Genomic DNA, 55,221 nt, shown 5'->3' on the forward strand with positions numbered 1-55,221 from the left:
CATTAACTCTTTAAGCAGCAGCCTTAATACTGCTAACAGCAGTATTAGTAGCTTAAATAATAATGTTTCTAATTTGCAGAAAGACGCCCTGCAATGGAATGGCACCGCTTACGATGCCAGCCACGGCACTGCCAATGCGCAGAAAATTACCAATGTGGCCGCTGGTAATGTCACCGCAAACTCTACCGATGCTGTTAATGGCGGACAATTATATTCTCTGTCCAGCTCTACCGTGACCGGTTTAGATAATCTGTCTACTGCTTTCAGTGGCAACCTCTCTACTGGTCTGAGCACTGCCAATTCGCGTATCGATACTGTGTCCCAGTCTACTACCACTCTGGCTGGTAATCTTGCTACTGCGATTAGCAGCATCAGCACTCTGCAGAAAGACGCCCTGCAGTGGAATGGCACTGCTTATGATGCCAGCCACGGCACTGCCAATGCGCAGAAAATTGTTAAAGTGGCCGCTGGTGATGTCAGCGAGAACTCCACCGATGCGGTTAATGCCGGACAGCTTTTCAGTCTTTCCAGCTCTACTTCAACCAGTTTGGATTCGCTGTCTACTACTTTACACAATGCCGGTGACCTGAGTAATGTTAATAACAGCATCAGCTCCTTGAATAACACTGTTTCCAACTTGCAGAAAGACGCCCTGCAATGGAATGGCACCGCTTACGATGCCAGCCACGGCACTGCCAATGCGCAGAAAATTACCAATGTGGCCGCTGGTAATGTCACCGCAAACTCTACCGATGCTGTTAATGGCGGACAATTATATTCTCTGTCAAGCTCTACCGTGACCGGTTTAGATAATCTGTCTACTGCTTTCAGTGGCAACCTCTCTACTGGTCTGAGCACTGCCAATTCGCGTATCGATACTGTGTCCCAGTCTACTACCACTCTGGCTGGTAATCTTGCTACTGCGATTAGCAGCATCAGCACTCTGCAGAAAGACGCCCTGCAGTGGAATGGCACTGCTTATGATGCCAGCCATGGTACTGCCAATGCGCAGAGAATCATTAATGTTGCTAACGGTAATATCGGGGAAAATTCAACTGATGCCATTAATGGCGGACAGCTATACAGCATTTCATCTTCAATCTTCAGCTCAGTATCCAGTAGTGTTGAAAATGTAGTTAATGAAAACAAGATTAATATGGAAGCTGTAAACCGAGATCTCAGAACTGCACAAACAGCCCTTCAGACTGCACAGAATGATATCCAAACGGCTCAGACTGATATCCAGACCTCGAAAAAACTGATTGAGGAACTGCAGAAAAATGCTGTGCATTTCGACGATGATGATGCAGGTTCATCCAGCTTCTTCGGGCTAACCCGTGATACCAGCAATGAAAGAACGATTAGTAATATTGCAAACGGTCGTGTTGATGCCACCTCTAATCAGGCAGTGAATGGTCGTCAGCTCTATGCGCTGTCTACTTCTACTTCGACCAGTCTGTCCAGCTTACAGGATCAGCTGAATCTAGCTTCTGGCAATATACCAGCAGGGTTATCAACCTCTCTGAGCACATTACTGACAGACGCCCTGCAATGGAATGGCAATGCTTATGATGCCAGCCATCATTCTGGTAGCCCGCAGAAAATTACTAATCTTGCTATTGGTGATATTGGTGAACATTCAACAGATGCGGTTAATGGCAGCCAGTTGTGGCAAATGAAAAATGATTTCAAACAGGATTTGCAAAGCCTGTCTACCTCTACAGCAAACGCACTGTCCAAAGTGGCAGAAAGTCTGGGCGGTAATGCCAGCTATGATGATCCAGTTACTCGCGCCGGTACAGGTGGTAACTTTACGCCACCAAATTACATCAGCTCTACTGCTGACGGCACTGAAGTTATTGTCCATAACGTCGGTAATGCGTTAAGCAATCTGTACAACGGTGGCAGCAAATATGCCAAAGTCAACTCTACCCTGAGTGCCGCTTCGGCAAGTGGCAATAATGCCATTGCTATAGGCGGAGCTGCTGCAGCCAGCGGCAATGCGGCTGTGGCCATCGGCGCAGAAGCCAAAGCCAGTGTCGCAGATGGGGTTGCTATTGGTAATCATGCCAGCGTTACCCAGAGTGGTGGTATTGCACTGGGTGCCAACTCTGTAGCCAATACAGCAGGTGGTATCATGGGCTATATTCCGGTAGGTGCCACAGCGCAGCAGGCTCGCGCCATTCAGGCGACCACCAGTACCGAAGCAGCAGTTTCCGTAGGTGATGCTTCCAAAGGTATTTATCGCCAGATTACCGGTGTAGCCGCTGGTACAGAAGATACCGATGCCGTGAACGTGGCACAGCTCAAAGGCGTTAATGCCCGTATAGAAAACATCAACCGTTACGTCAACAACGTTAACGACCGTATACAGCACGTAGAACGCCGTGCCTATTCCGGTACGGCACTGGCCATGGCGCTGTCAGGTGCCTATCTGCCACAGCTGAATGCCGGTGAGCAGACTGTCGGCGTGGGTATGGGCTCCTACCATGGTTATACCGCCGTTGGTATTAACTACAAAGCCACAAACAACAGCGGTAAATTCTCATGGGGTGCAGGTGTCTCTACCACTGGTCATGAAACTGGCTTTAATGCAGGTATTGGCTATAAATGGTAATAGCTGAATAAATTGTTTAAGCATCGGGCATACAATCGTATGCCCGATTTTTTAATGGAAAAAACTAATCGTAAAATATTTTGGTAATTAACTGATATCAATCCCGATTATAATTATTTGGAATTAAAAATTTATTGCATTAAAACCAGAAATATTATGTAACCAGGAGATAACAAATTTTCAGGCTGATTTGTAAATATTTTTGCTCAGCACTCTTTAATGTTATCGCTATTGCTGATTCTGAGATGAAAAATTGAAAATCTAGTTTTTTAAATATTTTCAACTGACTAATCATTTACACATAATCTACTAATATTGGAATAATCAGTAACATAGGAAATAAAGTATAGATTAAAAAAATCATTAGTATATTTAAATATCATTGTTTTTTTGTACGCTAATAGCAAAAGCAACTGCCACCAGCAAGTGCAGCCTGATGTGGATGTATATTTGAAGCAGCCACAGGAAGAATCGGCTTCTGGTTAGCAGTACCAGCCACAGGCTGAAGAACCATGTTAACTCCATGCCACATAGCCAGCCAGAATTACTGATTCCTGATTTTATGCAGATATTCGTGAAATGAGTCAATAGTCAGTGACATGCAAACTAGCACGACAGCAGATACTCCACCTTATGATTAACTGTTTTGCCATTTATAGCCAATAAAACAACACCATAAATGTAAAATAGCGTATCATTAGCCACAAAATTATGCAAAATAATTAAAAAGTACTTATTTCTGACTAAATCAAACATACAGCGCAGCAACTATCCAGCGTGTAGTGTGCCGGGCAATATCATCATCAATAGCCAGCCAAATTTATATAGCGAAATCTACCGATATTTTGCAGCACACATTGTCATCAGTACAAAATCACATGGCCGGAAACTGGCCGTTTCCCGTTACAACCTGTCACCAGAGCGGCAACAAACCCATTATGCTATATAAATAAAAATTTATCCAAAATTAATTTTTCTGATATAAAACAAGCACAACAAAATCAGCAGACAGATAGCTTTTACCTAGAATGAAAATATACAGCAAACAACCGAAACATAAGGTGTAAGGCAATAATTGACAGTATCAAGCTTTAACGGCAAGATAAAGACGTTGTGTTCAATAGCGCAGCCAGCTTTGACAGGCTGATTAAAGAGGCAGACATCCTGCTACTCACTAATGGAGTAGCTTTTTTGTCTGTGAATGTTCATTGCCTCACCTGACTCATGGTGGACAGTGGCAGGGAGGCTTCGCGCCTGCCGGTTCTCTTTGTCGGTCTGTCAACCCTGCCATTTGTCTGCCGCCATCTGTGTTTGACAGCACAATTGCGGCTTCATGACCAAAAGAGAAAGGCAATAACATGGATATCTACAAAGCGAACCTCCCCCATCACCAACTGCAATCTAGCCTGTTTGCGAAACAAGTGTTCACAATCAGGTGCCATCAGTACACACAGATACATTACATGACAAATACAAATAATGTATTTAGCATGAATTGTACACAGGGGGACAGACAATGAAACTTCTTGCACCTGACAAGAATGCACTGTCCAGCGCACTGTACGACAACTTACAGTTACAGCAACCCTTTGCACTTTATTATCTACAACAAACTACCCCCATCGGCAGCTCTTGGCCAAACGATCCAGAGGAAACTACCGAATATACTGCCTATATCCTGTCACCTTATATCATTAGAGTTGACTCAGACTGGCAGGACAGCGGATTACTGGTTTTCAAACCCTGCAACAACATTATCAGAGCCGAAACCTTGGTGTTTTCATTTTGCAAAAAGCGCAACTGGCAACCCCTACTGTGGCACGGCATAGAACCCTTAGCGCAACAAATATGGCAGGCAATACATAATCCCTAGTTACATTCTGCCTATGGTGATATCACCATAGGCAGCAACCTTATTGCCGCCATCAAACCAGCCTGAACAATTTTCTGCGCCAAACACACCCAGATACAGGTAATATGCTTAGTCTGTTCCGGCCTGCAACACCCTTAACCAGTATTAATTGCAACCGCAACCATAATTTAACATTACTTAACTTATATATCAATAGCTTGACTTAACCAGTGTAGCAATAATTTGAATATTTTTCAGTCAGTACCCCAGTTTAGAACGATTATTGTGCTATCAGCCATGGCTGAAACCATTGTCTGCCGTGACTTTTAGCTTCATCAATCCGGTTATCAATTAATATTAAATAAATTTATTTATCAGTTACTATTTTGCTTAAAATCAAGTCATCCAAACAGCCTGAAAAAACAAACAAACTTTTCTACATAGCAATAAATAACATTAAGTACGCATAAAAAACATAATTTAATGGTTTTCTAACATTTACAAAAAGGGTATATTGATAATCCTTATCAATTGTTAGCCCGTCATAACCTGATCCATATTGATTTACATGACTAAAATAGGAAAATCAAGAATGCTGTTACAAAAAATTGCCATCGCCAGTGCTGCCCTTGTATCTATGACAGCCTTTGCTCAGGAATACCCTATGGGTAAACCCATCATTAAAAACGGAATGGAAATTTCTGGCGTATATCTGCCACCCATCACCATGGATACCGATGGTATGGATCACAGCAACATGCATCTGCCAGCCAGCAAATCTGACGTACACATGGAAGCCGATATCCATGCTACAGAAGGTAATCCAAACGGTTTTGCCGAAGGTGACTGGATTCCCAATCTGAATATCGAATACTCCATCACCAAACTGACCAAAGACAAATTCGAACACTCAGGTAAATTCATGTCCATGGTTGCCAGTGACGGCCCTCACTATGGCGACAACGTCAAACTGAATGGTCTGGGCAAATACCGGGTGACCTACCGTATTTCCCCGCCAACCGCCAATCAAATGGCGCGTCATATTGACAAGGAAACTGGTGTGGCTCCGTGGTTTAAACCGTTTGAAGTGAGCTGGGACTTTGATTACACCGGTGTAGGCCGTAAAGGCAGCTACTAACAACAGCGTGCAGAGGGATTATTCTGGCTTGAACCGGCCGAATAATCCCTTGATACATTGTTACTGCCACAATACCTTTTTCTGTAAGCCTAACCATCATGAAAAAATTTTTTCTTATTGTCTTGATTTTATGCAACTTCATACTTTCATATTCCGCGATTGCTGATGACAAAGTCACTCTGGAGCTGAAAATGAAAGATGGTGACATGATACCGTTAACCCTCAACGCACCGGCCAACAAAATCATTCGCATCAAAGTCACCAATATTGGCAAGGGGCCCGTTGAATTTGAAAGTACCCAACTGGTAAAAGAAAAAGTACTGGCACCAGGAGCCTCATCAGTGGTGGTGATTGCCCCGAAAAAACCCGGCACCTATATCTTTTTTGATGATTTCCATCTGGATAAGCCCAAAGGGCAGTTAATCGTAAAATAAGAACGGGATAACCAATGGGACAAGTCATCTTTGTTGTCTGGCGCGAATGCTTCGAAGCACTGCTCGTTGTTGGCATTATTTATTCATGGATTAAACGCAACCCCGACAGCAGTAACAGTATGCGTTACCTGTTTGGCGGTATAGGACTCGGTGTACTGATATCAGTCATACTGGCTCTCATTATCAATGGCATATTTAAAGAACTTACCGATGACCATCAAACAATATTTATGATGGGTATGTCTGCAATGGCCTGTGTACTGATTGTGCAGATGGTGTACTGGATGAACAAACACGCCCGCAGCATGAAATCCTCACTAGAACAGGAAATAGCGCAGCAGGTAGCCCACAACTCATGGTGGGGAGCACTATTCATTATTGCGATTGCCATTGCCCGCGAAGGCAGTGAAATCGTCGTATTTCTGTCCGGGCAAATCATGCAGCTCAACAGCCATAATTACTTCAACTTCTGCATTGCCGTACTTATCGGTATCGCCGTATCAGCCCTGACCTTTTATGCCTTTATTCAGACCAGCCGATTCATTCAGTGGAAGAAATTTTTTACCATAACCGGCATCATACTATTATTTCTGGCCATTTCATTACTCATGAAAGCAATTGAAGATGGCACCAATATGCTACTCGAACATGACATATCCATCCCCGATTTCCTGATTAATCCAGCATGGGATATCTCACCATTTATTGACGATAGCGGTTTAATTGGCAGCTTCGCTTCTTCACTGCTTGCCTACCGTTCCCAGCCAATGTGGATTAGCGTCATTACCTTTGGCGTATTCTGGCTGTTAATGGCCATACTGTTTTTAAGAAAGAAATCCACATGACGCTGCACAGGTTCCACACCCTATTCCTGTGCTCGTTGCTGCTGCCGGCACTATCAATAGCGCATGGTTTACGAGCACCAATCATCAATGACTCCAATGCAATAACAGCCAAAGGCGATATTCCCACCCCGGAAAAATACCATTCCGCCATTCGGGCTTATCAGCAACAGGTTGTCCAGCAACTGAAAACCACCCAGCAATATCTTGATGCCATTATCAACGCCGGCCGGAACGGGCAATTATTACCGGCACAGCAGAACTATATCCGCGCGCATCAAAGCTACGAACAGGTACGGATTATTGTCAAACTGTTCGGCAATGCTGACCAGAATATCAACTCACGTGCTGATTACTATCTGCAAGGCATTAATGACCCTGGTTTCAGCGGTTTTCACCGGCTGGAATATGAGCTGTTCGTACGCAAAGACTTGCAACAGGCACAGGCAGAAGCCAGTAATCTGCAACATGGAATCATTGATTTACAAAAGCGGGTGGTCGCTGACGAACTGGACATAGCCAAAGTCGTCCAAGCCGCATCCGATTTTCTGGAAATGATTCTGCAAACCAAGCTTGCTGGCAAGGAAAATCAGTATAGCCATAGCGATTTAGCCGATATCCACGCTAATGTCACCGGTTCAGCCCAAACTGTGCAGCAGCTTACTGACTTTATTCCAGCCGAGCAACGTGTAGCACTCGATAGCGGCTATCAGCAGATTTTTGCCGTTCTCCGGCGCTATCAGTTACCGCAGAACCAGTTTCAGAATTTCAACCAACTCAGCCAGACTGACCATGACCAACTGTATGCCCTGCTAAGCATTCAGACCAATCGTCTGGCGCAACTGCGGGCACAACTGGGCATTCGCGTTTATTACAAGTACCCTCATTAAGGTTCTAGTTATGCAAAAAAACACCTTCAGACACCAGCCAGACTCAGCGGCCACGCCTGAAGACAATCCTGCCAGCCCCGGCCGCCGCCACAGCATGAAAATGCTGCTGGCCGGAGGACTGGGTATAGCCAGTATCGGCGCCAGCAAACCGGCGAGTGCGACCAGCAACTGTACTCACGATTACAATCAGGCAGTCGATTACTGGGGCAGTCATCAGGCAGGTGTGATCACACCTGATACCAAAGAAGCCATTTTTGTTGCCTTTAACGTGACCACACGTGATAAAGCCCAACTACAACGGCTATTACAGCTTATTTCCCAACGCATCGCCTACCTCACCCGACCACAGACACTGGCAGCAGGAAAAAATGACCAGTTGCCGCCAGTGGAATCCGGGCTACTCGGTCACAACCTGTCACCTGACTCGCTTACCATTACCGTAGCCGTGGGCGCCAGCCTGTTTGACCAGCGCTTTGGTCTGGCCAAACACAAACCCAAAAAACTGATACCCATGCCGCGCTTTCCCAACGACCGGCTGGAAAAAGACTGGTGTGGCGGAGATTTATCTATTCAGTTTTGTGCCAACAGCCGTGAAAGCGTGATTTATGCCCTGCGCGACCTGATTAGCCACTGCAACCAGTTCATGGTACCCGTTTGGAAAATGGACGGATTCCTGCCGGCACGCGATATCGACCATCACAGCACCGCCATCAACCTGTTTGGCTTTAAAGATGGTACCGGCAACGCCCCCATTAGCGATAGCAAACTGATGGACGAACTGGTATGGGTAACTGCCGATAACCATGAACCTGCATGGTGTCTGGGTGGCAGCTATCAGGCCATCCGCCTGATTCGCTTTAATCTAGAATTCTGGGACAGAACGCCACTGGAAGATCAGGAAAACGATTTTGGCCGTTACAAAACCAGCGGCGCACCCATCGGCATGCAGCACGAAATGGATGACCCGCAGATGAATCGCGACCCGCATGGCGACCGCATCCTGTTTGATTCCCACATGCGCCGTGCCGAGCCACGTATTCCGGAACGGCATGTAGCCAAACTGCGCCGGCGCAGCTTCAGTTACTCACTAGGTATATTACCCAGCGGCCAGCTTGATATGGGGCTGATTTTCGTTGCCTACCAAAATGACCTCAAAAAAGGCTTTATCGACACCCAGAACCGCCTCAACGGCGAGCCACTGGAACGCTATATCAAACCATTTGGTGGTGGCTTCTTCTTTGTTTTGCCGGGAATGGCCAAAGAAAACGATTATCTGGGCAAGCAGCTACTTGAAGAATAAACAGCAAGCAATAAAAACAGACCGCATTCCGACCTAAGCCTGAATAGCCCAAAGCATATCCATATCAAAAGAGCACGCCAGCATAAACTGTAGTGCTCTGATTTATTTTATTCCAGCCAGCACTCACCAGCCATCATCTCAATCGCGCAAAATCTTGTCCACAATCTCACGGCTGTCTTTAGATAAACCTTCATGCTGCTGAATCCGCTGCAACTGTTCAGCCATCAACGCCTTGCGTTGCGGTTCCAGCCGGCCATACAGATTAAATGCCTGTACCAGACGCGATGCCACCTGCGGATTAAATCCATCAATACGCAATATATGCTCAGCAATAAAGCGATAGCCACTACCATCGGCAGCATGAAAATGCTCAATATTACGGCTAAAGCTACCCAGTAACGAACGCACCTTGTTCGGATTTTCCAGACTGAAAGCCGGGTGCTGCAAGGCTGCCTGTACCTGTTGCAAGGTATCTGCACGCTGGCTGCTGCCAATCAGAATAAAATACTTGTCCATCACCAGATCATCGTGCGTATAACGCAGGGCAAACCGGTTTAATAACTCATTGCGTTTGTCATCGGACAGATGATTAATGGCCGACAGCATCCCAAATTCATGAGTCATATTAGTGGCACGCTGCGTATATTCACTTGCAATAGTTTGCAGTAATTGCGCTCTGGCCTGTACACCCCATTGCAATAAAATATTGCGCAAGCTGCGCACGCCGGCCAGATCAGGGTGATATTCCTGTGGAGCCGCATGCTTACTGTTTTGCTCCTGTGCATCAGCCCATGTACGCCAGTGCGTCAGCGTGTCTTCCATGCTGGCAGCCAAATCCTGCAACAGTGCCTGCCGTGCACGTACATACAGCTCAGGATTAATGCTTTGCGCATCCTCCCACAATTCCGCTTCAGTTGGCACCTGTAATAATACTGCTTTATAAGCCGGGTCAATATCGGCATTCAACGCCGCAGTAATTGCCGCAGCCAGCTCAGCATGATGGGGAACCGGCTGATTTGCAGCCAGCGCCGCCACATTAGCCGCAACAGCGCGCCGGTACAGAGTTTGTGCAGCTTCCCAGCGGGCAAAGGAATCAGTGTCATGTGCCAGCAGCAACATCAAATCAGCATCACCATACGGATAATCCAGTCTTACCGGCGCACTGAAACCGCGCAACAATGATGGCACCACCTCCTGTGCAACATCATAAAACACAAATGTCTGTTGTGCCTGATTGAATACCAGTACTGTTTCATCTACCAACACATCCGTATCGGCCAGTCTGAATGCCACAAGTGTGCCATCGCGGCCAAGCAGCCCAACTTTAACCGGAATCACCATCGGTTGCTTATCCGCCATATCAGGCGTGGGTGGAGTGTACTGCTGTAGATGCAGACTAAACGTATGATTGCCTGCATCATATTCACCATGCGCTTTAATCTGCGGTGTACCAGCCTGACTGTACCATAAAGCAAACTGCTCCAGATTAACACCATTGGCATCAGCCATAGCCGCGCGGAAATCATCACACGTCACTGCCTGACCATCATGGCGCTGGAAGTAAAGCTGCATACCTTTCTGAAAACCGGCTTCGCCCAGAAGTGTATGGTACATGCGTACCACCTCAGCACCTTTCTCATACACAGTCAACGTATAGAAATTATTCATTTCCTCATATGAAGCAGGCCGTACCGGATGTGCCATCGGGCCAGCATCCTCGGCAAACTGCATACTGCGCAATACCCTGACATTATGAATACGGCGTACTGCCCTGCTGGCACGATCGGCTGAAAATTCCTGATCACGGAATACCGTCAGACCTTCTTTCAGTGACAACTGAAACCAGTCACGACAGGTTACCCGGTTACCCGTCCAGTTATGGAAATACTCATGACCAATCACACCCTCAATTGCTTCAAAATCCGCATCAGTAGCCGTATCACTGCTGGCAAGTACATATTTAGTATTGAAAATATTCAGACCTTTATTTTCCATGGCACCCATATTGAAATCGCTCACGGCCACGACCATAAAAATATTCAAATCGTATTCCAGATTAAAACGCTCTTCATCCCACTGCATCGCATGCTTCAGTGATTCCAGCGCAAAACCTGCCTTGGCACGGTCTTCCGGACGAGTATAAAACTTCAGCGCCACCTCCTTACCGCTGCGGGTTATAAAACTGCCCTCCAGCACCGCCAACTGCCCCGCCACCAGTGCAAACAGATAGCTTGGTTTGGCAAACGGGTCACGCCAGCATACCCAGTGGCGACCATTGTCCAGCTCACCACTGTCAATCAGATTACCATTAGACAACATAACCGGATAACGCCGCTTATCACCAATAATAGTGGTGGTAAACTGACTCATCACATCCGGCCGGTCAAAATAATAGGTAATCTTGCGAAAGCCTTCAGGTTCATTCTGGGTATACAGATTATCACCAGACTCATACAGCCCCATCAGCGTTTTATTTTGCGCCGGATACAATCTGGTGGTGATTTCCAGCACAAACTCACTGTCTGGCACCGCATGAATAATCAGCTTTTCATCTGCAACTGCATATTCATGCGGACACAAAGACTTACCATTTAAAACAATCTGCAACAACTCCGCGCTGCCATCCAGTACACAAGGTTTGCCTGCCTGCCGTGGCACCACAGTCATGCGATTGAGGACAGTGGTATAAGCATCCTCCAGAGAAAAAGTCAGATTAATATCAGCTACCGCAAAATCCGGTGCCTGATAATCTTTTAAGTAATGAACGACTTTATTTTCACTCATATTTAACACTCTTAATATCCAAATCTGTGCTGTCTATTGTACGGCTACCATGCACACAATCAACCCCATCACCGCCGTACACAGTAGCAACAACATTCCCGCCTTAAAATGTAACCATTATTACCCAGACTCAATCTCCGGCATACATAAACTGCACCACTTGCATCAATCCGGTATTACTCATATTTAATCTGCTTTCAGTCCGGCGCATGGATACATTCTCCCTTCTATAATTATTATTCCTTAGCCAGCCCGCCCAACCTCGCCTAGAGGTTAACCGAAAAAATCACCACCTTAATACACAGCAACCATTCACAACATCTGCATTCAGATATTGCCAGCAACAGTAAAAAACTGTGATACAGTATTATGACTTTAAGCTGGCTATGCAGCTAATAACATGCACTATATTAAATACATGAATATAGTTCTGCCAGCACCAGAAAGCCATTTAGCATAAACAACCTTATACCCACGTATAATCTCCAAAAAACAAAACCATGTTTTCGATTCCTGTTTTCCAGTCTCTAAAGGATATACCATGAGCCGGCCACCCGAGTTAAAACGTACATTAAAAAACCGACATTTACAGCTAATTGCTATCGGCGGTGCAATCGGTACCGGCCTTTTTATGGGTTCAGGCCGCACCATCAGCCTAGCAGGGCCATCCGTACTGTTTACCTATATCATCATCGGCGCATTCCTGTTTTTTGTTATGCGTGCCATGGGTGAACTGCTATTGCACAATCTGCATTACAAATCCTTTGTCGACTTCACCACCGATATTCTTAATCCTACTGTCGGCTATTATGTTGGCTGGTCATACTGGTTTTGCTGGGTAGTAATTGGCATGGCCGATATCGTAGCCATTACCGGTTATACCCAGTTCTGGTGGCCAGACGTACCACTCTGGCTGCCCGGCATCATATGCATTATTGTCCTGCTGGCACTGAATCTATTATCCGTCAAACTCTTTGGTGAACTAGAATTCTGGTTTGCCTTGATCAAGATTCTGGCTATTCTGGCGCTGATTGGCTGTGGCGGCTATCTATTGCTCACCGGCTTTGTCAGTGCCGGCGGCATTCAGGCACGAATCAGTAATTTATGGTCTTATGGTGGCTGGATGCCACATGGCTGGTCCGGTTTTTTTGCTGCCTTTCAGATTGCCATCTTTGCTTTTGTTGGCATCGAACTGGTTGGCACAGCGTCGGCCGAAACAGACGACCCCAATACCACCCTGCCAGCCGCCATCAACAAAATACCAGTGCGCGTGATCGTCTTTTATGTACTGGCCTTAACCATCATCATGACAGTTACCCCGTGGAGCATGGTTGCGCCAGACCGTAGCCCGTTCGTCAACATGTTCACCCTAATTGGCATTAGCGCCGCCGCCACCATTATTAATTTTGTCGTGTTGACTTCCGCCCTGTCCTCTGCCAATAGCGGCATGTATTCCACCGGCCGCATGCTGTACGGCCTATCAAGAAACGGCGTTGGCCCGAAAGCCTTTGCGCGGCTATCAGCTACAGGCGTGCCACAAAACGGCCTGATCTATTCCTGCGCCCTGCTGCTGATTGGTGTGGGTCTGCTCTATGCCGAGGGTGATGTCATGAAAGTATTTACCATCGTCACCACCGTATCCAGTATCTGCTTTATCTTTGTCTGGGCAGTTATCCTGATTGCCTACCTGCGTTATCGCAAGCTTTATCCAGAGGCACACGCGCGCTCAGTCTACAAAATGCCCTTTGGCATACCGATGTGCTATGTCTGCCTGATATTTTTTGTATTTGTACTGTATCTGTTCAGTCAGGATAAAGATACCCTTACTGGCCTGCTGGCCACACCAGTCTGGTTTATTCTTCTGACCATGCTCCTGCCCCTGTATCGCCAGCAACTGAAAAAACGCATCACCTATTCAGATACCACCAGCACCAACCAGTAACATTCAAAAAGGCTGTCCTGTTTAACCACCATCGGTGCAATTAAACAGGACAAATAACCGCCAACATTAAATAAAGCGCTTACGCGCTTTATTTTTTACTACTCATAATCAGGATAATGCCAGAACGGCTGCCCAACCTGCGGCGTAGAAGCCTGCGCATTATAGCGTGGCACCACCGGTTCCGCCTCATAAGCCAGTCGCCCGGCATTAACCGCCAGCGCAAATGCCTCTGCCATCACCACCGGATCACCACTGCGCGAAACCGCCGTATTAAGCAATACACCATCAAAACCCCACTCCATGACTTTTGCTGCATGAGAAGGTAAACCCAGCCCCGCATCCACCAGCAGCGGAGTATCTGGCAAACGTTCGCGCAACACATGCAGCGCATATTCATGCACTGGTCCCAAACCAGTGCCAATCGGAGCAGCCCAAGGCATCAGTGCCTGACAGCCAACATCCAGCAAACGGCGGCAGACAATCAAATCCTCCGTACAATACGGCAACACCTTAAAACCATCCTTAATCAGCATATCTGCCGCCCGTACCAACTGAAATACATCCGGCTGTAAAGTATCATCATCACCAATCAATTCCAGCTTGATCCAGTCAGTTTCAAATACTTCGCGCGCCATCTGAGCCGTAGTTACCGCCTCTTCTTCACTCAGACAACCAGCAGTATTGGGAAGAATAGGTAAAGCCAGCTCCTGTAACAAGCCCCATAGCCCCTGACCATGCTTGGCCGAGGTAGCGCCCTGCCGGCGCAACGCTACAGTAATCATAGCTGGTTGCGCCTTTCTTACTGCTGCACGCAGTACTTCCGGGGTAGGATAAGCAGCGGTACCCAACAGCAAACGACTATCAAACTGCTCATCATAAAGTTGCAAAGCCATAAGCCATCCCCTCTTCACATAACATTAACCAATATTCCCAAATAGCCGGCATTAAAGACCATCCGCAGTAAAGAATGTTAGATTTTATAACCAGAACAATAACTTTGCACCCATTTTCACCGAACAGAATAACATTAGCTATTGTCACCATACTCCGGCATATACCGAAACAGCCATAATACTGCTGCTTATTGCGGATACAAAAGCGTGAGCATAGGCAAGAATCAGACAAAGCTTACTGAAATTCCGGGTCTGGTTTCCTGGTCAGGCGGCTACGCAAATCACGGCGGAAAACTTCAATCGTCCACATCCACAGCAGCGTACCCATCAGCTCAGAGAACAGCTCATCAAACGGCAGATTCCATAATGCCGGTGACAGATTCAGTACCGGCAACATCATGCCGTGAAACAGAATAGTTACCCCAATACCAAACGCCAGCCCCTGCCACAGCTTAACTTTAGGAAAAATCTCCGCGGCCATACAGTAAATCACCGCCCAAACAACTGAAAATAAAATATGCACCGCACTACCACCCCAGTTCATCACCTGATCAGAATAGGTGTAAACCATATCGTGCATATCAATGCCCATATCCTGAATAATCTGAACCGTAGGAGCCACCCGGTCTGGCATACGTGGAGGCAACACCCCTTCCGTACCCGATTTCACAAAAGCTGAAATCACACCACCCATAATACCGGCCAAAAAAGCCACCACATAATTGCGGTTTGCAGGCTGCGTGCGAGCAAACAGATTAGACATAAATTCCATTCCTCTTATCATATAATAATGATTGTTATTATTCTTTATTAATTAATTAACAACATAACCTCAAGTACAAATGTAGATTAGAGACAACTTCAAACAGATTTACCCTTCAAATCCCTCCGTAGCCGCTTACATAAAACTAACCAAAAATCTGGATGGCTACCTTACCCATTAGAACATTGATTTTACTGATAAGCAAACCAGCATTATTTTAGAAAATATTTTAGAAGAAAATATCATTTCATTTAAAAATAAACAAATTAAAATAATTTAATAGCAGACCAACCATAGCCCACTTATCTATAGACAGAATATATACCTGTTTTATCAAAATGACAGAAACAAAAATATCAGCAAAACCCAAACACACAGGCAAAAACCGCCACTAGCTAAACAGCAAAAAACCCTGTATTCAAACAGGGTTTTCAGAAACAAATCAGCACAGCAGCCAAATACTAGCCACCCACTACCGGACTAACAATGTCTACCTTGTCCTGCGGTTGCAAATAGTAGTTTGAATACTGCTTTCTGGCGACAAAAGCCGTATTTACCGCAACAGCAAATGGCGCTTCTAGCATCAGATACTCAACCAGATCAGCCACTGTACTGCCATCAAAAACAATCACATCATCATTAACCCAAATATCCATCAATCTGCCTCCCTATTCTGATTTAGTGGCAAAACACCAATGTGATAGCACGCCTGAGCATCAGGCAATGACTGCTGTTGCATTAAGGCCTGCAATACACGCACCGTAGCAATACTCACCGTAGGCGAAATCATAAAACCATGCCGAAACAAGCCATTAACCGCTACAACACGATTCCGCATATCATAACGAATTTCTGGGCTTTCATGATTAAGCGTGGGGCGCAGCTCAGCCATACTTTCCAGAATCCGAGCCTCCCCAAAAGCCGGATGAACCGTATACAGAGCAGACATCAGTTCCAGACCACTGCGGACACTCAGATTACTGTCATCTTCACTTTCAATCTGCGTCGCCCCGATAACAAACAGCTTGTTCTGCTTGGGCGCAATATAAATAGGATAGCGCGGATGCAATACCCGTACCGGCCGGCGAAGCTCAATATCCGGTGCATACAGGCGCAACACCTCTCCCCGCACCCCACGTAAACGGCTTTGACCGTGACTATTCCAGTTACCCTTGCCACCATAGCCACGACAATCCAGCGTCCAGTGAGCCAGAGCAGCACATTCCGCCAAATCACTGCTGCGCTCCCAATGGCAGCTTACCTGCTGCCGGTCGAGCACATCCGCCAAAGCCAGCAGAGTTTGCCGGTTATCCAGTTGTCCTTCCGTCGGCAAAAACAGCCCCTGCTGAAAACGGCCTGCTAGCTGCGGTTCGTGTTCACTAATCTCCTGATTATGCCATACCTGACAGACACTGCTGTCTTGATGGGCACGTTGCAAATGCTGGGAAAACTGCTTGGCCAAAGCATGATCCTGCGGATGCCACACAATCAGCGAACCATTTTGCTGCATAAATACCGGTGTCGGAAACGAATCCACCCACTGGCGCCAGATAGGCAGACTGGCATAGCCTAGCTGTACCACCAGCGGCGTTGCTTCCACCGCTTCGGCCGTAGGTGCCAGCATCGCGGCAGCAGCAAAAGCAGCAGCATCCTCACCATTACGCTTACCAGCATTAAACAATATCACCTTACAGCCCTGATCTGCCAACAACCACGCAGTCAGGCGTCCCAATAAACCACCTCCCAGTACCGCAACATCATATTGTTTCATTGTGCACCTGTTTTCCTTGACCTGAATCTGTATCCAGTTCGTATCGGCCTGCATTCTGTAACGCCAGCAACTAATCCACACAAAACATTACACAGCGCTCATCTATCCATTTCTTGAACAAATCCACCCCAGCAGGTATAACCCCCATATTACTCATAACAGGCATACACCACCATGGCCAAGGTTTTTCCGTTACATCCCAAACATCCCGAACGAATCTGTTGGGGCTGCGACAAATACTGCCGTGCCGATGACCTGCAATGCGGTAATGGCTGCATCCGTATCCCTCATCCCTGCGAGGATTTCGGCGAACAGTGGTATCTGAATGGAGACTGGTCCGGTCTACTCTCCGACACACAGCTCGCACAAATTGCCACCGCCAGTAAACCATCTGCGCCAGAAACCAAAGCACAAAAACCCCACATCAAACTGGCATTAAAAAAATAACTCAGCCCTAATGTAACAGCAAGCACATCTGACTGTCAGAACCTATCTCGCAAAAAAACAAATTCCTTAATCCAGCTCATAATATTTATGCGCCAACAGCAGCCAGCAGTCTGAATAGATCTAAAATTAATCGCCTTTAATATAAACCTGCAAAGTATTAATTAAAATTAAATAGATAAATAGCAACCAACCACCACAAAAGCACAAAGCAAACAAATAGAGACATCATAAGCAATAACTGCACCGCAGCAGATAACGCCGGTACAACACACCATCAAAATAATTCAGCATACTGGTGCTGCAAGTTTAAAAATAACCAACGCAAGGCTCAAACTCACCGTATGATGCATTTATCAGAATAGCAGACCCGCTTCAGCAGCACAGATACCCGAAACAATATTAATCGCAACAAACAGCAAGATTAGTGGCAATAAATAACATCGGCCGGCACACACTGAAATTACTTTTAACCACACAGTACAACAGATAAAAATAAATCGCCTGCAAAAATCCGCAGGCGAGTATTAAATACAATCTTTATCCTCTAGTTTTAGATTATGCCTCTGTATTCTTGGCCTTTTCAGACGAAATGTCTGCGTTACAAACTGTAATTTATGAGCACAGTTTTGGCAATAGCCCGTAAAAGTACAGCAACAAAAGACAATAATCATCTTATTTTTCTTAAAAATTGTTATTAATATTGCACAAAAAATCAGATTATCGAATTTTTTTGCCATATAAACAAAAAAATCGGGCAGATGACATAACCATCACCTGCCCCTACCTTACAAAACCGGATGCAATAATCCGTTAGCTCATCTGCACTGCCTGAATGGCCGTCAGAGCAATAGTGTAGACAATATCTTCAATCAAGGCACCACGGGACAAATCGTTCACCGGTTTGTTCAGACCCTGCAACATCGGTCCAACACTCAGCACATGCGCACTGCGCTGTACTGCCTTATAAGTTGTATTACCAGTATTCAAATCAGGGAATACAAATACCGTTGCCTGACCGGCCACCTTGCTGTCAGGAGCTTTCTGTCTGCCCACGCTCGGCACACTGGCCGCATCATACTGCAAAGGTCCGTCAATATGCAGATCAGGACGTTTTTGCTGTGCCAGTTTAGTAGCAGCAGTAACCGTTTCCACATCGGCACCACTACCGGATGAACCAGTAGAATAAGAAATCATCGCCACTTTTGGTTCAATACCAAATGCTTTGGCAGAATCCGCCGACTGAATAGCAATATCAGCCAGTTGCTCAGCAGTAGGATTCGGGTTTACCGCACAGTCACCATATACCAGCACCTGATCCGGCATCAGCATAAAGAATACACTGGAAACCAGACTGGCACCCGGAGCAGTTTTAATCAACTGCAAAGCCGGACGGATGGTGTTGGCTGTAGTGTGTACAGCGCCGGATACCAGACCATCCACATCACCTGTGGCCAGCATCATAGTGCCCAGAACCACCGTATCCTGCAACTGTTCAGCAGCCTGTTCCGCTGTCAGCCCCTTGCTCTTTCTCAATTCAACCATTGGTGCAATATAGCGTTCACGGATACTGTCAGGGTCAATAATTTCCAGCGAGGCCGGTAAAGTAATTCCTTTCGCCTGCGCCACTTCCTCCACTTCAGCTTTTTTTGCCAGCAGCACACAGCGGGCAATACCTTTATTTTCACAAATGGCTGCCGCAGCAATAGTACGTGGCTCATTACCTTCAGGCAGAACAATACGTTTATTCGCAGCACGGGCACGTGCCATCATCTGATAGCGGAATGCTGCCGGTGCCAAATGTTCCGCTACCGGTTTAGCCAGCTCCCCGCAAAGCAACTCGGCATTTAACTGGGCAGCTATAGCTTTGGCCGCGTCCTGAGCCTGAGCAGCCTCTACACCTGCCTCTACAGCAGTAACCACACCAATACATTCAAGCTTTTTACCGTGTGCCGCCAGTGCAGCCTGCACTTCAGCAACAAAACCGGCTGCCGGTGCAGTCTGGGCATCAGCAGTTAAAATAAAGCCACTGATTTCAGTATGCCCATGTGCATAATCATGCAAAGCCAGTTGCAACTGAGCAGCCACCGCAGCCGGCGTTTGCTCAGCTACTGCGGCCACCAGAATCACCCGTGCATTCAGTGCTGCCGCAATCTTCACATTTTGTGCTGGCAGGTAAGTCCGGCCGGCTTCAGGTACAGCACCTTCAACTACCACCACATCGTGCTTGGCCTCAGCCATCTGGTGGAAAGTGGCAACAAACTCTTCTACCACATCATCTACCTGTCCCTGATACACACGCTCATCCAGACTAGTCAGCGACTGCGACGCAGGCAAATTCTGCTGCAATACAGCCTGCACCAGCGTAGCTGTATTATCCGCAGTCACATCTGCAACAACTGGTTTAAAGTACAGCGGTACATGTCCGGCTTGCACAAAAGCCTGTGCCACACCCAAGCCTACCGCAGTCAGGCTTGTCTGATTTCCAGTTGGTACCAGCAAAAATTGCGACATAACTATCCCTTTCGTTTAAATAACACCAGCAGCAACTGCTGCACTTACTTTATCCCTAACGATTATAATTTACTTCGTTTCACCGCATCACAAACTACATCAACTTTTGCATGAAAAAACACAAACCAGCCGGATATATCAACCTGCTCCCATCATGTAAGTCATTACTTACCTAACCATCCACAGTCTGAATATAGCATCAGTACAGGCATAGCAACACAAACCATTATTTATCAAACCATTTTTAACTTGCCACTGCTGTGAATGCTATCTTTAGCTTGAATGATAATAGCACCCGCATCAATCAGACCTTGGTTATTGACGTTATGGCCTAATAAGGCAACTCGGTTTTTACCTAATATCGTCCCGGAGTTTCCTATATCCTTCTTCGCTAGCACCGTGACCTTTTTACCCGATAATAATGCCCCTTCCGACGTTAATTGTGGGCGGTTATTTTGTAAAAATAATTCAGGATTCTATACCGTTTCATTTTATTAGAATTCAATAACGGCTTATCACTTGACAGGGGGGATGGAACAAATAAAGTACAGTATAGTTTTATAATCTTGTAAGATCCTAAATTGAATAACTAATCATTGAATGTCATCTGCGATTATTTGCTGGAAAGTACGCAAGATGAATCGGTTAAAGTGAGATTTCAAGATCGGGCAAAATATAGAATTTGGTGACAGAGTTAACTGTCACCTTTAACTGAAAATACACAAAATTTAGGATAGGGTCGCCAACAAGTTAAGTCCATTCTAAAGAAGCATCATCATTAACCTAAACAGCTTCTGCTGGACAAGTGTCATCAAAAAACCAATAATCATCCATCAATTTTTGTTTATCAAACATTATCTGCCACCAGCAAGAAATAGATTCTTATTTAGGTCCACTCCATATTAATTTATTTCTTAGCTGATAAGGAACCAATTCAAATAATTTCTTTATTCTTTCTATATGCCCTCGATAATTTGGGGATATGTCTTCATTACAATTATCATAATAAAACTTAGCTTGATGATTTAAAAACCATATATCATGTTCTTCAAAATCTTTTTCTAAAATACTAATCATAATATTATGAACTAATTCAGCTTCATAAAAACATGATATATCTTTCGCCTTTCTAAATGCATTTTGAGACTGAACATTTCTAATATACGATAATGCAAATCCTAACATTTCTTTATATATGTCACATTTATTCATATTAATTTTTCCTTTTTGGCAATGGTCTCATATCTGCTGGAGGTTTATCTATTGGCGTCCATCTCACATTATTTATTAATTTTTTAATATAAGAGGCATCTCCTGTTATCTTATAGATTTTCATTGCTGCTACCATCCTATGATGACCAGCTCCAACATAATAGTTACCTTTATTATCTATATAACCATAAATACAAACAACAAATTAAGCAAAAAAATAGCCATCATCTAACTTTTCCCAAGCAAGCTGACAACAGCCACAGACAGGTGAACAGAAAAAATAGACAGATCAATTTTTCATTAATCAAATTAGCTGCTGGCCTTTAATACTTATTTAATATCACTAATTTAGTATTTCAGTATTTTCCGGTTTCAGTGTACGCTCTTTAACAGCTTCACCCCCCAATGAACCCAGAAAAAACTACAGAGAAAATAATGACACAAATAATAAAACAATCATTTTTAATGACATTTAGAAAAAAAGTAAGTTAGCACTCTGCTATCAGGCAGAAAAATTTTTCCACCGCATAATAATTTTGTATTTATCGAACAACAAATCAACTTATTACACCAACCGACTGACATTAAACAGCATTTCATTAAGCACCTAAATGATTACGCTGATTATATCAATACCGCTTCAACCCATCAGAATACTATGGAATCAGTCTTATATTAATTTAGCAGTTAGCAAGGTACTCATAATGAAAAAAAACTTTTTATATGCCATTGCGTTTATTTTTCTCATCTTATGCACTTTATATTTATATGGCAAAGCTGATATAACCAGATTAACAACCAAGGAAACTTCTTTGAATGCGAGCGCAAGTACTGCAAAACAATTAAAAACAGTAGGCACTTTTTTTAAAGCACCCACGGGTATTGCATTTGATAGCACAGGCACAATGTATGTCACCAATTGGTCTGGTCACTCAATTATTAAAATTAAAGCCAATGGTGAGCATGAAACCATTTATACAAATATTTCTGCTCCTGCCGGCATTGCGATTGATACTGATGATAATATCTACATCTCCTCATATCATGATAATTATATTTTAAAAATAGCCGCCAACGGAAAATCTCAAAAAATTTCAGATGGCTACCACACGCCAACAGGCATTGCTTTTTCTAACTCAGGAAAATTACTGATTACTAACCGATCAAGTGGGGAAATTATTGCTCTGGATTTAAAAAGTGGCAGCAAAGAAATTGTGGCACAAGGATTATCCACACCAGTTGGTGTAACACAATTACCTGACAACAGTCTGGTTGTTTCCCAGTATAGTGGCCGCCTGACTTTAATCCAGCCCAATGGTAAGCAGACCGAATTAGGTGCAGACTTCAAGCGCCCCGGCGTAGGTATCGTTACTATTGCGCCAAATATGGTGGCCGTAATTGACAACGGTGCTGATATGGTACGAAAAGTTGATGTGAAAACAAAAACAGTAAGCACAATAGTTTCATCTTTACCTGGTGCAGTTGCATTAGCTTTTCATAACAATCGTTACTATATTGGCACATGGCAGGATGGGTCTGTTTACATGTTTAACAATGACTAAAGTAATCACACATAGTTGGCTGATACCTAAAAAACTTAGATTGCTTACATAGCCAATCTAAGTTCACTATTAAATTCAAAATTACATCCTAAGAATTAATACACAAATGCTTTCTAATCAGAATTCTGCATAAGCAAATATTCCAAAACCCTAACGGAATAATTGGGTCTTGCGCAGCTAAACATCCCCGTTAGCGCCCACAATGAGAATTGACCTGCTGGAAAAACTAGCGCACCAGAAATTCCTTGCACCCAGTTAGCGTATACTGACTTAAAAATTCTGTATAAAAAACGGTAACACCTGCTTTCAGCGGCTATCGCTATCAAAGTTATCACCAACCAAAACCCTGTCAGCCTCAGACCTCAATACACACCATCATCTGTAAGCTGTGTGGGCAAACATCCGGCAATTTAAAGGTGGCCGTTATCTCCGTGCTACAGATTAGCCAGCACCCTACTCATCTCATAAAAATCGCCCCGCATTTGAGACCACAGATTTTCACGCGCCTGATCAAACTGCTCTTCACGGCCAAGCAGTTTACCTTCAGTAAAAGCCGTATACTTTCTCGGCACATGGCCATCAAACCAGTAATAAGTCTGCGATGAGGTACTTTTTGCACTGTAGTGACGATTTAAATCATATAGCCCGCTGGAATGCACTTCCGCCACCATTTCCGCCTCATTAACCGTCTTCACACTATACTGTTTAAAATAAAAATCCTCATAAACGGCCTGATCCACCATATTGCCATTATCATCAGCCACCTGCTTCGTGCCCACCCTTAGATTTTCATGCTTGTCACGGGTTTCAATATTTTCTTTATACTGCTGAAATTGGCCACGCGTCATACTCACATCAATTACCAGATTAGCCGCACTGGCACTGTTTACAAAACTCACATAATTTTTTTGCAGCGCAGAGCGGATATGGTCAGCCAGATAGCTATTGCCGCGGACAAATATCTGTACCTGCCCCTTACGTGCATAAACATCAGCCAGTTTAGTTGCATTTTTATATGAATTACCATAAGGACTGTATACCTCACTGGCTGCACTGAACAAACTGGCTGCCTCACGGTATTCACTCAAATGTTTTGCTTTGCGCACAATAGCCTGCGCCCGCTGATACTGACTTTCCGCCTCAATAGTGCGCCATTTTTTTTCATAAATATCAGCCAGTTTAGCACTATCCTTATAATTACCTAAAGGCAGATAAACATCATGCGCCTTGCGGAAATTTACTGCTGCCTGCTTATAATTACGCTCTCTCACATCCGCCTGCGCCTCAGCATAAAATTCCTGTGCCGCGGTTTTATAATACAATTTCTGATTATCCTCAGCGCGCTTATAGATATCTTTATAATTAAAATATTCATAGCCCTGACGATATAACTTGGCCTTACGCAGATAATCACTACTATTAGTCGCCACAATAGCACTGGCCTGCTGGTAAAACTGTATCGCCAAAGATTCCTTCAGCCCATCCACCGTATACTGGCCTAAATATTGCTCAATAAACGCACTGTAGCTTTTTTCTTCCAGCTCAGTTTTCAGCGCCAGCAACAACTGATAGTTCTTAATCCGTGTATCATAATCTGCTGCCACAGCCTCCTGAATATTTTTCTGTGCCATTTGAGTAAGATTGCCGACTGTAGCCTGCAAATACAGAATATCCTTGTCCTTCCATGGTTTATTCTGCTGTTCCAGCTTCTGACTTTTTGCATTAAAATTAGTAGCCAGAATTTTCACGCCGCCGATATAATCGCCGGTTTTAAACTTATCTTCCGGTTTAACCGGCAGCACACAGCTTGCCAAAAACAAACATAAAAATACCAGTAAAAGTTTCCTCATTTATATATCCCCTCAGCTATAAAAACAGGCATCTGGCAAAGAATAAACTGCATATTAACATTGACTAAAAAAACCGACAATCAATACAGCTATTAGCCTAACTTCATTTTTGCACCAATATAATTCCCCTATCCTAACACAGGAACAAATCATTTGATGCAGCCAAAATCCTGATTTCCAAATCGCCGCTACTGCGCAGCAAAAGCCCAGTACACATTCTAGCAAGATGAAATTAAGCTAAAATACACATATCAGTGTAGCAAACAGGCTGAAGACCTCCTCAAATCCACAGCCCGCGATAACAATCCATCGCCCCTATAGCTGTATCAGCTAAAGACAACAGATAATGCTATTTAAAACAAAAAATCCATACTACAATCCGGCGAAAACCCACCATACACCCTATGGCTTCCGCAATTTGGAACCCACGGTCATCAAACAACTTGAGGTCTGGCGCTGGAGCTGGGAAAGATGCATTCAACACTTGCCCAAACCACCGCAACAGGGCTATGAGCACTTCGCTCGCCACTGGCATCAGACACCAGACTTTACCCTCAGCGGCAACCGCCTGTGGTGGATTAGTCATGCCACATTGTTACTGCGTTTGCAGCAATGCACGATTATCACCGACCCAGTATTCTCCCAGCGGGTATCACCAGTGACATTTGCCGGCCCGAAACGCCGCACCCAGCCGGCAGCCAGCATTGCCCAGCTTCCGCCCATTGACGTTATTGCCTTGTCTCACAACCATTACGACCATCTGGACAAAGACAGTATCCGCCAGTTGGCTGCCCGTTTTCCGGCCATTACAGCCGTTGTGCCGTTAGGCCTGAAAAACACATTGCAAAAACTGGGCGTTAACAACGTAATTGAACTGGACTGGTGGGAGCAGGTAAGCATTAAAGATATTCAGTTCCATGCCGTACCGGCACACCACTGGAGCCAGCGCGGCATCTTCGACCGCAACCGTAGCCTGTGGTGTGGCTGGATAATGCAAACGCCTCAGGGCAGCAGTACTTATTTCAGTGGTGACACCGGTTTCAGCGAAATAATGTTCCGGCAGATAGCTGAACATTTTGCCCCCATAGACATGGCTGCCATCCAGATAGGTGCCTATGCGCCGCGCTGGTTTATGCACAATCAGCACATCGACCCACAACAGGCAGTAACTATTTTTAAAATATTGCAATGTCGTCAGGCCGTTGGTATCCACTGGGGCGCTTTTGAGCTGGCCGATGAACCACTGGATGAACCACCACAACTGCTGGCCGCAGCCTGTGTACAGCAGCAACTGGCTGCCTGCCGCTTTGAAAGTATCAAAATGGGAGCCAGCCGCCTCATTCCTGCCTGATCTGACAGGAAACTTTGGCAGCGGAATATGATTTTCAACAGAACTGGCCGGATAGCGAAATCATTCGTACCCAGCATATAGACCTTACTGAAAGCAAAAATTTTATTTTACTGATAAAACCACAGTAAGAGAAACGCTGAATCGAAAAGTTATCAGCGCGTATTGACCGAATAGACAAGCAAAAGCTAACTGGTCAGACAGATTGCACCCTGATATAAAAATCTCGAATTAAACAGCCAAAACCAGTTCCATTCAGCCTGAATCAAACTGGTTTTAACGTTTACACCTGATTACGTAAATCAGCCATCATACGACTAAATTCTTCACGAAAAACAGGTGCAACATATGGGCGCAACAACGTGAGCGTTTGGTATGTACCGCGAAATTTCGAGGCTTCAGTCAGCTTGCGTTCATACAGAGCATTATCATAGTCACACCAGTATTTAGTAATCAGCCAGATATTAACCGCCAACTCCTTGCGAGCAATTTCATCTGTCTGAATAAATCCGATATCTGTCAACTGCTGCAACAGCTTTTGCAGCAATGGCGACACCTGTATCCGGGTGAAATTATTGTGTTCACCCAGCAGCTCAGCACTACGCGACAGCATCGCATTCAAATCACTAAACAGAAAACGGTATTTCCACATCACATCATAGACACCAAACATATAATACTTAATAGCATCCGTGTCCTGTGGCATTTTGGCCTGTTGCAGATAGCACAACAGTTCCTCACTGTAGCGCTTGAACAACTGCATAATAATTTCATCTTTATTACGAAAGTGATAATACAGATTGCCTGGACTGATACCCAGATAAGAAGCAATATGATTGGTACTGGTATTACGCTCACCCTCTTCATTAAACAACTTCAGACTGGCATCAATAATACGATTATAAGTATTGGGGCGTGATTCTTTCACCATATTAATTTCTTTCAGATTATGCAGTGTCTTACCGCGCAAATCATACAGATAACATTTTCAGCAATTTGCCATACATCAACTGGCCACCAACGGCTGTGCTCGTGGCAGCCACACCGGTTCCGGCTCCAGCTTCACCTGAAAACGCTGCACTACACATTCCTGAACATATTGTGCCAGCGCAACCACATCGGCGGCACTGGCCTGATTTTTGTTCACCAACACCAGCGCCTGCCGTTCATGTACCGCAGCCCCGCCAAGCTGATACCCCTTCAGACCACACCGGTCAATCAGCCAGCCAGCAGCCAGCTTCACCTGTCCGTCAGGCTGCGGATAATGCGGCAAATCCGGATAGCAGCCTAATAAAGAGGTCGCCAGCGCAGCCGGCACAACAGGATTTTTAAAGAAACTGCCGGCACTGCCCAGCACACGCGGATCAGGTAATTTCTGCTGACGAATACGGCATACTGCCTGTGCCACCATAGTGGCCGTTAGCATTTGTCCCTGTGCCAGTTCTGCCACCACCTGCGCCAGATCACCATAATGCAACTGCGGCGTAAAACTGCGCGACAGAGCAAACCGCACCGCCACAATCACATAACGTCCCTGTTCACCGTGTTTGAAAATACTGTCACGATAAGCAAAACAACATTCAGCGCAGCTTAGCCAGCGCAGTTGCCGTGCTTCAAGGTCAAAACACTGCACCGCCTCAATACAGGATTGTACTTCAACCCCATAAGCACCAATATTCTGTACTGGCGCAGCTCCTACCGTACCGGGAATCAGACTGAGATTTTCCAGCCCGCACCAGCCCTGTGCCAGCGTATACTGCACAAATTCGTGCCAGTTTTCACCCGCAGCAGCTTCTACCACCACCCGCTCACCATCATCCGCCACCAGCCGGATGCCACGATTGGCCATGCGTACCACCAGCGCCGGATAATCCTCACAAAACAGAATATTACTCCCGCCACCCAGCCACAGCACACTTTGCCGGTCAAATTGTGGCAATGCCATAATGTCCGGCAACTGAGCACTATCTTCTAGCGTTACCAGCCAGCGTGCGCGCACCGGCAGAGCAAAGGTATTTAATGGCTGTAAATCTGCATGTTCAACCACATCAATCATGATTCTCTTTCCGCATGCGCCAGCGCAATTTTTTCACTTTGCCGGTGCAGATACCACACCAGCGCCACAGCCGCACCCGTTAATGCCAGTACCAGCGCCAGCCAGAAACCATACAGCGCCATACCAAAATACAAACCAAATAAACAGCCAAAGCCCAGCCCCAGCCCCCAGAAACTGAACGCGTGAATCACCATCGGGATCTTGGTCAGCTTGTAGCCACGCAAAGCATACGAAGCAATCGTTTGTGTGGCATCCGATAGCTGGAAAACCGCCGCAAAAATCAGCAGCGTTCCACCCAGCAGAATCACTTCCTGATCAGCCGTATACAAACCCACCCAGAAATGCCGGAACAACAACAACATCACCCCGGTGAAACAGGCGCCCAACAGCCCCATGCTCAGCCCCACACCCGAAACAAAGCGAGCACGCTGCCATTTACACGCACCGACAGCCTGCCCGACACACACCGCCAGCGCAATACCCACACTTTGCGGCAACATATAAATCAGAGAAGTAATACTGATTACCACCTGTTGCGCAGCTACCTGAGTTACCCCGAAACGCGCAATCAGTAAGCTAATAAAGGTAAACAGGCTCACCTCAAGAAAAAACGACATCCCAATCGGAATACCCAGCCGCAACAGAGAACCCTGCAAACGCCAGTGTGGCCAGTCAAAGCGCGCAAACAGCGCAAACGGTGCAAAAAAGCGTTGGCGCACCACATAGATACCCAACACAATCGCATTAAACCAGAAACAGATAGCCGATGCCAGACCACAGCCCGCCCCGCCCAGCTCCGGCATACCATACTTGCCATAAACAAAAACATAATTCAGCGGAATATTCAGCAACAACGCAATCAGGCTCACCACCATGATCGGTTTCGGGCGATTTAAAGACGAAGCAAAAGCATAAAAAGCCCGATGAATCATCGCTGCCGGCATACCCAGCGCAATAAAGAACACAAACTGGCCAAACACACCATTAACATACGAGCCCATATTCAGCCAGCGCTGCATCGGCGCAATCAGCGCCCACAACAGCAGCATACCCAGCACCCCCAGAAACAGCCCGAACCACAGCCCCTGCCGCCCCTGCTCACCAATTTCCGTGGTTTTTCCGGCGCCATACAACTGCGCCAGTATCGGCTGCAACGCCGTCATCACCCCCAGAAAAGTAATATACAGAGTAATAAATACATTCGAGCCCAAAGCCACCCCGGCCAGATCATTGGCACTGGCATGACCGGCCATCACCGTATCCACCACACCTACACCCACCTGCGCTGCCTGTGCGACAAGAATCGGCAACGCCAGCCGCAACAACCTGCGGCATTCAGCCAGCAGCTCACCGCGGCCATGCTGATTCAATTCAAACAACATGTTTCACCTACAAACTTAAACAATACAAACAATAAAAGACGGCAAGCCGTCATAAACATCAGGCAGCGTGATGCCGCGTAAATCACAACAAAACAGGCTGCCTGAAATTCTTCAGACAGCCTGTCAGCAAGAAAATCAGTTAAGCGCGTTTGCGGAACTCAAAAGTACGTGAATCAATTTCCACCTTATCGCCATTTTCAACATAAGCAGCCACCTGAATCTCGGCACCACCTACCAGACGGGCATTCTTCATCACTTTACCAGAGGTATCACCTTTTACCGCCGGCTCAGTGTATTCCACTTCACGAACGATAATGGTAGGCAATTCCACAGAAATAGCGCGACCATCATAGAAAGTCACTTCACATTTTTCTTCCATGCCATCCACAATAAACTTGATGGCATCACCAATGTTTTCAGCTTCCACTTCATACTGATTGAATTCATCATCCATGAAAACATACATCGGGTCAGCAAAATAGCTGTAAGTACACTGTTTGCGATCAAGTACTACCACATCAAACTTCTCATCGGCTTTATATACCGTTTCCGTAGCAGCACCAGTCAGCAGATTTTTCAGTTTCATTTTCACCACGGCAGCATTACGACCGGATTTATTGTATTCGGACTTCTGCACCACCATTGGATCATTGCCCACCATAAACACATTACCCGGGCGCAATTCTTGTGCGGTTTTCATCTTTAATCTAACTTCCAAAAATGTTCAGCAAATAGATAAGTACATTATTTTAGCGGAAGATGGCAGAATCTGGCTAGTTTTTCCAGCGCACCATCCTGCGCATGCAGCATTTCAGACCACGCCGCGGCTGCTTTTACCCAACTTTGCCAGTCCGCACACAATTCCTGCCACGCCGCTACACGCCTTAACCCATCCAGACTGCCTGCCCCATTCAAATCATCCGCCAACAGCATAAAAGCCGCCTGCAATCCTGCTGGCCAACCTGCCGTAGCCTTGTTCCAGAATGCATGCAGCTTGTGCAGATGAGCATCATCATCCTGTCGGTAAATATGCCAGAAAAACGGCAACCCAGCCCATAAGGCACGCACAAAACTGTCCTCACCACGCACAATCGCCGCATCGGCCAGCCACAGCAAGCGGTCAAAGGCCACCTGCGGCACAAACGGAATACGCACCAGCGTCATCTTACCCACTACCCAGACATCACCGTCCTGTTGCAGAGCATCTGGGGGGATTGCCTGTTGAGCGCGCAGACTGTCTATCACCTGCCCCCCGGCCAGCCACAGCGTTATCGGCGTATCTGCCTGCTGCCACATCGCCATCCATTGCGACCAGCACACCGAAGCATAGGCAAACACCAGCCACAACTGGCCGCTATGCTGCAACGGCAAACCATACTGCTGCCTGAATGCCTGCTGTAGCAACGGCTGCTGCAAGAATGCAGCCCGCTCAGCCACATAATCAGCTTCACGCAACAAACCACCACTGGCCGCATCAATGCCCATAAACCAAAAATACTTTTCCAGCCCATTGGCCTGCAACGATGGCATAGCATGTAAATCCACCGCCCAGTCTTCTGCCGTCAGGTATTCCCAGTTCAGCCATAATGGCCGGCATTCAGTCATGCGTGCCAGCACCGCTGGCGGCAAATCACAGCCAAATGTCTCAATCACCAGCACCGGATCGGCAGCATCAGCCAGTTGCCGTTGCACCACAGCCTCATCCTGCCACACTTCCACCATAATCTGCGCCTGATAGCCGGCGCGTTCCGGTACCAGCCTGTCCAGCGCGTCCACATCATCAATCCACAAGCGTACCCGCAAGCACAAATAATCTGCCAGCAGGCAGCTTAAGCGCCAGCCCACCCCCACATCACCAAAATTATCAATGACCCGTACAAATACCCATGCCTCAGTGGCTAAACCATCCGGCGATGCACACACAGGCAGATTCAGAGAATGCATAAAAATTTCCTTACCAGCAGCATAACTTAACCCACTACCACCACTACCCGTCATTCTGTCAAGAGCAAAACAGACTTGACAGAATGATTTTATCCACATGAATTAAATTTACAGCACCAAAGCGTGTAAAAAGATGAAACAGACTTGCTCCAGTCTTATATATTTTTAAATATATGTTTTTAAAAGATTTAATTTTCAGGCTTATTTTTTAGGCAAGCACATACAAAGCTTGATTTTCAGGCAATTATCCAAGCACAACTTTCATTTTCCACAGATTTATCCACAAATATTGTGGGCATATCTTTAACCCCTTTAACAACAAGGTTTTTTACACCAAATCGTCTTCACAACGAAAAATAATCAGAAACCAATGACTGCTATGGTAAAATAAACAATGCTCTCCAAAGTAGTAAAGCCATTATGTCTGATGCACTTTTTGCCAAAGAAACCATAACAGTATCTCTTGAAGAAGAAATGCGCCGCTCCTACCTCGATTACGCCATGAGCGTTATCGTAGGACGCGCCCTTCCCGATGTGCGTGATGGCCTGAAACCAGTTCATCGCCGTGTACTGTACGCCATGCACGAGCTGAACAACGACTGGAATCGTGCCTACAAAAAATCAGCACGTATTGTCGGCGATGTTATCGGTAAATACCACCCGCACGGCGACACCGCCGTTTACGACACCATCGTACGCATGGCTCAAGACTTCTCCATGCGCTACATGCTGGTAGACGGACAGGGTAATTTTGGTTCCGTTGATGGCGACAGCGCCGCAGCCATGCGTTATACCGAAATCCGCATGGCCAAAATTGCGCACGAATTACTGGCCGATATCGATCAGGAAACCGTCGACTTCATTCCCAACTACGACGGCAACGAAAGCGAACCAGCCGTACTGCCTACCCGGATTCCGGCACTGCTGGTTAACGGCTCATCCGGTATCGCCGTCGGCATGGCTACCAACATACCGCCACACAACATCAACGAAGTGCTTGGCGGCGCCAAAGCCCTGCTGGCCAACGAAAACCTCAGCATTGACGAACTTATCAACCTGATTCCAGCACCGGATTTTCCTACCGGCGGCATCATCTATGGCCTCTCCGGCGTGCGCGAAGGCTACCGCACCGGCCGCGGCCGCGTCGTCATGCGTGGCAAAACCCACATCGAACCAATCGGCAAACACGACGATCGCGAGGCCATCATCATTGATGAAATCCCGTATCAGGTAAACAAAGCCAGACTGGTCGAAAAAATTGGTGAGCTCGTACACAGCAAAATTATCGAAGGTATTTCCGACCTGCGCGACGAATCAGACAAATCCGGCATGCGCGTGGTTATCGAACTCAAACGCAACGAAAATGCTGAAGTTGTACTCAACCAACTCTATAAACTAACGCAGCTGCAAGACAGCTTCGGTATCAACATGGTGGCACTGGTAGACGGCCAGCCACGTCTGCTCAATCTGAAACAGATACTGAATGAATTTTTACGTCATCGCCGCGAAGTCGTTACCCGGCGCACCATGTTTGCCTTGCGCAAAGCACGCGAACGTGGCCACGTACTTGAAGGTCTGGCCGTAGCCCTGTCCAACCTTGACGAAATCATCACCCTCATTAAAGCTTCTGCAACCCCACCTGAAGCCAAGGCTGCCTTAACCTCACGTCCGTGGCGCTCAGGTCTGGTTGCTCAGATGCTTGCCCGCAGCGACATCGACGCCCAACTGGTTAAGCCACAGGATTTACCCGAAAATACCGGACTGCTTGGCAACGACTACTTCCTTTCCGACGCACAGGCACAGGCCATCCTCGACATGCGTCTGCAACGCCTTACCGGTTTGGAACAGGATAAAATCGTTGATGAATACAAAAGCGTCCTCGATATCATTCTCGACCTGCTCGACATTCTGGCCAATCCAGTGCGCATCAACCAGATTATCCATGACGAACTGACTGCCATTCAGCAACAGTTTGGTGACGAACGCCGCAGCGAAATCAATGCCTTCGGTGGCGACATTGCCGACGAAGATCTGATCCCGCAGCGCGACATGGTTGTTACCCTCACCCATGGTGGCTACATCAAAACCCAGCAGGTAGACGACTATCAGGCACAACGGCGTGGCGGCCGTGGCAAACAGGCCACCGCCACCAAAGACGAAGACTTTATCGAAACCCTGTTTATCGCCAACACCCACGACTACCTGCTGTGCTTCACCAGCTTGGGCAAATGTCACTGGATAAAAGTCTACAAACTGCCCGAAGGTGGCCGCAACAGCCGTGGCCGGCCGGTTAACAACCTGATTCAGCTCGAAGAGGGTGAAAAAATCAACACCATCCTGCCAGTACGCGAATTCAGCGAAAACGAATACGTCTTCATGTGTACCGAACAGGGCATCGTCAAAAAAACCTCCCTGATCGACTTCTCCCGCCCACGTATTGCCGGCATCATCGCCCTCGGACTGGACGAAGGCGACCACCTAATTGGCGCCGTAAAAACTACCGGCAAACACGACATCATGCTGTTTTCCAATGGCGGTAAAGCTGTACGCTTCAGCGAAGACAACGTCCGTGCAATGGGACGCAGCGCCCGTGGCGTACGTGGCATGAAACTGGCTGAAAACAATCAGGTCATCAGCCTGCTGGCATACGATGCCGAAGAAGACGGCAACAAACTGGTACTTACCGCCACCGCTAACGGCTTCGGCAAACGCACCGTCGTTGACGATTACCGCCGTTCCGGCCGTGGTACTCAGGGCGTCATTGCCATCGATACCGGTGAACGCAATGGCGACCTCGTGGCCGCCACCCTCGTGGCCGACAGCGACGACCTCATGCTGATTACCAGCGGTGGCGTACTGATTCGCACCAAAGTCGATCAGATACGCGCCACCGGCCGTGCTGCTGCCGGCGTAAAACTCATCAATCTAGATGAAGGCGAAAAACTGGTTAGTCTGGAACGCATTGCCGAACCAGAAGAAAACAGCAACACCGAAGTAGATGTACTGGATACCCCAGAAGATTAAATCCAGCAGCGAACTAAATAAAGCCGACTTTGCCAGTCGGCTTTATTCTTATCCAAGCAAATACATGCTTAACCTATCGACCTTAGCCATACACCACTTGATAACAATAATGAAATCTATTATCATCTTCATTCGCAAAAACAAACCACATCCACAAAGGAAAAATCATGTACGTTTGTCTGTGCAATGCCATCACCGATCGCCAGATAAAAGAAACCGTAGCCGCCGGCGCTTCCAGCCTCACCGACCTACAGGCGCAGCTTGGCGTAGCCACCTGTTGCGGCTGCTGTGCCGATTTAGCCAGTTCATACCTGTCATCTCGCCACGACAACCTAACCAGTTGCACCAAAGCCGATAACAAATAAGCATCTGATAATCAGCCGTCACAAATATACAACCAAATATCAAAATAAAGAATCGCAAATTCTTCCTGTCACAATGGTCTATTTAAAATCCAAACTGATGGATGAGCAGCAAAACCAATATGACCATAATAATCCACTGCCTGTGGCACTGCAGTTAATATTATTTTGGCATTAAAATCACTATTTTTCTGAATTTCCCTAATCAACTGCTTGCCAATACCCTGCCGCTGATAACAATCATCTACCGCAATATCGGCCAGATAAGTCACATATACAAAATCTGTCATACAACGAGCCATACCAACCAGCCTGCCATTGTCCCAAACTATAATAATTCAATTAGCATTATTTATGATAGACTGAAAATGCTGCCTATCACCAATCGGGCATCGTTCCCTTAGACTACTATTACGGTAAAGATTTATTTCCTATCAGTATTTTTCAGATGCAACACAAAACGATCCAGCCAACATCCTTCTGCGCATATAGCAGTAAAAGCGCGAATACTAACCTATCTGTATGCTATAGAAATAGTTGGCATGCACGAATATACCCAAACAGACCCAGACAACCATGAACCACTGGCACGTATAGACAAAAGCAGTAGTGCAAAAGAAAAAATATGCTAATTCCATTTATTGTAGGCTAATAACTTATCCCGACTTCGTAGTGGAATGCCTTTTATCCCATACCCTGAAATTAAGCTGTAATTCGCAATATACTCAATAAATACATTGATGATTCTCCTTATATTCGAGCTTTTTGATACGATTAAGTATTGAGCAAAGCCTCAGCATAAATACCTGTCGATGATAGCATCCGTACCGAAATAATCACTAAATCATCTTATAATTCAGGTTGATAATGGTAAACACAACAGCTTAGGAACAGTAAATATTGATAGGGGAATTGATATTTTATGACATAAAAGTTATATCAATTTAAAATTTTTTGGTAATAAAATTAATTTTATATAGGAGATAAAGACATGTTTTATCTATCTGATGCTGAGCTGGACAGGCTCTTACTGGATGATATTGCTTATGGTGATTTAACTACACGCGCTTTAGGCATTGGCCAGCAAGATGGGCAGATGTCGTTTTACCGTCGCCAAGCTGGTCGGGTAAGTGGCGTGTCGGTTGCAATGAAATTATTGCGGAAGCTGGCGCTGAAAGTAGTGGCACATGTTAGGGATGGGGAAGATGTAGCGGCAGGCACGGTACTATTAACGGCTATTGGCCATGTGGAAAATCTGCATCAAGGCTGGAAAGTGGTACAGAATGTGCTGGAATGGTGTGGTGGTGTAGCTCAGTATATGGCACAGATGGTGGCTATTGCACAAGCCATTAATCCACAAGTACAGATTGCCTGTACACGTAAATGTATTCCTGGCACTAAGTCGCTGGCTATTGCAGCAGTGGTTGATGGTGGCGGGATTTTGCATCGTGCCGGTACGGCTGAATCGCTTTTACTGTTTGCCAATCACCGACATTTTTGTGCAGAACCGGATAATTGGGTAGCAATGGTGGCGCGCTTACGGCAGGCTGCGCCCGAAAAAAAAGTTATTGTAGAGGCGAATAATGTTGAAGAAGCATTAGCGGCGTTGAAGGCACAGGCAGATATTGTGCAACTGGATAAATTTACACCGGAAGAATTTGCATGGGTATTGGCACAACGCCAAATGGCGGAACCTAAGAGTTTACTGTCGGCCGCTGGTGGAATTACGCTCTTAAATGTGGCAGATTACGCTCGTGCGGGCGCAGAACTACTGGTAACATCTGCGCCCTACTATGCACCGCCCACGGATATTAAAGTATGGTTGGAACCAATTTAAATTTACCGCTGATTTCTGGTTTAAATTTTCTGGGTTATATAGCAATTTACTTGTTTATCTCCATTTGTTTTGTCATTGATGAGTTATCCTACTACGTTTCCTGTTGGTGAGATGATAAGTCTAGTTACTCCTGATACAGAATTTTTTATTTTAAAAACTACTATTTAAATCTGCTTAGGTGTAGGAACAGGATGTTCTTGAAGCGTTTTAATTTTATTGATAAAAAAGAAACTGGTAGCAGAAACTCAAAAAATTATATATTAAATATATTTTTATATGATTTATTCGGAAAAAAGTGCTTTGTGCTCATAAACAGGTACTACATCATTATTATGTTTTTAATAAAAAAATTTTTTAGAATAAAATATAAAGATAATCCTGAAAAAATATTATTAATGACATTACTTATCATGCTTTCAACATCCGTTTTTGCCGATGGTTGTGCATTTTTAGAGAGAGAAGAAAACTATGTAAAGGCTTTCCCATTTTGTAAACAAGAAGCAGAACAAGGTGATGCAAGAGCTCAATATGAATTAGGCAAAATGTATTTTGAAAGTCGTGGTGTTGAGAAAAATAACTTATTAGCGAAAAAATATTTCAAGCAAGCATGTGATAAAGGATCAAAAGATGGTTGTGATAATTATAAAAAGATTTGATTCTATTAATTTGTATTAAAGTCTGGAATGTTCTGCGGCTATATAAAAATTTATATATTATTTATCCAGACCTTGTTGCACCATATGTGCTGCTCTGATAACGGCTCTGGCTTTATTCTGGGTTTCCTGCCACTCCAGTTCTTCATCGGAATCAAACACGATACCACCACCACTTTGTACATATAGGGTGTTATTTCGGATAACGCCGGTACGAATGGCAATACATAAATCCATATCACCGGAAAAACTTAGGTAGCCTACAGCTCCGCCATAGATGCCACGCTTATTTGGTTCAAGCTCTTCGATAATTTCTAAAGCCCGTACTTTTGGAGCACCTGAAAGCGTACCCGCCGGAAAGGTGGCTGCCAGTACGTCCAGATTAGACATGCCATCCTGTAATTCACCTTCTACATTGGACACCAGATGCATTACGTGGGAATAGCGTTCGATAATCATTTTATCGGTTACTTTTACCTGCCCTATTTTGCTGACGCGCCCGACATCATTACGGCCGAGATCGATTAACATTACGTGCTCGGCCACTTCTTTGGGGTCGTTGATCAGCTCTTGTGCCAAGGCCTGATCTTGTTCTGGTGTTTGGCCACGTGGTCGGGTTCCGGCTATCGGACGTACGGTTACGCTGTTTTGTTCGCGCCGCACTAGAATTTCCGGAGAAGAGCCGACAACATGAAAATCATCGAAGTGATAATAGAATAAATAAGGAGAGGGATTCAGGGTACGCAAAGCGCGGTACAGGCTGAGTGGATTATCATGAAATGGCATGCTCAGGCGCTGGCTGGGTACAACTTGCATGCAATCGCCATTAAGGATGTATTCACGTACTCGTTTAACATAGTTTTTGTATTGCTCTTCGCCGGTTTCAGCAATGGGCTCAGTTTGTTTGCTGCCAAGTGACAGCGGTAGTTGTACGCTCTGGCGCAGGGCGGTACGCAATTCATCCAGCCGTGCGCGTGCCTGCTGATAACCGTCTTTTTTACTGGTATCGGCATAAACAATCAGATAGATTTTTCCAGACAGATTATCGACCACAGCCAATTCTAATGAAAGCAGCAGAAAGATATCTGGCACACCGATGGGATTAGGTTTGTCCGCCTGTTTCAGGCGGTGAGCAATCTGCTCAAAATGATAGATGGTTTCATAACCGAAATAGCCTACCAGTCCACCGGTAAACCGGGGTAAGTCTGGGATATCGGGAGTTTTGTATCTGGCCTGAAATGCGTTAATAAATGCTAGCGGACTGCCCTGGTGTTTTTCAACTAGCTGCGCGTGCTGATAAACCTCGGTGGTTTTACCAGATATTTTTAAATAAGTATCACAGGGCAAGCCAATAAAGGAGTATCGTCCAAAACGCTCACCGTTGACTACAGACTCAAGCAGGTAGCTGAATGGTTTATTCGCTAGTTTCAGATAAAGCGATAAGGGCGTATCCATGTCTGCCAGTACTTCTTGTACTAAGGGGATATGGGTATAGCCGGCGGCAGTTTGCTGCTGGTATTCAGCTAAGGTAATCATGATTTTTACTTGGTCTGTATATTTATATGCTGCTTTGGGTATGGAATTTCTGAATTGCTGTTTTTTCTGATTTATATCATATTTATATCATAGCGTAATTTTGGGTTAAAAGCATTTTTTGCCTGAATAGGAAATCTTAATGTATGGCATTAGGCAATATAGATTTTAGTGCTTGTAACGGATATATTTATATTCTGAATTCCGATACGGTAGGAGTTTTGCCGGTGAGATTTCAGGTTATGCACAAGTTTATTTTTTATATGGTTAATTATGTGCTGTAGCTAAGTTAATACAAAAATCGCTTTGGCTGGATATTAAAAGCTGCCTGTGTATAGGCAGCTTTTTTATTAATTTACTCTTCAGCAGGCGCTTCGCCGTCAGTTTCATCCAGTTGCCCTTCGGTATTCTGGGCAGAGATGCCAACTTTGTTGCGAATTTTAAGGTTAATTTCATTGGCAATTTCGGGATTATCTTTGAGCCATTGGCGCACATTGTCTTTACCCTGACCAATTTTGCTGCCATTGTAGCTATACCAAGCTCCGGCTTTTTCTACAATCCCCATTTTCACACCGATATCAATCAGTTCGCCTTCCCAGCTTATGCCCTCGCCGTACAGGATATCAAATTCGGCCTGTTTGAACGGTGGGGCAACTTTGTTTTTGATAACTTTGACGCGGGTTTCGTTACCGAGAGCATCATCTCCTTTTTTTATCTGACCAATCTTGCGGATGTCCAGACGTACGGATGAGTAGAATTTGAGGGCGTTACCACCAGTAGTCGTCTCGGGATTGCCAAACATTACACCAATTTTCATACGAATCTGGTTAATAAAGATAACCAGTGTATTGGTTTTTTTGATGTTGCCGGTCAGTTTGCGCAACGCCTGACTCATCAGACGTGCCTGTAAACCCACATGGCTGTCTCCCATTTCGCCTTCGATTTCAGCTTTGGGTACCAGTGCTGCCACGGAATCAACTACCAGCATATCTACCCCGCCACTGCGTACCAGCATGTCGCAGATTTCCAGTGCCTGTTCGCCGGTATCAGGCTGCGATACCAGAAGTTCCTCGACTTTTACACCCAGCTTGCGTGCATAGATGGGGTCAAAGGCATTTTCAGCATCGATAAAGGCACATACGCCACCACCCTTTTGACATTGGGCAATAGCTTCCAGACATAAGGTGGTTTTACCGGAAGATTCGGGGCCATAAATTTCTACGATACGGCCACGGGGTAAACCACCTACGCCCAGAGCCAAGTCCAGCCCGAGTGAACCTGTAGAGATGACTTCAAGGTTTTCGTCGGTATGGCTACCATCCATTTTCATGATGGAACCTTTACCAAAACTTTTTTCTATCTGCGCCAGTGCCGCAGTCAGTGCTTTACTTTTTTCATCAGACATGATGCTATGCTCGCTTGCTATGTAATTAACTTTAATAAATCAATTATCGCATAAGCCTATGGTCAGGTGTTTAGCAAAAGTTTAGTTATGCTATCTATTTGAATTTTACAATTTTCTTGCCTGCCAGTGAGGGAGTAAATGCCCGTCTGTGGCTGGATATGGATGACTGTAATTATTTCTTGCGGATGATTATTTTACGAATTTTTATTTATTTTTAGGTAGATAGTTGTCAGGTTTATAACGGGTTGATAAAGATGATACACTATTGGTTTACATAAGTGACTATATTGTTGCTATGACCATAACATGATGGTTTGATACCCAATGTTATGTGTTCTTCTTAAAAATGTTGACGTTTAAACAGTCATCAATTCTATCGAATTCGTAACAGTTGCATGTCATTGTAGGCAGCAACTGGAGGTTGTCTAATATGAATGCTTTTGCCAATCTGGGTTTATCTCAGGAAATCGTCTCTGCGCTGACAGATCAGGGCTATCAGGAACCGACACCGATTCAGCATGCAGCTATTCCGAAAGCTTTGGCGGGTATGGATTTACTTGCTGCGGCGCAAACTGGTACAGGAAAAACTGCTGCCTTTATGTTGCCCAGTCTGGAAAGGCTGAAACGTTATGCTAACAGCAGTACTTCACCGGCTATGCATCCGGTGCGTATGCTGGTATTGACGCCAACACGTGAGCTGGCTGACCAGATTGACCAGAATGTACAGGGTTATCTGAAAAATCTGTCTTTACGCCAGACAGTATTGTTCGGCGGTATGAATATGGAACTTCAGAAGCAGGATTTGCGTCAGGGCTGTGAGATTGTTATTGCGACGGTAGGGCGTCTGCTTGACCATGTACAACAAAAGAATATCCAGCTAAATAAGGTGGAGATTGTGGTTCTGGATGAAGCCGACCGTATGCTGGATATGGGCTTTATTGATGATATCCGCAAAATCATGCAAATGCTGCCACCACAACGTCAAACGCTGCTGTTTTCAGCAACTTTTGCGCCGGCAATTCAGCGATTGGCTCAGGATTTTATGTGTAATCCGGAAAAAATTCAGGTGGCAGCACAAAATACGACTTCGGCCAATGTGGAACAGCATATTATTGCTCTGGATAGCGGGCGCAAGCGTTCATTGTTACAGCGACTGATTAGCGACCTGAACATGAATCAGGTAATTGTGTTTTGCAATACCAAGCAAAGTGTCGATCAGGTTAATCGGGAATTAAACCGTCGTGGTATCAGTGCTCAGGCAATTCACGGTGATAAATCACAGCAAACCCGTCTGGAAACGCTGGCACAGTTTAAGGAAGGCAGTCTGCGTGTTCTGGTTGCCACTGATGTAGCAGCACGTGGTCTGGATATAGCCGAGCTTCCATTTGTGATCAATTATGAACTGCCACTGAATGCAGAAGATTATGTACACCGTATTGGTCGTACTGGCCGGGCTGGTGCTGAAGGTGTGGCCATTTCACTGATGGATGAGCAGGAACAGAAAGTATTTAATGCCATTAAGGATTTAACCGGAAATGAATTGCTGATTGAGCGGATTGAGGGTTTTGAACCACATTGGTGGGAACAGACACCAGCAGAAAATAAAGCCTCACAGGCTTCATCAGTTAAGGTTGAGCGTGAAGCACCGCGTCAACGTGAACGTGTAGCCAAACCTAATCTGAATAACACCAATAAAGTACAGGACAATAAGGAAGTCGTGGTTCCCTGCCAGCAGATTCCGGGACGTGCGCGCCGCTTTAGTCGCCACAATCAGCCGCAATGCGCCTTGCTACAGCCAAATTATGGCGCACGTAAAACTAAAATCCGTATTTAGTTATAGTATATAGTTCTTTGAAATAATTATATTTTTACTAGCAAGATTTTTTATTCATCAATAAATTGCGAAAAAATTTGGGAATTAATACAACTATCGGTATAATACGCTGCTGTGGCGGGTCTCCTCGCATGGTTATTTAGGACAACGGGTCAGGTGCGGAAGCAAGCAGCCCATCTTAAAGCGACCAGTGCCGGGGGTTTGGCTCGCCACCCTCATCCCAGACTTTCTTGTTTTTCTGTCTTCTGTTGTTCATATTTTCCCTTGTCTATCAATTAATTGTTGTATTCATACTAAGGCTTTGCTAATCTGTTTTAATCAGATTGCGACCAGAGTTTACCCAATGAATATACGCCTTTTCTCATATGTGATTTCTATATTGCTGTCTGTCAGTTCTTTTAGTTGTCTGGCAGAAGGATTGAATTATGGCATCGTTGAGTTAAGCGCACAGGCTACGCAAACTGTTGCTCGTGATGAAATGGTGCTGGTGTTAAAAATTCAGCAACAGGGAAGCAATAGGCAGCAAATCAGCAATACTGTTACCACACGCCTGAATCAGGTTCTAGCTGCGGCACGCCGGCATGATGATTTTAATACAACGCAATTGACACGCACGGTTGAACCGAAATTTGACTATCAGAAAGATAAACGTGTGGATAATGGCTGGCAGGACAGTGCGCTGCTACAGGTTAAAAGCACAAATTTATCTGCACTGAACAAGTTTGCTGCTGATGTACAGAATCAGGCTGCCATTGTCGCTATTAATTATCAGGTTGCGGATACTACGCTGCAAAACTATGAAACCAAACTAACGCGGCAGGCTATTGCACGTTTTCAGCAACGTGCAGTGCAAATTGCTCACGAACTGGGCGGACATGACTACAAAGTGGTGAGTATGAGTTTAGGCAGCAGTCAGGATGCGCAGAATTATGGTGCTTATGCGGCGCCGGTGATGTTAAGTCGTGCAGCAGACTCTGCTCCAGTTCAGGATATTGCCGCGGGTGAAACACAGTTAACGTTAAGCATTAATGGCAAGATTCAGGTAACAGGATTACCGTGATGAGATTCTGCAATCAGCTTAAATTTGATATTGCGCTGAAACCAATCAGGAGATAAAAGAAAAAGCCAGTTCTGCTGAACTGGCTTTTTCTTATTTACTGGCACGCCCACGGGGAATCGAACCCCGGTTACCGCCGTGAAAGGGCGATGTCCTAACCGCTAGACGATGGGCGCGGAAATCTGGTGCACCCGGAGCGATTCGAACGCCCGACCCTCTGGTTCGTAGCCAGATACTCTATCCAACTGAGCTACGGGTGCGTGAAAGATGTGCAGTATAGGTAACATTGGCATCGCTGTCAATACCAGTCATATCCAAAAGATGGCAATAATAAGCAATATATTGTTTTAGCAATAAATAATTTTGGCATTAATCTATCTGACCAGATACCTAAATTTTTGCCAATATTACTGCATGGTATATTCACTGTATAGCAAGACATTTTGGTATAAAATGGCGATTCTTTTGCGTTTTTGTTTGCGTCATGAGTATTGTTGCTAATAATGACGCCGCTGCATTTGCCGAGCTGGCAGCGGTTTTGTTTACGCTGCCCTTGCCTGTTGCCATTGTTGATCTTGAAACTACTGGTGGCCACTTTGAGCACGACCGAATTACCGAAATTGCTATTGTGCGCTTTCACCATGGGAATATCAGTCGTCATCAGTGGCTGCTTAATCCGCAACAACCCATTAGCGATTTTATTACTCAGTTAACTGGCATCAGCAATGAAATGGTGCAAAATGCACCTAATTTTGCTGATATTGCCGGAGAACTGTTGCCATTGCTACGTGGGCACTTGCTGGTAGCTCATAATAGTCGCTTTGATTATACTTTTCTGCGCCATGCTTTTGCACGCTGCCATATTAGTTTTGCTGCACCAACTCTGGATACTGTACCCTTTTCACGCAAATTATATCCACAATACTTTAAACATAATCTGGATAGCATTATTGAGCGTTTTGCGATTAGTATTGCCGCTATCGAACGTCATCGCGCAATGGGAGATGTACTGGCACTGACCGCGTTTCTGCAATGCAGTTTACATGACAAGACTGCTCCTGTTTGGCTGGCACAATGGCATGCACTGATTAAACCGGGCTATTTGCCGGCATGGCTCAAACCCGAATTACGCCAACATTTATATGCTTTACCAGACAGCCCGGGTTTGATTCTGTGGCAACAAGCGCGACATGAGGCAACAGTAATGATGGTACAGGAACGCGCATTTACTGATACCTGCACGCTATTACAGGATAAAAATGTGCAAAGACAATGGCAACAAATCTGTGCTATTGATTTTGTTCCGGCTAACAGCATTTTGCATGCCTTATGGCTGCAAGGTCATTATCAATTGCAACAACAAGCACAACCATATTCTGATGCAACGGTTACACCAGCCAAATGGTATACAGTTTCTTTTGTTGCCAACCATCATGGTCAGCTACAGGCTCGGATTATTACGCTCAGGAAGGGTATTCTGGCACAACCTCCTTATGGGTTATTTATGCATCCGCGTGCCGCCAAGCGGGCGCTGGCCGACTGGGCACGCCGTTATGGCTTATGTCCGGCAGTGCTGGATATCACACCCCAGAGTCTTGGCCGCAATGAACCCTGCCCGAATCAGGCAGCGGGAATATGTGATGGCAACTGTCGGCTGGATGCAGCGACGCAGAAACAGAATGAGCTGGTATTACAATATGCGCCGTTATTACCTGTTTGTGACTGGGGCAAATGGCATCAGTTGCAGCTTACTGAAATCGAAGCAGCAACAGCAACAGAAGTAGTCTTAGAAGCACAGGCCGGCTGTATACGACTGGATGAACAACACTGGTACTTCCATCCCCTTTTACCAAAGCTATTGAAGCAGCGGCTGAAAAAACCGGCCAATATCGTATTTGTGCGTTGAGGGTGATAAAAATATCAGGCTGTGACAATAATACCGTCACAGCCTGCTAGGGATAACACCTGAAGAAACGGTGCTCAGGATTTACTCTGCTGTAAATCCTCGCCTTTGGTTGCCATTACATTATCATGTGCTACATGCTTGGGTTGAGTAAGCTGTTCATGTGCATGTCCAACATTTGGTCCAATGCGGTCTGGCACCTGATCCGGCATACCATTAATCGGTATGACCGCGGCTTCAGTGACATCAGTATAAGGTACAGACGAATCATCGGTTTGTGGATTTTTGTTATCAGACTGCGTCATAAATGCCAGAGTAACGCTTTTGTTGCCACGTTTCTGCAACTGCTCCTGCATGGCTGTTTTGTCCATTAACTGCTGTGCATCAACGTTCAGTTGCTGTAATACTTTCAGGTAACTGCGATTCAATTCATCTATAGCACCGGCAGTATCAATAAAATGTTTGTCTACCTGCTGGCGATAGTTATCAAAACTGGCTTTCACTGTCTGATACTGCTGGCGCTGTTTACCGCCACGCAAAAGTAACCACATCAAACCAAGTCCAAGCAACAGTCCGATTACTGCAGCAATTGACACATATAACCAAAGCTGACTATTCATGCTGTTTTCCTTTTCCCAATCAATATTTCATTTATTATCATCAACGGCTATGACTATAACAGCCGTAGCTAAAGCATAGCATATCTTAATTCTAACTGCTTACTGACTAAAGATTTAGCTGTTTAAGCTGTTTTCAACACTCCTGCCTGATTAAACCAGCAGATATACAGCCAGCAATAACACCAGCAGGCTAAACAGAGCTGCAATCAAATCGTCCAGCATAATACCAAAACCGCCGTGGATACGCGCATCAAACCAGCGGATAGGCCAAGGTTTCACTGCATCAAAGAACCGGAAAACCGCAAAGCCAGCAAGCCACCACATCCAATTCGTTGGTATACAGAATAAAATCAGCATCATAGCGGCAATCTCGTCCCAGACAATGCCGCCATAGTCCTGCCGGTGTAATGCTTTTTCGGTGTAATCACAAATAAAAATACCCACCAGAAACAAAAGCACTGCCAATACAATGTTGTACCAGAAAGGTAAATCCAGCAGCAGCCAGCATGCCGCCAGTGGAATGGCCGGCAATGTGCCGAATGTACCAGGTGCTTTCGGTGCCAGCCCTGTACCAAAGCCAAAGCCCAGCCAGCAGACAGGATGCTTACATAGCCAACGCCATGTAGGCGTAACTGGTGTCATTGTTGTTTCTGTATTAGCCAAAATGATCAAATCCTTGTTGCTGTAGTTGTATCACGTTACCGGCATGATCATGTAAATGCAATTGAGCGCCTGCGGTAATAACACCGATGCGGGTTACAGGCGTGCTGGTTCTCTCGGCAGCGACTATGATTGCCTCACGTTGCGCTGGTGCGGCAGTAAACACCAGCTCATAATCGTCACCACCGGCCAACAGCCAATATCTAAGCTGCGCCGGGGTGAGTGCTGGTTGCTGTTGTAACGCTGTCAGCGTAGGAATTAAATCTGCATTAATTTCTGCGCCAACTTTACTGGCTTTAAGAATATGGCCGATATCTTGCGCCAGACCATCAGATATATCCTGTGCTGCATGTGCCAGAGACAATAGTTCCTGTCCCAAAGCTACACGCGGTTCTGGGCGCAGTCTTCTCTCTTCGCACTGGGCAAATACCGTTGCAGGTAAGGTAGCTTTATTCCAGTGCATATCCAGAGCAGCCGCAGCCAGTCCAAGCAGACCAGACACCCAGATATCATCACCCACCTGTGCTGCATCGCGCCGTAAGGCCTGCTGGCATGGGGTTTCGCCAATAATATTAACATTAAATACCCAGTTGCCTTTGGTGGTATCGCCACCAATCAGTGTTACACCAAAACGTGCGGCAAGTGCAAACAAAGCATCACAAAACGCTGCTAACCAATCTTTATTTAGTTCAGGCAACGCCACACTGAGCAAAGCCCAGCGTGGACTGGCACCCATGGCTGCCATATCCGACAAATTGACAGCCAGTACCTTATGCGCCAGATCTGCTGGTGCAACATCAGGGAAAAAATGTGTTCCGCCTATCAGCATATCAGTACTGAAATGCAAATCATAGCCACTACGAGGCCGTATGATAGCTGCATCATCACCAATACCCAGAATAAGTTGCTTATCCTGCTGCTGACGATGTAGGTATTGACGAATAAAATCAAATTCATTCACGATAGACAGGCTTTAGAATACAAATCAGATTTTAATTTTAAGGTGTCTGCTTGAATCTTTCCAGAAAAGTCTATTACTATGACCAAGCAGATTTATATGGTTTTATGCAAAGACATTATCGGTTAGGTTTTAAATTGCTTCAATAATTAAAAAGTTAGCCAATCGCTGCACAACAAATTTATATATTTGAGAAATATGAATAAAATTTTAAAAAACGACTTAACTACCATCCATGAGCTGTTAGAAAATACTTTTAATCAATCTATCGATTTTCTAAACAACCTCGACAGTATTCCAACATGTTGTCGATTAATTCAGCCACATCAATATAGTTTGCAGCAATTAGACCTACCCAGCCAAGGCCATGGCGGACTAGAGGCCTTAAATCAATTTAATACTCAGTTTAAAGAGCTTATTGTCGCTTCCAGCGGCCCCAGATATTGGGGTTTTGTTACCGGTGGCAGCACACCAGCGGCCATAATGGGCGATATTCTGGCCACTATTTACGATCAGAATACTCAGGCTATCAATGGCGAGGGTGATGTATCTGCCCGTATTGAAACTCAGACAATTGATTTACTACTGGATTTATTCAATCTACCAAGAACATTTACCGGCGGATTTGTCACCGGTACGACCATGGCAAATTTTTCTGCGCTGGCAGTGGCCAGACAATGGTTTGGCACGCAGCTTGAGCAGGATATTGCTGCTGATGGTCTGACAAATCTCTCCCTGCCAGTTATCTCGGCTACACCTCATTCATCCGTATTAAAATCATTGGCAATGCTCGGTTTAGGCAGAAATAAGCTGATTACCATTCCTACTCTTTCAAATCAGCGCGAAGCCATTGATGTAGCCAAATTAAAACTATTTATTAAAGATAATTTCAAGCATCAACCATTTATTCTGGTTTTAAATGCGGGCACAGCTAATACCGCTGACTTTGATACTATTGCGGAAGTTATGGAATTGAAACACACCTATAATTGCTGGATTCATATTGATGCAGCCTTTGGTGCATTTGCTGCCTGCTCTTCACAATATCAGCATTTACTCAATGGCTGGGAAATGGCCGATAGCATTGCCATAGATTGTCATAAATGGTTAAACGTACCTTACGAAAACGCCTGCTTTTTCACGCGAAAGGAACATTTCAAATTACAGTTTAATCAGTTTAAAAATAGCAACGTTCCTTATCTGGAAAATCAACTGGAAAATTTTAATTTCATGAATATTTTGCCAGAAAATTCCAGAAGACTAAAAGCGTTACCGGTGTTATTCAGCCTGTTGGCCTATGGTAGAGAAGGGTATCGGTATATTGTGGATAACTCTATTGAGCTGGCACACGCATTTGGCAACTATATACGTGAAAGCCGTTATTTTGAATTATTGGCTGAGGTACGTTTAAATATTGTCTGCTTCAAAGTTACCGCGGCATGTGATACCGCTGAATTTCTGCAAAAATTAAATAAAACTGGCCTTGTATTTATGACACCAACCACTTTTAATCATGAAAAAGGCATACGTGCGGCATTTGTGAACTGGCGTACTACCGCAGAGGATATAAAGTTGGTGTGCTCAGCATGTGAAACTCTTGTTAATACTAAATAATATTTAGGCATAAAATATAGTTTTTTATAATTTGTATTAGTTTAAATAAACAACCAAACCAACCATCATTAAAGAGAGCTAAAAAGCCAGAATAATTCAATGCTCATCCATTCTGATATTTTCTATTTAAAGCACTATATCAGCTATGCATAATATTCTTATTCTGGGGGTCAGATTACCTGCCAGTCTGCCATGTACATACCTGCTGGCCAAGGCAGACCATCGGGTACATATGGCTGAAAGATGAGGCTACGCATTAAGCCGTTTTAGCAGATATACATGCACTTATCCCATGCCCCCACCCAAACAGCAGGCTAAACAGTGGCGGCAACAACTGATACAATTGCTGGTACGCCAGAAAATTGATACTGTCATTCCAAATTACGAAATAGCGTTTTATCTGGCTTCTGCCAATGCGCTTATTCACCAGCTTCACCCCTGCCAGCTCTTTACTAGTCCTACTCACTATTAACGCAACTGCATCACAAAGGCTTTTTTACCCAGCTTACGCAAAACTAGGCCGGCTGCTGCTCCCGAAACGTTTTTGCGAACTAATCAAACCGAGTTTGCCGCATTTTTTAACTGCTAAGCACTGGGGTTTAAACTGGTGTATTCGTGCTTTGCCACCCGTACCCTGACCTGCCCACTGACTATTGAATACAGCTAAATCCGTGCAACCCGACAACAACCTTGGGTGGCACAGCAATATATACAAGGGGAAGAATATTATAGCTACAGCATCATCCGACATGGTCAGCTCGTTGCCCATAGCTGCTACCACCCAAAATACCGCGTCGGCTCAGGCATTTATTTTGATTCGGTACACAAAATAAAAATTCGCCAGTTCGTTTAACATTTTGCTGCATAAACCCACTATCATGGTCAGGTAGAATTTGATTACATCGAAGATTCAGCAGGCAGAATATACGTGCTTGCATGTAATTCACCCGCCAGTCCGCAGTATTCACTTTCTAAAGCAGATACCCCAAACAGCACAAACAACCATTGCGCACGCAGCCATACAGGCAGATACCGATTTACCGAAAAGCCAGCTCGAGCTGGAGCGTCGGCAACCGGTATGCATAATGTAACCACTGGTTTTATCAAGTTTTACAGTCTGCGTCCCGTGAATTATCAATTAAACAATTTTGCCGCTTATCCGGCTACAGAACACTTCGCCTCCAAACCTCCGTTAAGCGCCTTTGTTGGCATTGTCCGGCATGGTAATGTTGGTACTTCGCTATTTGGATATAACCTTGAGCGTCCGCTCAAAAAAAGACTGTATCGTCGCCTGACGTTAAAAAATTTCTTTAGCAGCAGAATTGCATCTGGGTACGTACACTGTAGTGGCAGTATCGGGAATTTTAAAGCATTACGTAAGGCGCAATCGCATGTGGGATATGCAGCTTTGTAGATGCAACATTTACCGGCCTATCGTCAGGCAATATTTAAAGCACTAGCCAAAACCATTGATATCTTGAGCACTCCTTATACCGCCCAAAATGAGTTATAGCACTTAACAGCAATGTCTATATTATTTTGACATTAAGGCAATAGCCCACTGAGTTCACCAAGAAACCAGTTCACCCGCGGATCTGGTGTCGGACGAGTTAGTGCAAAATAATTCACAATGTTGGTTGCCTGCTGAGTCAGCAAAGGTACCAGTACACCGCTGCGCACATAAGGCTCGGCCACTTCTTCCGATAACAGGCCAAGATGACTGCCGGCCAGAATAAACAGCAGCGTCGCCTGCTGCTTATGTGCCACTGCGGTTGTATTACCGTTCAACAAAGCATTTCCTTCTTGTTGACGGGCATAAGTGCGTTTTACCCATTGATAGTCTTCAGCCAGTAAATTCAGGGTTAAATCTTTAACCTTAGCTGCCGGATGTGAAGCATGACAATAAATATACTCACGTTCCTCAAATACCAACTGATACTGTAGATTTTTCAGCAAGCTGTAATAATAGCCAATACCAAAGTCCATCTGATTATTGGCAATGGCAATTTCAATATCCTGTGGTGCACAGATATCTATCGACAGCCGTAATTCCGGATAATGCTGATAGGCACTGGCAATAACCTGATTGAGAACACGTTGAAAATCCGTTGAGAGATACTCAACCAGTCCAATGCGCAACGTACCAGATAATACCGAACGATGCCATTTAATATTCTGCACTTCACGGTGAAATTCATTAGTGGCCTGTAACAATAAAGTACAGGCTTCGTATAGCTGATGGCCTGCCTTAGTCAAGGCAAAACCAGAACGACCACGTCGGCACAGAATCACCCCCAGACTTTCCTCAAGATGAGCCAGATGAGTGCTGATGGCCGATTGCGACATATTCAGCCGCTTTTGTGCCGCAGTCACACCCTGACATTCCACAATAGCCACAAAAGCCTGTAATGCTTTTAAATCATGTTTAATCAAGGTGTGTAACATAATCTCCCCTTAGCAAAAATCAGTTTAATACCGGAATTTGTACCTCATCACCACAGGCAGCAGATAATACCTGACTCAATACCGCAAAAAACTCACTGCCGTCCCGTGCTGACAGCCATTGCCCATGCTGACAGGCAAAATGATAGCCACCACTTTTCGCTGCTATCCATAATTCCTGAGTGGCAGCGTGACGGTTAACAATAATCTGCTCTCCACTATCTGCCTCTATCGTGAGCACATTACCACTGGCTTCACAATCCAGATTCCAACCACCAGCATCGATACGCTCTTCAACGTGGCCAAACAGATCATCGCTATACTGTAAAAATTCACTTTCGGTCATTTTGCTTACCGTAACTCTACAATTTATTACATTCAAACTGTTATCTTGCCATATAATATGTCTAAATCCTAGTTTTATCCGCTATGGCAGTCTCACTATACCTGCCATTTACACCATAGAGAGCCAGATTAATGCTTCGTTTTTTATTTTTAGGTGTACTTGCAGCCAGCATCCTGTCTGCCTGTGGTTATAAAGGTGACCTGTATCTGCCCAAGGAAGGCGATAAAGCCAAATATGGCGTAGTACAAACCGGCCTGACTATCGACCCAATTGACCAGAAAAATCTACCCCAACATGATTGATTCTCTCAAATGTGAACAAATACCCTATTCTGCGCTAGCCGCTGAATATGGCACGCCACTCTACGTTTACAGCCAGCAGGCAATGACTGCTGCCCTCAACCAGTATCAGCAAGCTTTTGCCTCTTTACAGCCGCTGATATGTTATGCGGTCAAGGCTAACAGCAATTTATCCATTCTGCGCTACTTCGCTCAGCTTGGGTGTGGTTTCGACATTGTTTCCGCTGGGGAACTGCAACGAGTGTTACGCGCAGGTGGTGATGCGAGCAAAACCATCTTTTCCGGCGTAGGTAAAAGTAAAGCTGAAATTGAATTTGCCCTGAATAACAATATTCGCTGTTTTAACGTTGAATCGCTGGCTGAACTGGAGCGCATTAATACTATTGCAGCCAATCTAGATAAAATTGCACCGATATCATTACGTATTAATCCAGACGTCAACGCTCATACCCATCCGTATATTTCTACCGGATTAAAAGCAAATAAATTTGGCATTGCCTATCAGGATGCCTTAGCCGCCTATCAACAGGCCTCCACACTGCCTCATTTAAAAATTACTGGAATTGACTGCCATATCGGTTCACAGCTAACCGATTTATCCCCATTAATTGAAGCACTGGAACGCATGTTGCTGCTGGTAGACAAACTGGCCGAACAAAATATTGAGTTAGAACACATTGATTTAGGTGGCGGCGTAGGTATTGTTTATCAGAACGAAAATGTGCCGGATTTAACTGCCTATGCAACAGCAGTCAGCCAATTACTATCCGGACGCAAGTTGCAGTTAATGCTGGAACCCGGGCGCAGCCTGATAGGTAATGCCGGTGGATTGCTCACCACAGTTGAATACATCAAGCACGGTGAAGAAAAGAACTTTGTTATTGTCGATGCAGCCATGAATGATTTGATGCGTCCTTCGTTGTATCAGGCCTATCACAACATTCTTAATACCTGTCCGACAACAGCAGATGAATTTGTTGCTGATGTAGTGGGGCCAATCTGTGAAACCGGTGATTTTCTGGCCAAAGACCGTACTATTGCGGCAAAAGCTGGCGATTTATTATTGATTCAAAGTGCCGGTGCTTATGCTTCCAGTATGGCCAGCAATTACAATACCCGCTGCCGTGCCGCCGAAGTATTGGTTAATGGTACAGAACATCACCTGATTCGCCAACGCGAAACTGTACCCGATCTGCTGGCTAGCGAAACAGCCTGCCTGTAAATACTTGTCTGATTAGCTCAAATGCACAACAATATGTAGCGTATTTGCCTAAATTTTTGCCGATACGCTACTTTTTCTCTGTTTAGCTTCATAATCAAATTTCCCACCCATTACAAATATTGCTGTTGATAGGATATCTTACAGCAATGCAGACCATTTGACGCCTTCTTATCCTAACTATTGTTAATATTCACCATTTAAATAATTATAAATAACAGCTAAACTTAAACACTAGAATAAACATATCATCATTTAAGAAAGTTAATTTATGCACTGGAAATATTCCCGTCGTGTGCAGACTTCAAAAAGCTCAACCATCCGAGAAATCCTGAAAGTCACCGAACAAGCTGATATGATTTCATTTGCTGGTGGCCTGCCGGCACCAGATGCATTCCCACTAGCAGAAATTCAGACAGCCGTTAATACTGTATTGGAGAGCAATGACATCTACGGCGCTCTGCAATATGGACCAACCGAAGGCTATGCCCCACTACGTCAATGGATCGCCAATTATTTGTCTAACCGTGATGAAATCTCAATCAGCGCAGACGAGATTCTGATTGTGACTGGTTCACAGCAGGCACTTGATCTAATCGGTAAAGCTTTAATTGATGTCAACGATAAAGTACTGGTCGAAACACCAACTTATCTGGGTTCATTACAATCTTTTAATCAGTACGGTCCAGAGTATGTAGCCATTGCCAGTGATAATGAAGGCTTAATTCCTGAATCTATCAATGATGAAGTGGCAAGCTCGGCGAAGTTCCTATACTGCATTCCCAATTTCCAGAACCCTACCGGACGGCGTTTGCCCGTACAGCGGCGGCAGGCTTTAGCAGCAAAAGCAAAACAGAACGGCTTAGTACTGATTGAAGATGACCCTTATGGCGATCTGGATTATCAAGGCCAGCGACTGCCCGGTCTGTATACTTTGGCACCAGAAAATACTGTCTATTTAGGTTCATTCTCAAAAATTTTAACCCCGGGTTTGCGTTTGGGTTATGTAGTTGCTAACAAACAATTTATCGGCAAATTGGTACAATTGAAGCAGGCTTCAGATTTACATACACCTAGCCTGACACAATACATTGCTTATCAGATTTTGAGCAAAAACAATTTTCTCAGCTATCACATTCCGAGAATCCGTCAACTTTACAGCACACGCTGTCAGTATATGTTGCAGTCATTAGCACAATATATGCCTAAAGAAGTTAGCTGGAATCAACCTGAAGGCGGTATGTTCATCTGGGTTGAATTACCAGAAAACATCAATGCTACTGAATTGCTAAGCGAGGCCATCAACCAAAAAGTAGTATTCGTCCCTGGTGAAACTTTCTTTGCTTATACTGAAAAAAATAATTGCTTGCGGCTGGCTTTTGTTACCGTTCCGGAAGAAAAAATTAACAAAGGAATTAAAAAACTGGCAGATATCATTAAGCATCGAATGCATCTTCAGCGAGTAAAATTGTGAAGATTTGAATAGAACGATATTAAACTTGTTCATATACCGGCCAATACCTGATTAGTATTGGCCTTTTTGTTTAAATATATCCAATTACTTATCGCTGATTTAAGCGTGACCAATCGGGAAAATTCGGACGATTTACCCTTAAAAACATTAGTTTATCATTAAGATAGATTAAAACAGTCTGGTCATTCTGTAACTACCCCCTAAAATAGTACAGCTCCGAAGTAGAAAATTCTCTTCATTAACCAACAGAGGATTTAAACATGAAAAAGATGACTGAACATCAGATCGTATCTATTTTAAAAGAAGCTGAAGCCGGTATTCCTGTCAAAGAGCTTTGCCGTAAATATGGCATCGGCAATTCGACTTTTTATAAATGGCGGGAAAAATACGGTGGTATGGAAACCTCCGATATCAAACGTTTAAAGGAGCTGGAGGCTGAAAAC

Annotated in this window: 46 protein-coding genes, 2 tRNA genes, 1 other RNA gene and 1 pseudogene; 27 read left to right on the plus strand and 23 right to left on the minus strand. The window is 45.1% G+C overall.

The annotated features are described in order from the left end of the window. The 7 genes from MJ764_RS09795 to efeB all read left to right on the plus strand — a co-directional run. Window positions 1-2,617, plus strand: a 2,617-nt coding sequence (locus MJ764_RS09795; RefSeq protein ID WP_239326564.1) for a YadA family autotransporter adhesin, incomplete at its 5' end; no start/stop codon positions are given. Between the two features lie 1,516 nt (window positions 2,618-4,133). Continuing rightward, window positions 4,134-4,490 (plus strand): hypothetical protein, encoded by a 357-nt coding sequence (locus MJ764_RS09800; protein WP_239326566.1) that lies wholly within the window; start codon window positions 4,134-4,136, stop codon window positions 4,488-4,490. 571 nt (window positions 4,491-5,061) lie between these two features. Further along, entirely contained in the window at window positions 5,062-5,607 is a 546-nt protein-coding gene (locus MJ764_RS09805) for an iron transporter (protein WP_239326568.1), read from the plus strand. A 98-nt stretch (window positions 5,608-5,705) separates the two neighbouring features. After that, window positions 5,706-6,041, plus strand: a complete 336-nt coding sequence (locus MJ764_RS09810; RefSeq protein WP_239326570.1) for a cupredoxin domain-containing protein — start codon at window positions 5,706-5,708, stop codon at window positions 6,039-6,041. 14 nt (window positions 6,042-6,055) lie between these two features. Then, window positions 6,056-6,886 carry an FTR1 family iron permease gene (locus tag MJ764_RS09815; RefSeq protein ID WP_239326572.1) on the plus strand — a complete coding sequence of 277 codons (831 nt, stop codon included), beginning with the start codon at window positions 6,056-6,058 and terminating at the stop codon, window positions 6,884-6,886. Beyond that, window positions 6,883-7,773 carry an EfeM/EfeO family lipoprotein gene (locus MJ764_RS09820; RefSeq protein WP_239326574.1) on the plus strand — a complete coding sequence of 297 codons (891 nt, stop codon included), beginning with the start codon at window positions 6,883-6,885 and terminating at the stop codon, window positions 7,771-7,773. The genes MJ764_RS09815 and MJ764_RS09820 overlap by 4 nt, the downstream gene beginning before the upstream one ends. Before the next feature lie 10 nt (window positions 7,774-7,783). Beyond that, the gene (gene efeB, locus MJ764_RS09825; protein WP_239326576.1) at window positions 7,784-9,073 is read left to right on the plus strand and encodes an iron uptake transporter deferrochelatase/peroxidase subunit; all 1,290 of its coding nucleotides are present in this window, start codon (window positions 7,784-7,786) and stop codon (window positions 9,071-9,073) included. A gap of 138 nt (window positions 9,074-9,211) precedes the next feature. On the opposite strand, the gene pepN is transcribed toward efeB, so the two are convergent. Next, window positions 9,212-11,857 carry an aminopeptidase N gene (gene pepN / locus MJ764_RS09830; RefSeq protein WP_239326578.1) on the minus strand — a complete coding sequence of 882 codons (2,646 nt, stop codon included), beginning with the start codon at window positions 11,855-11,857 and terminating at the stop codon, window positions 9,212-9,214. Window positions 11,858-12,398: 541 nt separating this feature from the next. Between pepN and MJ764_RS09835 the strand changes: the two genes are divergently transcribed. Further along, window positions 12,399-13,799 (plus strand): amino acid permease, encoded by a 1,401-nt coding sequence (locus tag MJ764_RS09835; RefSeq protein ID WP_239326580.1) that lies wholly within the window; start codon window positions 12,399-12,401, stop codon window positions 13,797-13,799. A gap of 98 nt (window positions 13,800-13,897) precedes the next feature. Here the strand turns inward: MJ764_RS09835 and MJ764_RS09840 are convergent, their stop codons facing one another. The 4 genes from MJ764_RS09840 to MJ764_RS09855 all read right to left on the minus strand — a co-directional run bounded on the left by MJ764_RS09840 (window position 13,898) and on the right by MJ764_RS09855 (window position 17,226). Beyond that, on the minus strand, window positions 13,898-14,692 hold the full coding sequence (locus MJ764_RS09840; protein WP_239326582.1) for a thiazole synthase: 795 nt from the start codon (window positions 14,690-14,692) through the stop codon (window positions 13,898-13,900). 235 nt (window positions 14,693-14,927) lie between these two features. Continuing rightward, a complete protein-coding gene (locus MJ764_RS09845) occupies window positions 14,928-15,455 on the minus strand; it encodes a YagU family protein (RefSeq protein WP_239326584.1) in 528 nt (175 codons plus the stop codon). A gap of 461 nt (window positions 15,456-15,916) precedes the next feature. Continuing rightward, a complete protein-coding gene (thiS, locus tag MJ764_RS09850; protein ID WP_239326586.1) occupies window positions 15,917-16,111 on the minus strand; it encodes a sulfur carrier protein ThiS in 195 nt (64 codons plus the stop codon). Further along, window positions 16,111-17,226: an FAD-dependent oxidoreductase gene (locus MJ764_RS09855; protein ID WP_239326588.1), complete on the minus strand. Its 1,116-nt coding sequence runs from the start codon at window positions 17,224-17,226 to the stop codon at window positions 16,111-16,113. Before MJ764_RS09855 ends, thiS begins: the two co-directional genes overlap by 1 nt. Window positions 17,227-17,400: 174 nt before the next feature. On the opposite strand from MJ764_RS09855, the gene MJ764_RS09860 reads away from it, so the two are divergent. Continuing rightward, the gene (locus MJ764_RS09860; protein ID WP_239326590.1) at window positions 17,401-17,673 is read left to right on the plus strand and encodes a DUF3079 domain-containing protein; all 273 of its coding nucleotides are present in this window, start codon (window positions 17,401-17,403) and stop codon (window positions 17,671-17,673) included. Window positions 17,674-18,483: 810 nt separating this feature from the next. On the opposite strand, the gene pta is transcribed toward MJ764_RS09860, so the two are convergent. Together pta and MJ764_RS09870 are read right to left on the minus strand one after the other, a co-directional pair. Then, window positions 18,484-20,184: a phosphate acetyltransferase gene (gene pta / locus MJ764_RS09865; RefSeq protein WP_239326592.1), complete on the minus strand. Its 1,701-nt coding sequence runs from the start codon at window positions 20,182-20,184 to the stop codon at window positions 18,484-18,486. An 882-nt stretch (window positions 20,185-21,066) separates the two neighbouring features. Further along, window positions 21,067-21,396: a zinc ABC transporter substrate-binding protein gene (locus MJ764_RS09870; RefSeq protein WP_174828166.1), complete on the minus strand. Its 330-nt coding sequence runs from the start codon at window positions 21,394-21,396 to the stop codon at window positions 21,067-21,069. A gap of 704 nt (window positions 21,397-22,100) precedes the next feature. On the opposite strand from MJ764_RS09870, the gene MJ764_RS09875 reads away from it, so the two are divergent. Next, window positions 22,101-22,958: a Vgb family protein gene (locus tag MJ764_RS09875; RefSeq protein WP_239326594.1), complete on the plus strand. Its 858-nt coding sequence runs from the start codon at window positions 22,101-22,103 to the stop codon at window positions 22,956-22,958. Between the two features lie 434 nt (window positions 22,959-23,392). Here the strand turns inward: MJ764_RS09875 and MJ764_RS09880 are convergent, their stop codons facing one another. Beyond that, the gene (locus MJ764_RS09880) at window positions 23,393-24,808 is read right to left on the minus strand and encodes a hypothetical protein (protein ID WP_239326596.1); all 1,416 of its coding nucleotides are present in this window, start codon (window positions 24,806-24,808) and stop codon (window positions 23,393-23,395) included. Window positions 24,809-25,154: 346 nt separating this feature from the next. Here MJ764_RS09880 and MJ764_RS09885 point away from each other — a divergent pair, with 346 nt between their 5' ends. Next, window positions 25,155-26,159, plus strand: a complete 1,005-nt coding sequence (locus MJ764_RS09885) for an MBL fold metallo-hydrolase (RefSeq protein WP_239326598.1) — start codon at window positions 25,155-25,157, stop codon at window positions 26,157-26,159. A gap of 280 nt (window positions 26,160-26,439) precedes the next feature. On the opposite strand, the gene MJ764_RS09890 is transcribed toward MJ764_RS09885, so the two are convergent. The 5 genes from MJ764_RS09890 to earP all read right to left on the minus strand — a co-directional run bounded on the left by MJ764_RS09890 (window position 26,440) and on the right by earP (window position 31,538). Then, the gene (locus MJ764_RS09890) at window positions 26,440-27,093 is read right to left on the minus strand and encodes a TetR/AcrR family transcriptional regulator (RefSeq protein WP_239326646.1); all 654 of its coding nucleotides are present in this window, start codon (window positions 27,091-27,093) and stop codon (window positions 26,440-26,442) included. A 69-nt stretch (window positions 27,094-27,162) separates the two neighbouring features. Continuing rightward, a complete protein-coding gene (murB, locus tag MJ764_RS09895) occupies window positions 27,163-28,212 on the minus strand; it encodes a UDP-N-acetylmuramate dehydrogenase (RefSeq protein ID WP_239326600.1) in 1,050 nt (349 codons plus the stop codon). Beyond that, window positions 28,209-29,594 (minus strand): MATE family efflux transporter, encoded by a 1,386-nt coding sequence (locus MJ764_RS09900; RefSeq protein ID WP_239326602.1) that lies wholly within the window; start codon window positions 29,592-29,594, stop codon window positions 28,209-28,211. The genes murB and MJ764_RS09900 overlap by 4 nt, the downstream gene beginning before the upstream one ends. 139 nt (window positions 29,595-29,733) lie before the next feature. Further along, window positions 29,734-30,294, minus strand: coding sequence for an elongation factor P (gene efp, locus MJ764_RS09905; protein WP_100090392.1), 561 nt, complete (start codon window positions 30,292-30,294; stop codon window positions 29,734-29,736). Window positions 30,295-30,338: 44 nt separating this feature from the next. Then, window positions 30,339-31,538, minus strand: coding sequence for an elongation factor P maturation arginine rhamnosyltransferase EarP (gene earP, locus MJ764_RS09910; protein ID WP_239326604.1), 1,200 nt, complete (start codon window positions 31,536-31,538; stop codon window positions 30,339-30,341). Between the two features lie 420 nt (window positions 31,539-31,958). Here earP and gyrA point away from each other — a divergent pair, with 420 nt between their 5' ends. Both gyrA and MJ764_RS09920 read left to right on the plus strand, forming a co-directional pair. After that, window positions 31,959-34,562: a DNA gyrase subunit A gene (gyrA, locus tag MJ764_RS09915; protein WP_239326606.1), complete on the plus strand. Its 2,604-nt coding sequence runs from the start codon at window positions 31,959-31,961 to the stop codon at window positions 34,560-34,562. A gap of 167 nt (window positions 34,563-34,729) precedes the next feature. Then, window positions 34,730-34,927, plus strand: a complete 198-nt coding sequence (locus tag MJ764_RS09920; RefSeq protein ID WP_100090395.1) for a (2Fe-2S)-binding protein — start codon at window positions 34,730-34,732, stop codon at window positions 34,925-34,927. A gap of 68 nt (window positions 34,928-34,995) precedes the next feature. Here MJ764_RS09920 and MJ764_RS09925 read toward each other — a convergent pair whose 3' ends face one another. Beyond that, complete coding sequence (locus MJ764_RS09925) at window positions 34,996-35,262, minus strand: GNAT family N-acetyltransferase (RefSeq protein ID WP_338053849.1); 267 nt, start codon at window positions 35,260-35,262, stop codon at window positions 34,996-34,998. Between the two features lie 653 nt (window positions 35,263-35,915). On the opposite strand from MJ764_RS09925, the gene modD reads away from it, so the two are divergent. Further along, window positions 35,916-36,761 (plus strand): ModD protein, encoded by an 846-nt coding sequence (gene modD / locus MJ764_RS09930; RefSeq protein WP_239326610.1) that lies wholly within the window; start codon window positions 35,916-35,918, stop codon window positions 36,759-36,761. 197 nt (window positions 36,762-36,958) lie between these two features. Further along, window positions 36,959-37,417, plus strand: a complete 459-nt coding sequence (locus MJ764_RS09935; RefSeq protein WP_239326612.1) for a tetratricopeptide repeat protein — start codon at window positions 36,959-36,961, stop codon at window positions 37,415-37,417. A 57-nt stretch (window positions 37,418-37,474) separates the two neighbouring features. Here the strand turns inward: MJ764_RS09935 and trpE are convergent, their stop codons facing one another. After that, complete coding sequence (gene trpE, locus MJ764_RS09940; protein ID WP_239326614.1) at window positions 37,475-38,950, minus strand: anthranilate synthase component I; 1,476 nt, start codon at window positions 38,948-38,950, stop codon at window positions 37,475-37,477. 352 nt (window positions 38,951-39,302) lie between these two features. Next, entirely contained in the window at window positions 39,303-40,352 is a 1,050-nt protein-coding gene (recA, locus tag MJ764_RS09945; protein ID WP_239326616.1) for a recombinase RecA, read from the minus strand. Window positions 40,353-40,782: 430 nt separating this feature from the next. On the opposite strand from recA, the pseudogene MJ764_RS09950 reads away from it, so the two are divergent. From MJ764_RS09950 to MJ764_RS09960, 3 genes and pseudogenes are all read left to right on the plus strand, one after another. Beyond that, window positions 40,783-42,016 (plus strand): annotated as a pseudogene (locus MJ764_RS09950) (DEAD/DEAH box helicase); the annotation flags it as partial. 286 nt (window positions 42,017-42,302) lie between these two features. After that, window positions 42,303-42,400, plus strand: an RNA gene (ffs, locus tag MJ764_RS09955) — signal recognition particle sRNA small type. 129 nt (window positions 42,401-42,529) lie between these two features. After that, a complete protein-coding gene (locus tag MJ764_RS09960; RefSeq protein WP_239326620.1) occupies window positions 42,530-43,246 on the plus strand; it encodes an SIMPL domain-containing protein in 717 nt (238 codons plus the stop codon). A gap of 98 nt (window positions 43,247-43,344) precedes the next feature. On the opposite strand, the gene MJ764_RS09965 is transcribed toward MJ764_RS09960, so the two are convergent. Both MJ764_RS09965 and MJ764_RS09970 read right to left on the minus strand, forming a co-directional pair. Beyond that, window positions 43,345-43,419, minus strand: a tRNA-Glu gene (locus tag MJ764_RS09965). 7 nt (window positions 43,420-43,426) lie between these two features. Further along, window positions 43,427-43,503, minus strand: a tRNA-Arg gene (locus tag MJ764_RS09970). Window positions 43,504-43,727: 224 nt separating this feature from the next. Between MJ764_RS09970 and MJ764_RS09975 the strand changes: the two genes are divergently transcribed. After that, window positions 43,728-45,149 (plus strand): 3'-5' exonuclease, encoded by a 1,422-nt coding sequence (locus MJ764_RS09975; RefSeq protein WP_239326622.1) that lies wholly within the window; start codon window positions 43,728-43,730, stop codon window positions 45,147-45,149. A 74-nt stretch (window positions 45,150-45,223) separates the two neighbouring features. Here MJ764_RS09975 and MJ764_RS09980 read toward each other — a convergent pair whose 3' ends face one another. The 3 genes from MJ764_RS09980 to thiL all read right to left on the minus strand — a co-directional run bounded on the left by MJ764_RS09980 (window position 45,224) and on the right by thiL (window position 47,387). Continuing rightward, entirely contained in the window at window positions 45,224-45,766 is a 543-nt protein-coding gene (locus MJ764_RS09980; RefSeq protein WP_239326624.1) for a ZapG family protein, read from the minus strand. A 150-nt stretch (window positions 45,767-45,916) separates the two neighbouring features. Next, a complete protein-coding gene (locus tag MJ764_RS09985; RefSeq protein ID WP_239326648.1) occupies window positions 45,917-46,408 on the minus strand; it encodes a phosphatidylglycerophosphatase A family protein in 492 nt (163 codons plus the stop codon). Between the two features lie 13 nt (window positions 46,409-46,421). Next, window positions 46,422-47,387 (minus strand): thiamine-phosphate kinase, encoded by a 966-nt coding sequence (thiL, locus tag MJ764_RS09990; protein ID WP_239326626.1) that lies wholly within the window; start codon window positions 47,385-47,387, stop codon window positions 46,422-46,424. Window positions 47,388-47,582: 195 nt separating this feature from the next. Between thiL and MJ764_RS09995 the strand changes: the two genes are divergently transcribed. From MJ764_RS09995 to MJ764_RS10010, 4 genes are all read left to right on the plus strand, one after another. Beyond that, a complete protein-coding gene (locus MJ764_RS09995; RefSeq protein ID WP_239326628.1) occupies window positions 47,583-48,998 on the plus strand; it encodes a pyridoxal phosphate-dependent decarboxylase family protein in 1,416 nt (471 codons plus the stop codon). 292 nt (window positions 48,999-49,290) lie between these two features. Then, window positions 49,291-49,470: a hypothetical protein gene (locus MJ764_RS10000; RefSeq protein WP_239326630.1), complete on the plus strand. Its 180-nt coding sequence runs from the start codon at window positions 49,291-49,293 to the stop codon at window positions 49,468-49,470. A gap of 421 nt (window positions 49,471-49,891) precedes the next feature. Continuing rightward, entirely contained in the window at window positions 49,892-50,089 is a 198-nt protein-coding gene (locus MJ764_RS10005) for a hypothetical protein (protein WP_239326632.1), read from the plus strand. Further along, complete coding sequence (locus MJ764_RS10010; RefSeq protein ID WP_239326634.1) at window positions 50,077-50,412, plus strand: hypothetical protein; 336 nt, start codon at window positions 50,077-50,079, stop codon at window positions 50,410-50,412. The genes MJ764_RS10005 and MJ764_RS10010 overlap by 13 nt, the downstream gene beginning before the upstream one ends. A 131-nt stretch (window positions 50,413-50,543) precedes the next feature. Here MJ764_RS10010 and MJ764_RS10015 read toward each other — a convergent pair whose 3' ends face one another. Beyond that, window positions 50,544-51,443, minus strand: coding sequence for a LysR family transcriptional regulator (locus tag MJ764_RS10015; RefSeq protein WP_100090179.1), 900 nt, complete (start codon window positions 51,441-51,443; stop codon window positions 50,544-50,546). A gap of 19 nt (window positions 51,444-51,462) precedes the next feature. Next, complete coding sequence (gene cyaY / locus MJ764_RS10020; protein ID WP_239326636.1) at window positions 51,463-51,786, minus strand: iron donor protein CyaY; 324 nt, start codon at window positions 51,784-51,786, stop codon at window positions 51,463-51,465. Window positions 51,787-51,917: 131 nt separating this feature from the next. Here cyaY and lptM point away from each other — a divergent pair, with 131 nt between their 5' ends. The 4 genes from lptM to MJ764_RS10040 all read left to right on the plus strand — a co-directional run. After that, window positions 51,918-52,088: an LPS translocon maturation chaperone LptM gene (gene lptM / locus MJ764_RS10025; protein ID WP_239326638.1), complete on the plus strand. Its 171-nt coding sequence runs from the start codon at window positions 51,918-51,920 to the stop codon at window positions 52,086-52,088. Then, a complete protein-coding gene (lysA, locus tag MJ764_RS10030) occupies window positions 52,081-53,307 on the plus strand; it encodes a diaminopimelate decarboxylase (protein ID WP_239326640.1) in 1,227 nt (408 codons plus the stop codon). The genes lptM and lysA overlap by 8 nt, the downstream gene beginning before the upstream one ends. Window positions 53,308-53,575: 268 nt before the next feature. Beyond that, the gene (locus tag MJ764_RS10035) at window positions 53,576-54,778 is read left to right on the plus strand and encodes an aminotransferase-like domain-containing protein (protein WP_239326642.1); all 1,203 of its coding nucleotides are present in this window, start codon (window positions 53,576-53,578) and stop codon (window positions 54,776-54,778) included. A gap of 260 nt (window positions 54,779-55,038) precedes the next feature. Further along, a partial coding sequence (locus MJ764_RS10040) for a transposase (protein ID WP_239326644.1) occupies window positions 55,039-55,221 on the plus strand: 183 nt, incomplete at its 3' end.

Source organism: Snodgrassella gandavensis (assembly GCF_914768025.1).
GTDB classification, from domain to species: Bacteria; Pseudomonadota; Gammaproteobacteria; order Burkholderiales; family Neisseriaceae; genus Snodgrassella; species Snodgrassella gandavensis.

Coding starts and splice junctions, on each gene's coding strand:
- MJ764_RS09800 (WP_239326566.1), top strand. CDS start 4,134: ATGAAACTTCTTGCACCTGACAAGAATGCACTGTCCAGCGCACTGTAC.
- MJ764_RS09805 (WP_239326568.1), top strand. CDS start 5,062: ATGCTGTTACAAAAAATTGCCATCGCCAGTGCTGCCCTTGTATCTATG.
- MJ764_RS09810 (WP_239326570.1), top strand. CDS start 5,706: ATGAAAAAATTTTTTCTTATTGTCTTGATTTTATGCAACTTCATACTT.
- MJ764_RS09815 (WP_239326572.1), top strand. CDS start 6,056: ATGGGACAAGTCATCTTTGTTGTCTGGCGCGAATGCTTCGAAGCACTG.
- MJ764_RS09820 (WP_239326574.1), top strand. CDS start 6,883: ATGACGCTGCACAGGTTCCACACCCTATTCCTGTGCTCGTTGCTGCTG.
- efeB (WP_239326576.1), top strand. CDS start 7,784: ATGCAAAAAAACACCTTCAGACACCAGCCAGACTCAGCGGCCACGCCT.
- pepN (WP_239326578.1), bottom strand. CDS start 11,857: ATGAGTGAAAATAAAGTCGTTCATTACTTAAAAGATTATCAGGCACCG.
- MJ764_RS09835 (WP_239326580.1), top strand. CDS start 12,399: ATGAGCCGGCCACCCGAGTTAAAACGTACATTAAAAAACCGACATTTA.
- MJ764_RS09840 (WP_239326582.1), bottom strand. CDS start 14,692: ATGGCTTTGCAACTTTATGATGAGCAGTTTGATAGTCGTTTGCTGTTG.
- MJ764_RS09845 (WP_239326584.1), bottom strand. CDS start 15,455: ATGTCTAATCTGTTTGCTCGCACGCAGCCTGCAAACCGCAATTATGTG.
- thiS (WP_239326586.1), bottom strand. CDS start 16,111: ATGGATATTTGGGTTAATGATGATGTGATTGTTTTTGATGGCAGTACA.
- MJ764_RS09855 (WP_239326588.1), bottom strand. CDS start 17,226: ATGAAACAATATGATGTTGCGGTACTGGGAGGTGGTTTATTGGGACGC.
- MJ764_RS09860 (WP_239326590.1), top strand. CDS start 17,401: ATGGCCAAGGTTTTTCCGTTACATCCCAAACATCCCGAACGAATCTGT.
- pta (WP_239326592.1), bottom strand. CDS start 20,184: ATGTCGCAATTTTTGCTGGTACCAACTGGAAATCAGACAAGCCTGACT.
- MJ764_RS09870 (WP_174828166.1), bottom strand. CDS start 21,396: ATGAATAAATGTGACATATATAAAGAAATGTTAGGATTTGCATTATCG.
- MJ764_RS09875 (WP_239326594.1), top strand. CDS start 22,101: ATGAAAAAAAACTTTTTATATGCCATTGCGTTTATTTTTCTCATCTTA.
- MJ764_RS09880 (WP_239326596.1), bottom strand. CDS start 24,808: ATGAGGAAACTTTTACTGGTATTTTTATGTTTGTTTTTGGCAAGCTGT.
- MJ764_RS09885 (WP_239326598.1), top strand. CDS start 25,155: ATGCTATTTAAAACAAAAAATCCATACTACAATCCGGCGAAAACCCAC.
- murB (WP_239326600.1), bottom strand. CDS start 28,212: ATGATTGATGTGGTTGAACATGCAGATTTACAGCCATTAAATACCTTT.
- MJ764_RS09900 (WP_239326602.1), bottom strand. CDS start 29,594: ATGTTGTTTGAATTGAATCAGCATGGCCGCGGTGAGCTGCTGGCTGAA.
- efp (WP_100090392.1), bottom strand. CDS start 30,294: ATGAAAACCGCACAAGAATTGCGCCCGGGTAATGTGTTTATGGTGGGC.
- earP (WP_239326604.1), bottom strand. CDS start 31,538: ATGCATTCTCTGAATCTGCCTGTGTGTGCATCGCCGGATGGTTTAGCC.
- gyrA (WP_239326606.1), top strand. CDS start 31,959: ATGTCTGATGCACTTTTTGCCAAAGAAACCATAACAGTATCTCTTGAA.
- MJ764_RS09920 (WP_100090395.1), top strand. CDS start 34,730: ATGTACGTTTGTCTGTGCAATGCCATCACCGATCGCCAGATAAAAGAA.
- modD (WP_239326610.1), top strand. CDS start 35,916: ATGTTTTATCTATCTGATGCTGAGCTGGACAGGCTCTTACTGGATGAT.
- trpE (WP_239326614.1), bottom strand. CDS start 38,950: ATGATTACCTTAGCTGAATACCAGCAGCAAACTGCCGCCGGCTATACC.
- recA (WP_239326616.1), bottom strand. CDS start 40,352: ATGTCTGATGAAAAAAGTAAAGCACTGACTGCGGCACTGGCGCAGATA.
- MJ764_RS09960 (WP_239326620.1), top strand. CDS start 42,530: ATGAATATACGCCTTTTCTCATATGTGATTTCTATATTGCTGTCTGTC.
- MJ764_RS09975 (WP_239326622.1), top strand. CDS start 43,728: ATGAGTATTGTTGCTAATAATGACGCCGCTGCATTTGCCGAGCTGGCA.
- MJ764_RS09980 (WP_239326624.1), bottom strand. CDS start 45,766: ATGAATAGTCAGCTTTGGTTATATGTGTCAATTGCTGCAGTAATCGGA.
- MJ764_RS09985 (WP_239326648.1), bottom strand. CDS start 46,408: ATGACACCAGTTACGCCTACATGGCGTTGGCTATGTAAGCATCCTGTC.
- MJ764_RS09995 (WP_239326628.1), top strand. CDS start 47,583: ATGAATAAAATTTTAAAAAACGACTTAACTACCATCCATGAGCTGTTA.
- MJ764_RS10000 (WP_239326630.1), top strand. CDS start 49,291: ATGCCCCCACCCAAACAGCAGGCTAAACAGTGGCGGCAACAACTGATA.
- MJ764_RS10010 (WP_239326634.1), top strand. CDS start 50,077: ATGCATAATGTAACCACTGGTTTTATCAAGTTTTACAGTCTGCGTCCC.
- MJ764_RS10015 (WP_100090179.1), bottom strand. CDS start 51,443: ATGTTACACACCTTGATTAAACATGATTTAAAAGCATTACAGGCTTTT.
- cyaY (WP_239326636.1), bottom strand. CDS start 51,786: ATGACCGAAAGTGAATTTTTACAGTATAGCGATGATCTGTTTGGCCAC.
- lptM (WP_239326638.1), top strand. CDS start 51,918: ATGCTTCGTTTTTTATTTTTAGGTGTACTTGCAGCCAGCATCCTGTCT.
- lysA (WP_239326640.1), top strand. CDS start 52,081: ATGATTGATTCTCTCAAATGTGAACAAATACCCTATTCTGCGCTAGCC.
- MJ764_RS10035 (WP_239326642.1), top strand. CDS start 53,576: ATGCACTGGAAATATTCCCGTCGTGTGCAGACTTCAAAAAGCTCAACC.